49 protein-coding genes and 2 riboswitches (1 of these 51 running past the window's edge) are annotated in these 57,671 nt (G+C 38.7%); of the genes, 25 read left to right on the forward strand and 24 right to left on the reverse strand.

What is annotated here, in order from left to right:
- Nucleotides 1-307: 307 nt before the first annotated feature.
- From M0Q51_07010 to M0Q51_07035, 6 genes are all read left to right on the forward strand, one after another.
- A complete protein-coding gene (locus M0Q51_07010; protein ID MCK9399732.1) occupies nt 308-691 on the forward strand; it encodes a hypothetical protein in 384 nt (127 codons plus the stop codon).
- 82 nt (nt 692-773) lie between these two features.
- Nucleotides 774-1,613, forward strand: a complete 840-nt coding sequence (locus tag M0Q51_07015; protein MCK9399733.1) for an ABC transporter permease — start codon at nt 774-776, stop codon at nt 1,611-1,613.
- Nucleotides 1,614-1,678: 65 nt separating this feature from the next.
- Complete coding sequence (locus tag M0Q51_07020) at nt 1,679-2,467, forward strand: ATP-binding cassette domain-containing protein (GenBank protein ID MCK9399734.1); 789 nt, start codon at nt 1,679-1,681, stop codon at nt 2,465-2,467.
- 38 nt (nt 2,468-2,505) lie between these two features.
- Complete coding sequence (locus tag M0Q51_07025) at nt 2,506-3,270, forward strand: MlaD family protein (protein MCK9399735.1); 765 nt, start codon at nt 2,506-2,508, stop codon at nt 3,268-3,270.
- A 230-nt stretch (nt 3,271-3,500) separates the two neighbouring features.
- Nucleotides 3,501-5,177, forward strand: coding sequence for a hypothetical protein (locus M0Q51_07030; protein MCK9399736.1), 1,677 nt, complete (start codon nt 3,501-3,503; stop codon nt 5,175-5,177).
- A 322-nt stretch (nt 5,178-5,499) separates the two neighbouring features.
- Entirely contained in the window at nt 5,500-5,694 is a 195-nt protein-coding gene (locus M0Q51_07035; protein MCK9399737.1) for a hypothetical protein, read from the forward strand.
- Between the two features lie 59 nt (nt 5,695-5,753).
- Here the strand turns inward: M0Q51_07035 and M0Q51_07040 are convergent, their stop codons facing one another.
- From M0Q51_07040 to M0Q51_07090, 11 genes are all read right to left on the reverse strand, one after another.
- Nucleotides 5,754-6,053, reverse strand: coding sequence for a chaperone modulator CbpM (locus tag M0Q51_07040; GenBank protein ID MCK9399738.1), 300 nt, complete (start codon nt 6,051-6,053; stop codon nt 5,754-5,756).
- Nucleotides 6,054-6,070: 17 nt separating this feature from the next.
- Nucleotides 6,071-6,958, reverse strand: a complete 888-nt coding sequence (locus M0Q51_07045; protein ID MCK9399739.1) for a J domain-containing protein — start codon at nt 6,956-6,958, stop codon at nt 6,071-6,073.
- Nucleotides 6,959-6,972: 14 nt separating this feature from the next.
- Entirely contained in the window at nt 6,973-7,164 is a 192-nt protein-coding gene (locus tag M0Q51_07050) for a hypothetical protein (GenBank protein ID MCK9399740.1), read from the reverse strand.
- A 153-nt stretch (nt 7,165-7,317) separates the two neighbouring features.
- A complete protein-coding gene (locus tag M0Q51_07055; protein MCK9399741.1) occupies nt 7,318-8,172 on the reverse strand; it encodes an alpha/beta hydrolase in 855 nt (284 codons plus the stop codon).
- A gap of 122 nt (nt 8,173-8,294) precedes the next feature.
- Nucleotides 8,295-8,609 carry an HPF/RaiA family ribosome-associated protein gene (locus tag M0Q51_07060; protein ID MCK9399742.1) on the reverse strand — a complete coding sequence of 105 codons (315 nt, stop codon included), beginning with the start codon at nt 8,607-8,609 and terminating at the stop codon, nt 8,295-8,297.
- A gap of 99 nt (nt 8,610-8,708) precedes the next feature.
- Entirely contained in the window at nt 8,709-10,082 is a 1,374-nt protein-coding gene (locus M0Q51_07065) for a hypothetical protein (GenBank protein ID MCK9399743.1), read from the reverse strand.
- Nucleotides 10,083-10,354: 272 nt separating this feature from the next.
- Nucleotides 10,355-12,667, reverse strand: coding sequence for a BamA/TamA family outer membrane protein (locus M0Q51_07070; GenBank protein MCK9399744.1), 2,313 nt, complete (start codon nt 12,665-12,667; stop codon nt 10,355-10,357).
- Complete coding sequence (locus M0Q51_07075) at nt 12,667-15,660, reverse strand: translocation/assembly module TamB (GenBank protein ID MCK9399745.1); 2,994 nt, start codon at nt 15,658-15,660, stop codon at nt 12,667-12,669. Before M0Q51_07075 ends, M0Q51_07070 begins: the two co-directional genes overlap by 1 nt.
- Before the next feature lie 71 nt (nt 15,661-15,731).
- Nucleotides 15,732-16,511, reverse strand: coding sequence for an AsmA family protein (locus M0Q51_07080; protein MCK9399746.1), 780 nt, complete (start codon nt 16,509-16,511; stop codon nt 15,732-15,734).
- An 11-nt stretch (nt 16,512-16,522) separates the two neighbouring features.
- Nucleotides 16,523-16,915 carry a hypothetical protein gene (locus M0Q51_07085; GenBank protein ID MCK9399747.1) on the reverse strand — a complete coding sequence of 131 codons (393 nt, stop codon included), beginning with the start codon at nt 16,913-16,915 and terminating at the stop codon, nt 16,523-16,525.
- Between the two features lie 172 nt (nt 16,916-17,087).
- Nucleotides 17,088-18,218, reverse strand: a complete 1,131-nt coding sequence (locus M0Q51_07090; GenBank protein MCK9399748.1) for an HAD-IC family P-type ATPase — start codon at nt 18,216-18,218, stop codon at nt 17,088-17,090.
- Between the two features lie 353 nt (nt 18,219-18,571).
- A riboswitch (TPP riboswitch) is annotated at nt 18,572-18,666 on the forward strand.
- 57 nt (nt 18,667-18,723) lie between these two features.
- On the opposite strand from M0Q51_07090, the gene M0Q51_07095 reads away from it, so the two are divergent.
- From M0Q51_07095 to cobC, 12 genes are all read left to right on the forward strand, one after another.
- On the forward strand, nt 18,724-19,497 hold the full coding sequence (locus M0Q51_07095) for a sulfide-dependent adenosine diphosphate thiazole synthase (protein MCK9399749.1): 774 nt from the start codon (nt 18,724-18,726) through the stop codon (nt 19,495-19,497).
- 3 nt (nt 19,498-19,500) lie between these two features.
- Nucleotides 19,501-20,103 (forward strand): thiamine phosphate synthase, encoded by a 603-nt coding sequence (gene thiE, locus M0Q51_07100; protein MCK9399750.1) that lies wholly within the window; start codon nt 19,501-19,503, stop codon nt 20,101-20,103.
- Nucleotides 20,081-21,391 carry a phosphomethylpyrimidine synthase ThiC gene (gene thiC, locus M0Q51_07105; protein MCK9399751.1) on the forward strand — a complete coding sequence of 437 codons (1,311 nt, stop codon included), beginning with the start codon at nt 20,081-20,083 and terminating at the stop codon, nt 21,389-21,391. Before thiE ends, thiC begins: the two co-directional genes overlap by 23 nt.
- Entirely contained in the window at nt 21,391-22,140 is a 750-nt protein-coding gene (locus M0Q51_07110) for a hydroxymethylpyrimidine/phosphomethylpyrimidine kinase (protein ID MCK9399752.1), read from the forward strand. Before thiC ends, M0Q51_07110 begins: the two co-directional genes overlap by 1 nt.
- A gap of 201 nt (nt 22,141-22,341) precedes the next feature.
- Nucleotides 22,342-22,547, forward strand: a riboswitch (cobalamin riboswitch).
- A 171-nt stretch (nt 22,548-22,718) separates the two neighbouring features.
- The gene (locus tag M0Q51_07115) at nt 22,719-24,902 is read left to right on the forward strand and encodes a TonB-dependent receptor (GenBank protein MCK9399753.1); all 2,184 of its coding nucleotides are present in this window, start codon (nt 22,719-22,721) and stop codon (nt 24,900-24,902) included.
- 62 nt (nt 24,903-24,964) lie between these two features.
- The gene (locus M0Q51_07120) at nt 24,965-25,558 is read left to right on the forward strand and encodes a hypothetical protein (GenBank protein ID MCK9399754.1); all 594 of its coding nucleotides are present in this window, start codon (nt 24,965-24,967) and stop codon (nt 25,556-25,558) included.
- A complete protein-coding gene (gene cobU, locus M0Q51_07125; protein ID MCK9399755.1) occupies nt 25,558-26,076 on the forward strand; it encodes a bifunctional adenosylcobinamide kinase/adenosylcobinamide-phosphate guanylyltransferase in 519 nt (172 codons plus the stop codon). Before M0Q51_07120 ends, cobU begins: the two co-directional genes overlap by 1 nt.
- The gene (locus tag M0Q51_07130; GenBank protein MCK9399756.1) at nt 26,073-26,786 is read left to right on the forward strand and encodes a diphthine--ammonia ligase; all 714 of its coding nucleotides are present in this window, start codon (nt 26,073-26,075) and stop codon (nt 26,784-26,786) included. The genes cobU and M0Q51_07130 overlap by 4 nt, the downstream gene beginning before the upstream one ends.
- The gene (locus tag M0Q51_07135) at nt 26,729-27,370 is read left to right on the forward strand and encodes a diphthine--ammonia ligase (protein ID MCK9399757.1); all 642 of its coding nucleotides are present in this window, start codon (nt 26,729-26,731) and stop codon (nt 27,368-27,370) included. Before M0Q51_07130 ends, M0Q51_07135 begins: the two co-directional genes overlap by 58 nt.
- 65 nt (nt 27,371-27,435) lie before the next feature.
- Nucleotides 27,436-28,491: a nicotinate-nucleotide--dimethylbenzimidazole phosphoribosyltransferase gene (gene cobT, locus M0Q51_07140; protein MCK9399758.1), complete on the forward strand. Its 1,056-nt coding sequence runs from the start codon at nt 27,436-27,438 to the stop codon at nt 28,489-28,491.
- Nucleotides 28,484-29,272 (forward strand): adenosylcobinamide-GDP ribazoletransferase, encoded by a 789-nt coding sequence (locus M0Q51_07145; protein ID MCK9399759.1) that lies wholly within the window; start codon nt 28,484-28,486, stop codon nt 29,270-29,272. Before cobT ends, M0Q51_07145 begins: the two co-directional genes overlap by 8 nt.
- The gene (cobC, locus tag M0Q51_07150; protein MCK9399760.1) at nt 29,257-29,808 is read left to right on the forward strand and encodes an alpha-ribazole phosphatase; all 552 of its coding nucleotides are present in this window, start codon (nt 29,257-29,259) and stop codon (nt 29,806-29,808) included. Before M0Q51_07145 ends, cobC begins: the two co-directional genes overlap by 16 nt.
- A gap of 343 nt (nt 29,809-30,151) precedes the next feature.
- Here the strand turns inward: cobC and M0Q51_07155 are convergent, their stop codons facing one another.
- The 13 genes from M0Q51_07155 to M0Q51_07215 all read right to left on the reverse strand — a co-directional run bounded on the left by M0Q51_07155 (nt 30,152) and on the right by M0Q51_07215 (nt 42,219).
- Nucleotides 30,152-30,403 carry a cation-transporting P-type ATPase gene (locus M0Q51_07155; protein ID MCK9399761.1) on the reverse strand — a complete coding sequence of 84 codons (252 nt, stop codon included), beginning with the start codon at nt 30,401-30,403 and terminating at the stop codon, nt 30,152-30,154.
- 222 nt (nt 30,404-30,625) lie between these two features.
- Complete coding sequence (bfr, locus tag M0Q51_07160) at nt 30,626-31,105, reverse strand: bacterioferritin (GenBank protein ID MCK9399762.1); 480 nt, start codon at nt 31,103-31,105, stop codon at nt 30,626-30,628.
- A 142-nt stretch (nt 31,106-31,247) separates the two neighbouring features.
- Nucleotides 31,248-32,741 (reverse strand): B12-binding domain-containing radical SAM protein, encoded by a 1,494-nt coding sequence (locus M0Q51_07165; protein MCK9399763.1) that lies wholly within the window; start codon nt 32,739-32,741, stop codon nt 31,248-31,250.
- A gap of 71 nt (nt 32,742-32,812) precedes the next feature.
- Nucleotides 32,813-33,022: a hypothetical protein gene (locus M0Q51_07170; GenBank protein MCK9399764.1), complete on the reverse strand. Its 210-nt coding sequence runs from the start codon at nt 33,020-33,022 to the stop codon at nt 32,813-32,815.
- 97 nt (nt 33,023-33,119) lie between these two features.
- The gene (gene glgP / locus M0Q51_07175; GenBank protein ID MCK9399765.1) at nt 33,120-35,666 is read right to left on the reverse strand and encodes an alpha-glucan family phosphorylase; all 2,547 of its coding nucleotides are present in this window, start codon (nt 35,664-35,666) and stop codon (nt 33,120-33,122) included.
- A gap of 16 nt (nt 35,667-35,682) precedes the next feature.
- Nucleotides 35,683-37,914, reverse strand: coding sequence for a glycosyltransferase (locus M0Q51_07180; GenBank protein MCK9399766.1), 2,232 nt, complete (start codon nt 37,912-37,914; stop codon nt 35,683-35,685).
- Complete coding sequence (locus M0Q51_07185; GenBank protein MCK9399767.1) at nt 37,904-38,947, reverse strand: pesticidal protein Cry7Aa; 1,044 nt, start codon at nt 38,945-38,947, stop codon at nt 37,904-37,906. Before M0Q51_07185 ends, M0Q51_07180 begins: the two co-directional genes overlap by 11 nt.
- Complete coding sequence (locus M0Q51_07190) at nt 38,944-40,059, reverse strand: AI-2E family transporter (GenBank protein MCK9399768.1); 1,116 nt, start codon at nt 40,057-40,059, stop codon at nt 38,944-38,946. The genes M0Q51_07185 and M0Q51_07190 overlap by 4 nt, the downstream gene beginning before the upstream one ends.
- Before the next feature lie 40 nt (nt 40,060-40,099).
- Nucleotides 40,100-40,498 carry a hypothetical protein gene (locus tag M0Q51_07195; protein ID MCK9399769.1) on the reverse strand — a complete coding sequence of 133 codons (399 nt, stop codon included), beginning with the start codon at nt 40,496-40,498 and terminating at the stop codon, nt 40,100-40,102.
- Nucleotides 40,499-40,504: 6 nt separating this feature from the next.
- Nucleotides 40,505-40,870, reverse strand: a complete 366-nt coding sequence (locus tag M0Q51_07200; GenBank protein MCK9399770.1) for a hypothetical protein — start codon at nt 40,868-40,870, stop codon at nt 40,505-40,507.
- A gap of 32 nt (nt 40,871-40,902) precedes the next feature.
- Nucleotides 40,903-41,328, reverse strand: a complete 426-nt coding sequence (locus M0Q51_07205) for a hypothetical protein (protein MCK9399771.1) — start codon at nt 41,326-41,328, stop codon at nt 40,903-40,905.
- Nucleotides 41,309-41,575, reverse strand: coding sequence for a YtxH domain-containing protein (locus M0Q51_07210; GenBank protein ID MCK9399772.1), 267 nt, complete (start codon nt 41,573-41,575; stop codon nt 41,309-41,311). The genes M0Q51_07205 and M0Q51_07210 overlap by 20 nt, the downstream gene beginning before the upstream one ends.
- Before the next feature lie 92 nt (nt 41,576-41,667).
- Nucleotides 41,668-42,219: an AraC family transcriptional regulator gene (locus tag M0Q51_07215; GenBank protein ID MCK9399773.1), complete on the reverse strand. Its 552-nt coding sequence runs from the start codon at nt 42,217-42,219 to the stop codon at nt 41,668-41,670.
- Nucleotides 42,220-42,556: 337 nt separating this feature from the next.
- Between M0Q51_07215 and M0Q51_07220 the strand changes: the two genes are divergently transcribed.
- The 7 genes from M0Q51_07220 to M0Q51_07250 all read left to right on the forward strand — a co-directional run.
- Nucleotides 42,557-45,694 (forward strand): N-6 DNA methylase, encoded by a 3,138-nt coding sequence (locus M0Q51_07220; protein ID MCK9399774.1) that lies wholly within the window; start codon nt 42,557-42,559, stop codon nt 45,692-45,694.
- Nucleotides 45,695-45,716: 22 nt separating this feature from the next.
- Nucleotides 45,717-47,216, forward strand: a complete 1,500-nt coding sequence (locus M0Q51_07225; GenBank protein MCK9399775.1) for an ATP-binding protein — start codon at nt 45,717-45,719, stop codon at nt 47,214-47,216.
- Nucleotides 47,217-47,373: 157 nt separating this feature from the next.
- Nucleotides 47,374-48,504, forward strand: a complete 1,131-nt coding sequence (locus M0Q51_07230; GenBank protein ID MCK9399776.1) for a Fic family protein — start codon at nt 47,374-47,376, stop codon at nt 48,502-48,504.
- Nucleotides 48,504-48,704: a hypothetical protein gene (locus M0Q51_07235; GenBank protein MCK9399777.1), complete on the forward strand. Its 201-nt coding sequence runs from the start codon at nt 48,504-48,506 to the stop codon at nt 48,702-48,704. Before M0Q51_07230 ends, M0Q51_07235 begins: the two co-directional genes overlap by 1 nt.
- Nucleotide 48,705: 1 nt before the next feature.
- Nucleotides 48,706-51,717, forward strand: coding sequence for a DEAD/DEAH box helicase (locus M0Q51_07240; GenBank protein ID MCK9399778.1), 3,012 nt, complete (start codon nt 48,706-48,708; stop codon nt 51,715-51,717).
- 147 nt (nt 51,718-51,864) lie between these two features.
- On the forward strand, nt 51,865-54,723 hold the full coding sequence (locus M0Q51_07245; GenBank protein ID MCK9399779.1) for a site-specific DNA-methyltransferase: 2,859 nt from the start codon (nt 51,865-51,867) through the stop codon (nt 54,721-54,723).
- Between the two features lie 2 nt (nt 54,724-54,725).
- A protein-coding gene (locus tag M0Q51_07250) for a DEAD/DEAH box helicase family protein (GenBank protein ID MCK9399780.1) crosses the window boundary here: on the forward strand, nt 54,726-57,671 show its 5' portion. 96 nt of this gene lie beyond the right edge of the window; only the first 2,946 of its 3,042 coding nucleotides appear in the window; its start codon is at nt 54,726-54,728; the stop codon falls past the right edge of the window.

The raw sequence follows: 57,671 nt of genomic DNA on the forward strand, positions 1-57,671 counted from the left end.
AATCAGAACAATTATTTTTAATGGCGATATTGGAACGACAATCAGAAAACTTTAACATTAACAATTTAAAGGATGTCGCATGAAAGCCACGTCAATTAAGCATTACAGAAGTGCGAAACTTGAGTTACATGATTCACACATTTGAGCGGGCGATTGTGTAGTGATGGACTTACTTTAAAAACGCATTACACTTGAAAATGTGTGAATCATGTAACTCTTTCCCGGAATTGTGTAACACTAAAGTGATTAAAGGTGTGCAACTTTGCATTGAGATAATTACATTACCATAAACAATTAAAGAAACACAATGGCAACAGTAAAAAAATTAGGCATCTGGATAGATCATTCAAGCGCTCACTTAACGGCTATTTCAGCCGATCCCTTTGAAACCAAAACCATTGAATCAAATTTTACGCATGAGGATAGGGAGCATACTCTTTCCAGGAGTGAAAATGTAATGCACAATAAGGAGCATCATCATCATTCCGAATATTACAAAAAAATAGGTGAGGTAATCAGAAATTACGATGATGTAATACTCTTTGGTCCAACTGATGCGAAAGTTGAGCTATTTAATGTTTTAAGAGAAGATCATCGTTTCGCAAAAATAAAAATTGAAATTAAACAGGCTGATAAAATGACAGAGAGCCAACAACATGCCTTTGTCAGAGAATATTTTTCAGGACGCTGATTTCAATATCACAAGATTTTGCATTCGGAATAGCAGAACTCAAACGAAACCGGAATATGGCAACCAGGCTGACCTTAATGAAATGAAAAAATTTAATCCTGTTATTAAAGTAAAAGGGTTTGCAACGGCGCAATCCATGAGGCTCAGCGATAAAACAATGGACAAAACTGCCCAGGCAAGCAACTTTTTAACAAACCTTGCCGATGTTTTTTTCTTTATAATGCAAATCATCCGGGAAACATTTTCGCGCAACTTTGAATTTAAAGAATTTTTGCGCCAATGTTTTCAAATCGGATATAAATCATTACCGCTTATTTCAATCACCGGAACCATTATGGGTTTGGTGCTTACAATTCAATCGCGCCCGGTACTTGTTGATTTCGGGGCAGTTACCCTGCTTCCCGGTATGGTGGCAATATCTCTCATCAGGGAAATGGGTCCGGTTATAACAGCACTTATATGCGCAGGAAAAATTGGTTCGGGTATGGGAGCTGAATTGGGTTCAATGAAAGTGACCGAACAAATTGATGCCATGGAAGTATCCTCCACCAATCCTATCAGATTTTTAGTTGTCACAAGAGTATTAGCAGCAACGCTTATGATACCATTATTGATTTTATATGCTGATGCACTTGGCATATTAGGCAGCTGGGCAGGCGCAAATATTAAGGGCGATGTAACATTTGTCCTGTTTTTCTCACAGGCATTCAGCCATGTTGAGTTTATTGATTTTATACCTGCTGTCATAAAATCATTTTTTTTCGGGGCAGTAATCGGATTAGTAGGATGTTATAAAGGATACAATGCCGGGCGCGGAACAGAAAGTGTAGGCATTGCTGCAAATTCTGCTGTTGTGTTAGCATCACTCCTGGTGATAATTTTAGATATGATTGCAGTACAAATTACCGATATGCTTATTTAATTTGAAAATTGAAATTAGAAATTAGAAATTAGAAATTAGAAAATTGCAGGAGCAGATTTTAGATAATGATGGAGAATAACACCAATACAACAAGTAAAGCATCATTTAATACGAAAAGTGATGAACCGGTTATCGAAATAATTAATCTTAAGAAATCATTTGGCCAGCAAGAGGTATTAAAAAATGTTTCTTTAAAGCTTTTTAATGGCGAAAACTTGGCTGTGCTTGGCAAATCCGGCACAGGTAAATCTGTTTTAATAAAATGTATTGTCGGTTTATTAAATTCTGATGGCGGAACGATCAATGTGTTTGAAAAAAATGTGACTACATTAAACAGAAAAGAATTGGGTGAATTGAGACAGAAAATAGGTTTTCTTTTTCAGAGTGGCGCATTGTATGATTCCATGACGGTAAAACAGAACTTGGAATTTCCATTGCGAAGAATAAAAAAGAATCTTACTCAAAAAGAAATTGAAGAAAAAATAAATGAGGTCTTAGAAAATGTTGGTTTGGCTGATGCATTGAATAAAATGCCCTCACAACTTTCCGGCGGCATGCGAAAACGAATAAGTTTGGCGCGCACCATTGTCGTGGACCCGATGATCATGTTATATGACGAACCCACAACAGGACTTGACCCTGTTACTTCCGATGAAATTAGTTCACTCATCATGGATGTTCAGAAAAAATATAAAACTTCTTCTATGATCATCACACATGATATTAAATGTGCCCGTAACACAGCAAACCGGATTATCATGTTAGAAGAAGGAGAAGTTTATGAGGAAGGAAAAGTAGCTTACTTTGAAAACTCAACCGACCCGTTAATTAAATCCTTCTTCAAATTAAAATAAGCAATTCAAAATTTAACATTTAAAATTCAAAATTAGCCATGGATACGCACACACAAAAATTTAAAGTACGCTTAGGGCTATTTATTGCAGGAGGATTGGCGCTTTTTGTACTTGCCATATTTATTATCGGAAAACAACAAAATTTATTTAATCCTGTTTTTAAACTTACTACAACTTTTAACAATGTAAGCGGATTACAGGTCGGAAATAATATCCGCTTATCCGGAATTAATGTAGGCACTGTTGACAACGTCATCATCATTAACGATTCAACTGTAAGGGTAGATATGTTGATCAAAGAAGATGTCAAGCAGTTTATTAAATCGGACTGTATAGTGGCAATAGGTTTAGAAGGACTTATTGGCGACCGGCTGTTAATTATTACGCACGGAACCTCTGATGCGCCTGTAGTAAAAGAAGGACAACAACTTACATCAACCGAGCCTGTTGAAACAGATGCCATCATGGCAAGTTTGCAGGTGACGGCAGGTAATGCCGAAATTATTTCGCAACAACTTGCAGAGATTATGATTACAGTAAACAGTGGAAAAGGAACACTTGGCAGGTTAATTCAGGACTCAACCATTGCAGAAAATATTAGTCAGACCATCGTGAATCTTAAAACAAGTTCCAAAGGATTAGATGAAAATATGGAAGCAGCCAAACATAATTTCCTTTTAAAAGGTTATTTTAACAAGAAAGAAGAAGCAGCCGCAAAACTTAAAAAAGAGGAACAAAAGAAAGCAGACAAACAAAAGAAAGCAGACGAAAAAGAGAAAGAGAAAGAGGAAAGACAGAAATAATTATCCAAAAGTCTGATAAGCATTAAATAGATGTTGGTAAACGGAAAAGACATAACCGTTCATGCTAATGGTAAATGCAAATGTGGTCCAAAACTATTTTCATACTTTTTTTTATCTCAATTTTAACAACTGATTTTGCATTTGGACAAAAAACTCCTGCCAAAAAAGATTCGAAGAAACTTTATGAGAATATTGAATCCTATTCCGGACGAAGCAAGTTTTCCAAGTTTATGTACCGGTTAGTTTTTAAACCGGTTGCACCCAGCTCAAAAAAAAAGAAAGTTTATAAAAAACTGATACAAAAACCCTACAGCACTTTTGAGGGGAAAATTATCAGGCATATTAATATTGTAACACTGGATCCGTTTGGCTATTCAATTGCTGACACTATTGTAACATCGCAAAACTTCATATTAAAAGCCGGAAATAAGCTGCATATAAAATCTCAGTCTGGAACAATTCGAAACCTGCTACTTATCCGGGAAAACAAACCATTCGATTCGTTGCTTGTAAAAGAATCTGAACGATTGGTACGCAAGAAGGCAAATGTACATGATGTTTCATTTTTCATTATCGCAACTTCAAAAAATTCTGACTCTGTTGATATTTTTATTCGCGAATTAGATAACTGGAGTATTATTCCTAAAGTTTCAGCTTCCTCTTCCCGCATCACTATTAATTTGATTGATAAAAATTTTTTAGGGTTCGGGCACGAATTTCGAAATATTTACTCCTGGCATCATACCACCGGAGATGATGCTTTCACTACAAATTACTTTATTCCCAACATCCGCAATACCTATATCAGCACAACACTGAATTATGGTACAGATGAGTTAAGGAATTCTATAATGAGTGTCTCAATTGACCGTCCGTTTTTTTCTCCCTTTGCGAAGTGGGCAGGAGGAGTAAAAATTACACAGCTATTTAGCAAGGATACCATTCATTTAAGCGATTCGCTATTGTTGCAAAGATTTAAATTTAACACACATGATTATTGGGCGGGTAATGCCATTCAAATATTTAAGGGTAATACGGAAAATCGTCGCACAACTAATTTTATTTCTGCAGTGCGTTTTTTACGAATCCACTATCTTGAAAAGCCAGAGGAAATGTATGATACGGTGCATCTGTATGCCAATGAAAATTTTTACCTGGCCAATATTGGCATCTCACAACGAAAATTTGTACTGGATAAATTCATTTTCAATTTTGGCAAAACAGAAGATGTACCCATTGGAAAAGTATTCGGCCTGACATGCGGCTATCAGGAAAGAAATAAGACCAGCCGTTTATATTTAGGCGCGCGTATTTCTTTCGGCAATTATTATCCTTGGGGATACCTAAGCACTAACTTCGAGTATGGATCTTTTTTCCGGGGATCACATTCAGAGCAGGGAATTTTATTGGCTGATGTAACATATTTTACAGGATTGGTAGAAATAGGAAGATGGAAATTCAGGCAATTCGTAAAATCGCAGGTTATTATTGGCATAAACAGACTCTCTTACGATAGTTTAACGCTCAATGATGGTTATGGCCTGGATGGCTTTCACAGTTCTGAATTGTCAGGTACCAGCCGCCTTTTATTTACGTTGCAAACACAATCCTATGCCCCGTGGAATTTTATCGGATTCCGGTTTGGGCCCTTTCTTAATTGTTCACTTGGCATGCTTAGCGATCCGGTAACAGGATTAAAAAACAGCAAAGTATACGCACAATTAGGGTTGGGCATTCTAATTAAAAATGACTACCTGGTTTTTAATACATTTCAGATATCCATCTCATTTTATCCCATAATTCCTGGTGTCGGGAATAATGTTTTTAAAATAAACTCATTTAAAACATCTGATTTCGGCTTCGGGGATTTTGAATTTGGAAAACCGGCAATAGTGGTGTTTCAATGAGGTAAAATAAGATGATTAAAGCTCTGAGATAATCTTGCGCAATTCTTCTTTGGTTTTGCCAAGCTTGATTTGAAGTTTTCCATACATTTCCTCTTGCTTGCCTTCTTCATACATCAGGTCATTTCACACATATTATTTGATAAATGGAAACTTGAGAACTAATGCGTTCCTGTATTTTCATTTGACTTGTAAATCATCAGCGAAAAGTTTGCCATTAGAGTTATAATTTTAATGTGTGAATGATGTAACTTATTTATAAATTTATGTAACATTTCCGGGAATTAAGCGGATTACCTTTGAAATATAATTTAAAATAAAAATTATGAACGTCAAAAGAATCTTTGGGGTGCTACTCACTGTCCTTGGAATCGGTGGGCTTATTTATGCTGCAGTATTATTTGTCAATCTCTCAGGTGGTACGCGGGATATTAAAGCGCTTGTCATTTTCGGCATACTCGGTATTATATTCTTCATTGCCGGAATTGGCCTTATACGCACAACAAAAGACGAATCATGATGTGTGAATAATGTTAATTGTTTCCGGAATATGGTAACCGGGCTGAAACTAATGAAAAATTATTCATTTATTTCATAAAGACGAAGCCTGTTTTTAAGCTCAATAATTTCATCCTGCAGGGAGAGTATTTTCTGCAACAAATGAGTGATGGTGTCAATACCTTCCAGGTTAATATCCAACTCATAATAAAGGCGAATAAATTTCTCCAATTGCTGAAGCTGGCCTGCATCGATAAACCCTGTTTCTTTAATGGTAGTAATTTCTATCAAGCCGGTTTGTTGTAATGAACTGATAAATGAAATCTCAATGTTGTGATTGGTACAGAACTCATCTACAGCTATTAAATATTCTGTTTGCATTGTTTACGTTTTGAAAATTACGATTTGGATAGTTCGGTAAATAATACTTTTTGGTTATCCGTTAAATTTGTTGGAATTTTAATCGTATAGGTTACGTATAAATCTCCAAATTGCCCTTCATTTTTATAAACAGGAAATCCTTTGCCTTTTAACTTTATTTTACTTCCATTTTGAGTTTCAGGCTTTACTTTTAGTTTTACTTTTCCGTTTAAGGTATCCATTGTGATTTCACCTCCCAGCACGGCGGTGTATAAATCTAAATCTACGGTAGAATATAAATTATTTCCCAAACGTTTGATATTGGGGTGATTAGCTATTGAAAATGAAATATATAAATCACCGTTCGGCCCGCCATTTATTCCCGGGCCTCCATGGCCTGAAATTTTAATTGTTTGTCCATTTTCAATTCCTGCAGGAATAGTAATTCTTATGCTTTTCCCGTTTACCGTTAACGTTTGTTTGTGCGTTTTATAAGCATCGATGAGGTCAAGATGTAATTCTGCATTGTAATCTTCTCCTCTGTATTTCACCTTCATTCTCCTGGCGGCACCCGCGGATCCACCAAACATGGATTCAAAAAAACTGGAAAAATCCCCTTCAGTTTGTTCCCCTGAATACCCCGGTCCACGATAATTTGACGATTGTTCCTGATATTGTTTCGCTTTTTCAAATTCTTCAGCATGTTGCCAGTCCTTTCCGTATTGATCGTATTTCTTGCGTTTATCGGGATCGCTCAATACTTCATTGGCTTCATTGATCTGCTGAAAATTCTTTTTAGCATCTCTATCATTCGGATTTAAATCGGGGTGATACTTTCTGGCCAATTTCCGGTAGGCATTTTTGATGTCCTTTGGCGTTGCCGTTTTATCAATCCCTAATATTTTATAATAGTCTACAAAGAGCATTTCTTTCACGAAATTTATATATCGTAGTCCTGATCATCAGCATTTTCCATAAGTGTAAAATCTGAAAGTTCGTCGTCTTCGTCCCCCAGGAACTGCATGTCACTGTCCGGACCAGGTTCCAGTATGTTGTAATCATCATATGATTTGTAATTTGACCGGTCATGAGAATAACCTTCGTTACGCTGGTCGTTTTGATTTCTATTCATTTTTCTAATTGTTTAATTGTGAATGAAATTTCACTAAATAAAAATAAGTTGCTTTATTACAGAAATCGTTACACAATTTTGGAAATGAATTACATCATTCACACATTTTCTTTAGTAAATAGGTAACAAACAAATGTGTAGGTTTTAATGATGCTAATTATTTTTCGCAAATTTGATCAGTGCTTCATTAAACTTGCGGGTTTCTTCCAGGAACAAGCTATGGCCGCTATTCTCAGAAGCAATAAGGTGTGAATCTGAGATTCCCGCTTTCATCTGTTCAGCAAGATCAAAAGAACATATTTTGTCTTTTTTGCCATGCAGGATCAATGTCGGAATGGTTATTTTCAGCAGATCACTTCTCAGGTCCGTATCACGCAAAGCGATTAGACATTGAGCTGTTGCATAAGAAGAAGCGCTTAAACAAATCCCATTTAACCAATTGCCGATTCCTTCATTTAATGAGGTTTCAGTAGCGGAGAATATCTTTGCGAAATTGGATAAAAGCTTTGGCCGGTCCTGGTAGTTCAATTTAATCAAGTCATCAACAGCACTTTTTGGCAGATTGTATGGGAAATCTTTGCGTCGTGTCCAAATCGGGGCTGCTGCCCCGCACAAAGCCAGCTTAGAAACATGAGTTCCATTATCCGCTGATACAAAACGAACCGCAATGGCCCCGCCCATGGAAAAGCCAACTAAAACAGCATCTTTTATATCCAGTTTACTTAAAACTTTTTTTATATCCAACGCATGTACATCGTAATTATAGGCTCCGTAAGGTTTATCGGATTTGCCAAAACCTCTTAACGTGATACCAATTACACGGAAATTTTTATTTATCAGATCGTTGTATTGGTATTCATACATTTCATCACTTAATGGCCAACCGGGTATTAAGACAATAGGTCTTCCTTCGCCCGCATCTGTAATATGAAGGCGTACATTGGGTTCTACTTCAATATATTCTGCTCTGGCCATTCCAGGCATTGTTTTATCAATTAGTTTTTCCATTGTTTTAAATATTTAATTATTGTTATTGATTGCACACCATATCTACAAATTCTTTGTTGATTTGGCGGGTGTCTCTGATTTAGCAATCTTAGCAGGAGGTACTTTACCTGAGAACATTTTAGTTAATGATTCCTCAAACGTCCAAGTATTGTATTAAGAGAAGTTTTTAACTTATCAATTGCCCCTTCTACTGCCTGTTCATGAGTATTTCCAAGATTTGTAACAGCAATTGGGCGCCTGCCTTCAAGTCGGGCTTCAAGCAAACACCGTATGTCGTTCAGCCCTTCCTTATTGCCATTTTCATCTGAAAGATGAACCTCCAACCTTGTTATATGCTGACTAAACCTGCTTAATTCTTCTGATATTAATGCGATTAACGGAGCTCTGAGTTCTTCGCTTCCGGTTATATTATTGTCGGTATTAAATTGAATTGTCATTATGGTTGAATTTATTTATTACTGAATTTTGATAGAGCTAAATTAAGCACCTGGAAGAGGATAAGTGTTACATGACTTTTGTCCGTGATAGTCTATTTTCTATAATACGTATAGAAATGCTACCAAATTTGCCTTTTCTTGTACTGTCAGATGCAATTCCTGAATGATATTGAAGTATTCCACAACATCTTCCAAAGTAAAACACCTTCCGTCATGCAAATAAGGAGGTGAGTCTTTGATGCCTCTTAAAGGGAAGGTTTTAATAGCACCATCATGCGCCATCATCATGCCATTCACCATTTCTTGTTTATAAAAACGTTCTGCCTTTAAATCGTGCATGCTGTTATCGGTATAGTAAGGTGCTGTATGACATGAAACGCACCGTCCTTTGCCGTTGAAAATTGCTTCTCCCTGTAATTCTGCCGGGGATGCTTTGGTGTTATCCAACTCGCCATATATATTGAGCTTAGGGGCTGGCGGGAAATCTAATAACGCCATAAATTCAGCCATAAAGTGAACTTGCGAACCTCGTTCGAGAATGTTAACTCCCTTTTTGGCTGCCATGCACATATCCCCATCAAAGTAGGCGGCCCGTTGTTCGAATTCGGTGAAATCTTCAACAGTTTTAAGTGCGCGTTGCGAGCCAAATAGTCTCTGAACATTTACTCCACGCAAGGTTGGTGTTTCGATCCTGTGCCTGAACTCCTGGGGTCGAATGTCCCCAACCAGATGGTTAGCACCGTTGCTGTGTCCGTTGACATGACAATCAAAACAGGTAACGCCAAGGCTGGGTCGGTCAGTTCGCCGGTCTTCTGTAGCATTAAACTGTTGTTGCGGAAACTGGGTTACTAATAAGCGCAATCCTTCGAGTTGTTTTGGATTTAAAATGCCATTGAAAATTTCGTAGTAATTATCGATGGTGATCAAACGACCCTTCGCAACATCACCCAAATCGGGTCGTGTGGTTAGATAAATGGCAGGTGTAGGATCAGGGAGAATATGCTCCGGAAGATCAAAATCCAAATCGAAGCGAATAAGCCGGGGAAGCGAATCAGTAATCATTTTGGGGAAAAGCATGCCACCTTCGGCATGATCGGCAAATGGCAGCGGTTTGTAAGGGAATAAGTCCTTCATTTTTATCTGCTCAGGAGTTAGCTTATCCAGCTCTGCCCAGCTAGTACCTTGAAGTTTGGCTGTAGGACCTACGGGTACATTTTTTCCCCCTGACATGACGATGTCAGGAGATGTTTTTTTTGAAAGATCATACCGGGCATTTAATAAAGCCATGTGTTCTTTTGTGCGATCCGCTTTTACTTTCATGCGGTCGGCCTTAATTTGGTCAAAACCTACATTCTGGTTGACAGGACCATAGCTAGAAACGACATTCGCTTGCTGAGCAAAAGATACATCAACATTGAATATTGTAATCAACGAAATGCAGAAGCAAAATAGTTTTTTCATTTGTTGGTTCATCTTTAAACAGGTTAAACATTTCTTTAAGAGATTAATATCATTCGCAGATTCTGCCTGCGTTCTGAAAGAATTTCTAAATTGGAGTAATGAAATTTTTAAGAAGACGAATTTATACATCTTTACCCGGATATGTATTACATAATTTTTAAGAAATATTACATAATTCACACATTTCCTGAATTGAAAACTCCGGTTACGGGCTTATTCGAGGAGTTTTATGAATGAAGTTTGAAATTACCTTATGATGGATTCTTATTCTTATATTGATTTTTTTAAAAAGGATAACCTATTGCAATATTCAAGATCAGGTTCTCACTTCTCCACGAAGGACTCCCAACGTTTATCTGATTTAACACCCACCTGTGATTTCCTTCCAGCCATGGCTTTCGCAGCGGTGTTGCAAGGTCGAACCGTAAAATGAAAAAGGAGACATCAATTCTTAATCCAATGCCTGCCCCTACAGCAATTTCATCAGCGAACCGGGAAAAGGAAAACGGGCCCCCTATCGTTGAAGGATTTGATTTTAACAGCCATACATTTCCAGCATCGACAAATATGGCACCTTTGAAAAAGCGATAAATTGTAAAGCGATACTCTGCGTTCATTTCCAGTTTTACTTCGCCTCCCAATTGTAAAAATCCTATGCTATCGTTATTCTGATTATAGGTGCCCGGACCAACGGAATTAATACTAAATGCGCGAATACTGTTAGGCCCGCCACTGAAAAATTGTTTGGTGTAAGGCAGGATTGAAGAGTTTCCATAAGGCCTGGCGACACCCGCAAAAACTCTCATCGCTAATTTATTTTTATCTATAAAATTGTAAAAGCCCCGGCCATCAATACTTAACCGGGCGTATTGCGAATAGATAGATCCAACCACACTTGAGGGGTTATCGGCTGATATTTTTTCCCCGGCTATGATTTTTGCCAACGAAAAAACATTCCCTGCAGCTTCAGCTGATAGTTGAAAAAAGTATTGCATCTTTTTCAAGGATACTACTTGTTCGTTATACGTATATGAATAACTTCCTCCTGCAATGAATTGCTCTTCATAACTTTTTTTAAGAAAAGGGTTTGACTCGAGTAATTCATTGAATGCGGCTGATTTATTTGCAAGAGTAGTATAGCTTATATTTATTGGATTTAATTCATGTTCTTTCCTGATATCTTTTTTCCATTTATAACCATAAATGAATTGAAATGTGCGCATGTCGAAATAACCGACTCTTTTCAAATAGGAATACGAAAGCGAAAAACGTGTTTTTGGAATGTATAAACTGTTTGTTCTTTTAATTTTAAACGGTACAAGAAAGCGTGGAAAATACAACTCAATCTGCGGATTAAATGAATAAGAATATAAATTTTTGTTTTTCCCGCTCAATTGTGCCTCGAATGATGCCGCCATACTAAGATTTAGTAATTCAGCTCCCTTAAATGCATTTCTATTCATAAAACTTGCATTCAACCTTGGCCCCGTATAATTATTTGATTTTGAAACAAGTTCCATTTCAACCCTGAATGTATGCTTCGGCATGGGTGTCATTAAAATGGTTACATCTAAAAATCCTGCTGCTGAAGTATCGCTGTCAGTAAATTTCATGCGGACGAATTTGAAATTACCCATCGTCATCAAACGGTTAAGCGTGATGTTGTGATTTTTTCTTGAATAGATTTCATTCTTTCTTAAATAAACCGATCGTGAAATTACTTTTGGCCTGATCTTCATTTCTGTTTCTTTCCCCAGAAAAAAATTACCCTGATACCTTAGCGTGTCTTTCGGCCTGTCTGCTTCTTCCTCGTCCAACGAATAATCCTGATCAATAAACACTTTATTGATGCGATACACAGTCAAAGCCTTTTCTGTAATACTGTCTTTTAAGGTAAGCCTGAATGTTACATTATGATTTACAATGGATGTATCGGCTTTAAAAAGCAAATAATCGGGATTGAAGTAGAAATACCCGTTGTTTTTCAATAAAGCATCAATTCGCATCCTTTCGCTTTTCAAGTTTTCCAGACTATAATCATCACCCGGTTTAATCAATGATTTTTTCTTTACTTTAAGGATCATCCGGTTTATACTGTCGTTGGAAACAGAATAAATAAGTTCTTTGATTGTATATGGCTTATGAATATGACTTTTGTAAATTACTTTTGCAGTATGTCGTTTTTCCATGGTTTTGAATTCAGTATAACTTTTAAAAATTCCGATATTGAAAAGCTTAGCATCAATAATAGCGGAAGTAACCGCGGGCTTAACACTGCTCATCAATACGGGAGCTTCCCCGTTTTTTTTGAGCCACTTTTTAAACTTGCTTTCAGGATTTTCGCCGGCTGCCATATACCTCCACAATTTTGGACGTAAGCCTAAAATTTTTTTATTCGGTTCGGGGCGTACTGCATTTTCGGCAGTATTTTTAATAAACCGTTTCTTCCTGTTATTAATTTTATCTGCTGATTCTAATTTTATTTCCGATCCGGCATAAAGCTTTTCACCCGGGGGCAAATGCTTTGTACCACTGCATGCTGTTAAAAGAAGGCAGATAATGATCTGAACGTATTTATTTTTAATGGATAGTGTCATTACTCTTGTTTTTCCCGGTGAATCACTTTTACTTTTTTGGGTGCTCTGAATAATTCTTTCCATTTATTGAAATCGCGCACATATGAAACACCGATTCCTGTTTCAATTATCTGGCCTTCAATAGCGCCTTCATATTGGTTATGCCTGAAACCTTTCAACCGGTAACGGCCATCTTTCGTCAATTTATACTCTATTGTAACATCGCTGGTAATATCGCTTGCCGAGTTTTGTTTTGCTTTTTCTCCCTCTACATCCACGGTACCGCCAACCTGAACGGTTAAGCGTTCGTTGAAAAGTTGCTTCTTAAGTCCTATTTCCACTTCTGTTCTTCCTTCAGCTTGTCCCGTACCATAATCATCATAGGATTGGATGTCAAAATCTAATTCAACACCGGGCACAACCTTTGAGCTAAGCTGATTTAATTGTGCTGATAAAAATTTGCCCACTGTTGAACGAACTACGGCTGATGCCCCACCATTTGCATCCGTTTGCAACGGATTCTCCTGTATAAACCGGCCCAATACCAATAAAGCAAATACCTGTTTGTTTAATGCTGAAGGATCTTCGTTTAGCATATTCAATTTTGCATTTACTGCTCCGCCTAAAATTCCTTTATCCTCAGGGGGCAATTGTATCTCGAAACTAATTTCAGGATGTAAAATTTCACCGCGCAGTTTCAGCAGAACCCAAAACGGATACTTTTGTTTATAAGCGCCTTTATCAACTTCGCTTAAGCCCGACATCTGATCAGCCACAAGATCAATGGGTGAAGCACGGACGGAATAAGTCGCATTTATGGATATTTCTGCATCCAGGGGATCACCGTTCCAAATGATCGTACTGCCGGGATTAATATCAAATTTCCTTTTTATTACTGATCGCAACGAGACGAGATAGCTGCCTTCATCCAGATTATATGCACCTGTAAGGCTCATTTTCCCGCTTCTGTCCATTGTAAAACTTAATGCAGCTTCACCTTTAACTACTAACGAATCAGTAGAAGCAGGATCCATCAATAACCGCAGCGTTGCCTGCTTATCTATTTCAATGATGGAGGAGAGGTCAAATCCTGTAAATCCTGATTTTTGTTCTACATTTTTCTCTTCTTTGTATAAAATTGAATTAAGTTTCAAAGAATCTACAAATTCCACTACATCTTCACCTTTGTCGGTGGTGAGTTTTCCTTCGGGAACTACAAATGTAAAGTTTGAACCTTTTTTCATCTTTATTTTTGCATTTACAACCGGAAGTGTCATTGGTCCATTTACATCAATCTTGCTGTCAATGATCATCCTGCCAAAGAATTCTTTGTTGTTTTTTACAGTTGTATTTAATAATATAAAGTCCTTCGTATTCACATGTAAGTCAAAAATGAAATCTTTAAACTGTTTCATTTGAACCGTGCCATCAATGATTGCGGTGTGCTTATCAGCATCTAAAAGGGTGAAAGATTTAAAATAAATTCCTTCCTTTTTTAATTGAATAGTTTCATGCCTTAATTCTAACCTGTTATTCAACACAGCAGGTTTTATAAAAGCATCATTGAAAACGAGTTCGCCTGTCATTTCAGGTGCATTGGTCGCTCCCTGAATGAATAAATTTCCTGTGAGATTTCCGGATGCTTCTGTTATTTGCCCCATCGAAAATGCTTCAACAGTTTTCATAGAAAGCGATTGAATAACAGTTTTTATGCTGATTGAATTATCGCCACCGTCAGGGATAAAATAACCATTCGCTGTCAGATTGTTATCAGTACCCGATAAATTCACATCAATATCAAATCTTGCGGCTGTTGGGTTGTCAGCTTTGACTGATAAATCTCCGATGGGAATTTCACGAACAACCAGGTTACTTATTTTAGTATCAGCAATTATACCGTACGTGTTGTTCACTCTTTTAAGCAATACATTTCCATCAACATTTCCTTTTACCAGACTGGTGTCCTTTTCAATGATCCGGGAAATGTCATCCAGCTTGAAATTCTTTATCGCAATGTTCAAATCATCATTGAACTGATCATGTGCAGAGGCGATATTAATCTGACTATTAGCATTATTAATAAAAAAGTGATGGATCAAAAACCCTTCTTTCCCGAATTCAATATAATTATCTGCGGCAATGTCCCAGCGGTTATTCATCAGATAGAAATCTTTTGGATCGAGTATAAGCTTATAATTGGCCTTATCCCTGGTAATTTTTGAACGGATCAATAACTTTTTGTTTTGATTATCAGCAATTGAAGATGCATTTGCAAATAGTGTTTTATCTGCAAGTTTTCCATCAAATAAGAATTTGTCTGATTTGATTTGTGCGTTTGAAATACTGCTGCAGGATATTTTATAGTTTAATGCAGTCGAATTCGAATTTACATCCAGAACAAAGTCTCTGATTTCAGTTGTTCCATAAACTATTTTTTTCATTGTCGCATTCAATTTCAATTCGCTTTTCTCACTATCAAAACTTCCCTGAATAATGCCCGGCTCGAACTCTTTTAGCTGAGGCAACAGAACTTGCGAAAGAACGGGGTGATTGCGAAGTTGTATTTCAAAATTAAAATTCGATGGTTCGCTTTTCTTTTTTAATTGATTGCTATCTGAGAATGGAAAATAATTGTTAATGAAATTGTTAAGCTCAGCTGAAAGGTCGGCAGGAGAAATAGTTCCGGAATATTTTACACCAATGAGGGCACTGCTGAAATTTAATTCGCTTTTGTTCGGTTCATTTATCGAAACAAATAATAAGGAATCGAGCACATATATTTTTTCGCCCTTAGCAATAATCATATTGGAGATTCCAGCCCTGCCATTCAGTTTATTTACAGCGCCGCCCTTTAAATCTGCTGCTGCAACCAAACCTATTCTTATATCATCTTTGGTAAAATTGAGTTTTTGAAGGTCGGCGCCCTGCACATTCAATAGAAATTTATATTTTTCCTGGTTTGGATTTAAATTTACAAGTCCATCAAAATCAAATACTGCATTTTCATCATTCAAATTTATCTTGCCTTCAAATTCCTGTCCACTGATATTGCCATCTACAGTGAGATTGTGATAAATATATTTATTCAGATTACAGATTGTTTGCTTATTGAATCTCCGTAAGATACCGTTGAATTGATGATCTGTATCTTATTTACCGTTATTTTTGGCAAAACACTATCTGATTTTTTATTATTTGCAATTGCCGGTTTTTTTATCAGAACATTTGCATTTAGACTTTCAATTAGCAATTCATAAATACCATAAATGGATTTCCCGAAATCAATTTCATCCATTTTTAATTTTAAACTCCCGAGTACCACAGCTACATTCATTCCTCCATATTCATCATCGTAATGAAGCCGGATGTTTTTCAGACTAGCTTTATCTATGCTGAATGTCCATTTGGATGTTGATTGAGGCTTAACTTTTGTTTGATTGGTAGTATCACTGAATGCAGTCAGCAGAAAGTTATAGTTGAAAAGAGAATCTATATCGGTGCTGTATAGATTGAGATTTACGTCTTCCAATGCGAACGAACTTATGGATATCTTATCAGAGAATAAGTCGTAAGGTGCAATATTTATTTTCGCCTTTCCAGCGTACAGTAAAGTATCCTTTTGAGCATCTTCGAGATAAAGACCCTCAATAACAACTGATTTTGGAAATGAGATACTGATATTTTTTATCTCTACACGTGTATGCGTTTTATTGCTGACAAAAGAAGTGGCATAATGTACAATCTTGTTCTGAATTCCGGGAATTTGGATAAGTGCAGCAATTATTACGACTATAAGTATAATGACTATGGCCACCCATAATACAGCTTTTAAAGTTTTTTTTAAAAATGATTGTAATTTATTCAATTAATTTGATTTTATGTTTTGTCTCTTACATAGAATTCAAATAAAATATTGTCATTTACAAAGTGCAATTCTGAAATATATACGAACTTTAATAATTCAATCAGTTCCGGAATCTTTTTCAAATCAATTGTTACTTCTTTAGTCTTTGCATCCCATTCAACAGGAATATTGTCAAGTTTCTTTTCCAGAAAGAAATGAGCGACTTTAGCCGCTATAACTGCCAGCCCATCTACTTCATAATTGATAAAAACTACATCTTCTTTTACCTCCTTTATAATCAAAACTACAGAATCAATATAAGTAGCTTTAATTTTATTCTCTTCGATGTTCTTTAAGCCAATATCAATATGATAATAATCACTTAAAAATTCCTGAATTTCTTTTATGGGTATTTCTAATCTCATAATGTTTTAATCTTTAGACATATTAAGTAAAGGTGAATTGTTTTTTTTCTTCCATACGATGAACTTCCAACCTTGTTATATGCTGACTAAGCCTGCTTAATTCTTATGACATTAAGGAAGTTGACGAAGCTCTGAGTTCTTCGCTCCCGGTTACATTTTTGTCTGTATTAAATTAAATTTTTATCAGGTTGCCGATAGCTCCTTTAGTAAAAACTGTGTAATTTCCATTTTCTTCGTTTTGTGTTGACATTAATTTACGGTCCGAATCAAAAGAAAATTCACCGGCACGGTTGTTTTCGGCATTTAATATTTTTCTGTTAATTCCAAGATCGTCTCCTAAAAGCAGCAACGCAATTTCGGTCGGGTCTCCCGTTCCATGTCCGTTCTCATAGGTTGCATCGGAACAAAGGATCATAGCTTTTGCAAGTAATTTTACATCTTCCGTGGCAGTGTTTTCCCTATCCCGATCAATAGCTATTTCGCCTTCCAGGTTGAAACAGTTTGTAACTGTCATCTTGTTTTGTGTTAAAGTACCCGTTTTGTCGGAACAGATAATATTGACAGATCCGAGTGTTTCAACGGCAGGCATTTTTTTTATTATAGCGTTTTTCTTCGACATACTTGTCACCCCGATAGCAAGGACCACTGCGACAATAGCTGCAAGACCTTCAGGTATAGCTGCTACAGCCAAAGAAACCGATAAAAGGAACATTTCTGCCAGATCTCTTCCCTGGAGCAAAGCAATGATGAAAATAATGACACAGATTCCGAGGGCAAACAATCCAAGTGTTTTTCCTAATTTATCTAACCGGATTTCCAAAGGGGTTTTAGATTTTTCTTCCGTGTTAATGATATGGGCAATTTTGCCGACTTCGGTATTCATCCCGGTTTCAACCACAACTCCAACACCTCTTCCATGAGTAACATGTGTTGACATAAAAGCAGTATTCGAACGGTCTCCCAGAGGCGTTTTGGGATCGTAGTGAATAAGTAATGCATCTTTTTCGGAAGAAACAGATTCACCGGTCAGTGCCGATTCCTCGATCTGAAGATTTGCCGACTCGATCAAACGAATATCCGCAGCAATGAACCGTCCGGCATCAAGGATAAGAATATCGCCGGGCACAACTCTCCAGGAACCAATCTCCCGGACTTCTCCATTTCTGCGGACAAGCGCCTTAGGAAATGACATTTTCTTTAGTGCGTCTATCGCTTTGCCTGCTTTCACCTCCTGAACAACGCCAAGCACAGCATTCGTAATTATTACGAGTATGATGATTATTGCATCGGTATACTCGCCCATAAACAGGGTGATAATTACTGCTACAAATAAGTTAGCAACAAGCGGAAAAAAGACAACGACACGACAGACATTTCACTGCAACTAGACAAATAAAGACAGAAAATAAAATAAGCCGACACTCAAGCCAACCCAAAAGTTTAAATTTTTACCCCACCGCACTTTTTCGCCAAAGGCGTTTTGCTATCCCACATTGCAGCACATTTGCAAGCCCCCACAAGCCAACGCTCAAACCAAAGGCTTGCAAAAGAGCTGCAATTTTGCCAACGCTCCTAATTGGCACATTTTGCAAATAATATTTTAGTTTAATTAATTTATAATGTCGAAGGAATTAAAATAATATCTATTTTTGCATCATAATAAACTAGGGGTGCCTTACTTTCAGGCTGAGATCATACCCTTTATACCTGATCAGGATAATACCTGCGTAGGGAAGTAAAGAAAAATCAATTGCTGAAAGTTTTAATTCCCAATGTTTATTCAAGTTTAATACTTAATAAACAAAAAAATGGAACAAATCGTATCAGCAGGAGTTATCGATTCCTATTTTAGAAAACTTAAAGAAAATTTATCGGTAGATGTCGCAATTGCAGGGGGCGGTCCTTCAGGACTAGTCGCTTCGTATTATCTTGCGGGAAAAGGTTTAAAAGTCGCTTTGTTTGAACGCAAGCTCGCGCCCGGTGGCGGAATGTGGGGAGGGGCAATGATGTTCAACGAAATTGTTGTGCAAAAAGAGGCTTTGCATATACTCGATGAATTTAAAATTGACTATAACCATTACGATACGGATTATTACACCTTGGATTCTGTGCATGCAACATCTGCTTTGATTTACCACGCAACTAAAGCCGGTGTGCGGATGTTCAATTGCACTTCAATTGAAGATGTTGTTTTTCAAAATAACAGGGTAAGCGGTATTGTTGTCAACTGGGCGCCTGTTCATCGCGAACACATGCATGTTGACCCGCTTGTTATAATGGCAAAGGCTGTAATTGATGGTACCGGTCACGATTGCGATATTGCCCGAACGCTTGAAAGAAAAAACAACATTAAATTAAATACCGAAACAGGAAAAGTAATGGGCGAACGCTCCCTATCTGTTGAAGAAGCAGAGCGTACTACTATTGAAAATACTAAAGAAATTTATCCGGGATTATTTGTGTCAGGAATGGCTGCAAATGGCGTGAGCGGTGGATTTAGAATGGGACCTATTTTCGGAGGGATGTTACTTTCCGGTAAAAAAGTTGCTGAATTAATTTCTTCGCAATTACAAAAAAAATAGTATATGGAAGATTTTGGCTTATATATTATTTTAACCAAGCCTTTTTTACCGTACACAACCATTGCAGAAAAATGTGTTGCTCATGGTATAAAAATGTTGCAGTTACGCGAAAAAAATCTTCCCGATAGGGAATTGATAAAGATTGGAAAAGAAATCCGCAATATTACTAAAGGCACTGGAACGAAACTGGTAATTAACGACAGACCTGATATTGCAGCAATATGCGAAGCTGATTTTTTGCATCTTGGGCAGGATGATATTTCAATAAATGATGCAAGGAAAATTGTGGGAGATATGAAGATTGGATTATCTACACATTCTATCGAACAAGCTAAAGAAGCTTTGAAAAATAATCCATCTTATATTGGATTCGGTCCTGTATATCCTACAAATGCAAAAGCAATACCCGACAAGCCCGTAGGCACCGAACAATTAAAACAAGTACTTGGTTTTGCCAATATACCTGTAGTCGCTATCGGCGGTATTTTCCCTGAAAATATAAAACATGTTATTGATGCAGGGGCAAAAAATATTGTCATGGTAAGGTATTTTATGCAAACCGGCGAGTTCAACAAAAGAGTCAATGAAATTAAAAAATTATTTTAAAAGACAGAAAAAAATGAATACTCAAATACAAAAAGCCCGTGAGGGAATTGTTACACAAGAAATTATTGATGTAGCAAAACAAGAAAATGTTAATCCCGATTGGGTTCGCAATGAAATAGCAATAGGAAGAATTGTAATTCCGAAAAACATAAATCATGATTTTCCTGTTCGCGGTATTGGTAAGGGATTACGCACAAAAATTAATGCTAATATAGGCACATCGGAAAAACATTGTGATCTGGTTGAAGAATTAGAAAAAATGAAAATTGCCATAAAACATGGAGCCGATGCAATAATGGATCTCTCTACCGGTGGAAATCTCAGGATAATATTGCAGCGTATTTTAAAAGAATCGTCTGTCATGGTTGGTACTGTCCCGATTTATAATGTTGCCACACGTTTGCTGTCGGAAGGGAAAAATATATCTCAACTTGATCCTGAAGATTTATTTAATGAAATTGAGATGCAAGCCAGAATGGGCGTAGATTTTATGACATTGCACTGTGGCGTTACAAGATCATCGCTCTCCTATTTAAAAAACGATGAAAGGGTTTGCGGTATTGTTAGCAGGGGTGGCGCAATATTGAAACGATGGATAACAAATAATAATAAAGAAAACCCATTATACGAGCAATATGATAGGATTCTTGATATTTGTGGAAAATACGATGTTACTATCAGTCTTGGCGATGGAATTCGTCCGGGTTGTGGGGCAGATGCGACCGACAGGGGGCAGATTGCGGAGCTACTGGTTCTTGGCGAACTGGTTGATCGTGCAAGGGAAAAAGGAGTACAGGTAATGGTAGAGGGACCAGGACATATGCCACTTGACCAAATAGAAATGAATGTAAAAATCATGAAACGACTTTGCCATGAAGCTCCTTTCTATGTATTAGGTCCTTTAACTACCGATTCGGCTCCGGGATACGACCATATTGTTGGAGCTATTGGCGGAACTGTTGCTGCAATTCATGGTGCAGATTTTTTATGCTATGTAACACCCGCAGAGCATCTGTGTTTGCCAACAGTAAATGATGTAAAGGATGGTGTAATTGCAAGCAGGATAGCTGCACAAAGCGCCGATATTGTAAAAAACACAAACGGTGCACGCGAGAGAGATTATATCATTTCAAAAGCGCGCCGCGACTTGGACTGGGAAACAATTTTTAATAATGCCATTGACCCTGAAATAGCGCGTAAAAGAAAAAACGAATCCGAAAGCAGTAATGAAAATCATTGTACAATGTGTGGAAATTTGTGTGCCGTGAAAAACGATAAAAATATGTAATGAACTATTTTTTAACTATAGCTGCTTCTGATAATAGCGGTGGTGCTGGCATTCAGCAAGATATTAAAGTAGCTCACGATTTAGACTACTGGGCTCTTTCTGCCGTTAGTGGCATTACTGTGCAGAACTTTAAAAAAGTTTTTGAAATAGAAGCTGTAAAACCTTATCTGTTGCAATCCCAAATTGAACAATGCTTAATTTCATTTCCTGTTCAGGCAATAAAAATCGGGGCTATTTGCAACATTGAAAATTTAAAAGTGATTGCCGGTTGTTTGAAAAGTTATTCCGCAATACATGTTGTGCTAGATACTGTGTTGTTTTCAACAAGCGGGAAAACATTTTTGGATACTTCTGCTTTAAATACCCTGAAAGAGATATTATTCCCATTAACGGAAATAGTTACTCCTAATAAACTGGAGTTTGAAATTCTTACTAACCGAAATATCAATAATATTGACGAGGCGATTGAAATTGCAAAGGATAAATGTTTGGAATGGGAAACATCTATTTTAATTAAAGGAGGGCATTTTAATGATCCCATGATAACAGAAGCATTAATAACAAATACTCATGTTAATAAATTTAAAAGAGAAAGGAAAAATTATAATTACCAGCATGGAACAGGATGTACTCTTTCTACTGCACTTGCATGTTATTTAGGTCGAAAAACATCTATATCCAATGCGTATTCTTTAGCTACAGAATACCTCATTAAGCATTATGATTCATTGCAAATTAAAATGTCCTGATTTATCTCGATTTTGGTTGTAAATTATATTTACATATGGCAGCCCCAACACTCAAGCTGACGCTTCTGCTGCCAAAAGAGATAAATTTTACCTGCTCACATAAGTCATGGTTAATTTTTTGTTCAAAACAATTTCAATAAAAACATTGTTGAATGAAAAATAGTTATTTTATTTGCGATTCAATTTGTTCTTTGATTATTATTTATTAATTGTGAATTAGGTCCTGCTTTAGGGACTAAAAGGGAACCGTGTGAAAATCACGGGCTGACGCGCAACTGTAACTCTGCTCCAATAACATCGGAGAAGTATTTTCGGCAAAATAAAAACCACTGTCCGCCAACTGGCGGATGGGAAGGTAGCCGAAAATCAGAGAAGCCAGGACATCTGCCTGATTCATTTGATTGCTTTCGCGAATTGGAGCAAAATCAAATAGATGAATTTATTTAGAAGACACCAAAAAGTACTTCTCAAATTTTTCCCTTTCATTAGTTTGTTTCTTTTCGTTTGTAAGCATGCTGTATTAATCAAAAGATTGATGCTCATGATTCTATTTATTAACATTGAAAAAGTAACAAACAATGAAAAAAAGGAAAAAACACCAGTCCATTGTTTTAATTGCAGGCTGCGCGATGATTCTGTCTGCAACAACAGTATATGGACAACAACAAGACACCACAAAAGTTGTGTCATTAGATGAAGTAATAGTTACTGCAACACGTAGCGAGAAAAATATCAACGACATTGGCAGGAGTATTACTGTTATTACTTCAAACGATATCAAAAATTCCGGTGCAAGCACCGTTTCGGAACTGCTCAACCGAGAAGAAGGATTTTATATTGTTGGTGCACAACAAAATCCGGGAAGTTTAAATAGTATATTCACACGTGGAGCTAACAGCAACCATACCGTCATTATGATTGACGGTGTTCGAATTACCGACCCTTCTTCAACAGATAACTCCATTAACCTGTCAGAACTATCGCTGGCTGACATAGAGCGAATAGAAATTGTTCGCGGTTCACATAGCACACTTTACGGTTCATCTGCAATTGGCGGAGTGATAAATATCATCACCGGCAAAAATAATAAAACCCCCGGTATTCATGTTGATGCTGATGTAAAAGGTGGCGTTTTCGGTAATACTGGTTCAATCATTTCGGAAAATGTATTGTTAAATTACACGCACAAAAGCGGGCTGTATGTAAATGCGGAGATGTTCAATAACATTAGTAAAGGGTTTAATTCTACATTAGATACCATTACCAATCCAAATGCTTATAAACATCCTGACATGAGCGATGGCTTTAAAAAGACTGATATTATTGGGAGAATCGGGTATAAAACTAAAAATTTAGATTTGTATGCAGGATATAAAAAAGTTTTCCAGAATTTAGATATTGACGATGGCGCTTTCAAAGACGATGAAAATTACACGATAAATTTTAAAAGAAATTTAATTACTTATGGCGCATCATACAAATTCAATGATAAATATTCGATTAGGTTCAATGGAGGAGTGAGTGATATGGTTCGAAAGGCAATTGACGATTCATCAAAAATTGATGCTTCAGGAACTACCGATAAATCCTATTTCAGGGGCAAATACTCCGGTACGCTTGGCAATAATGAATTACAATTTAACTATAACATAAAAGGATTACAAATAGTCGCCGGCGGTGGTTTAAGTAAAGAAACTATGTCTGCCGAAACGTACTATTTCTCTGATCAATGGGGCGTTTATGAATCGAAATCAAACCTTGATTCATTAAATATCAATACAACAACATCTAATGGTTTTCTTCATGCCGATTTAGATGGTGAATTGTTTAATGAATCATTCAAACCATTCTCACTTGGTCTGGGTGCCCGATTTGTTAATCATAATGTGTTTGGTTCAACTTTAACTTATGAAGTCAATCCCTCAATCAAAATAAATGAGAACACCTTGCTTTATCTTTCATACTCCACCGGGTTTAACGCCCCATCGCTTTATCAGTTGTATTCGCCTGAAAAAGATTTTACATCAGGAATTACACGAGGAAATAAAACATTAAAACCGGAAGAATCCCGCACATGGGAAATCGGTATAAAACAAAAAGTAAACGATAACCTTTGGTGGAGTGCCTGCTACTTCAATACTGTTGTTGAGAATGTTGTGGACTACGTTTACCTTTGGAATAAAAATCAGGAAATAGATTCACTTTCGTACCTTGATTATTTGGGAGATACTTACATCAACCTCGGCAAGCAAACTAATAGAGGAATTGAATTTTCTATTCGTTCAAAAATATCGGATAAGCTAATAGTCTCAGGCAATTTCAGTTTGGTTAACGGAAAACTGGAATACAATCCTGAAAATATTGATATAGCGCACACACAAGGAAATCATATTCAATTATTCTCAAATGGAGCATTCATTTCCAAAGAAACAGAAAGCATCGGGTTGGTTCGCAGGCCAAATACGGCAAACATCAATCTGACATATATACCAGTCAAAAAACTTGCTTTACGGGTTGATGTAAAATATGTAGGAGCAAGAAATGATATCTGTTATAACGCTTCACTTGGTCCGTATGGAGCATTGGGAACAGTTGGTGTGGAAGATTACACCTTACTCGACTTTTCCACAAAATATGAAATCAAAAAAGGTCTCTCTGCAATGATTCGTGTGGAAAACATTTTAAATACAAAATATTATGAAATTAGAGGATATGCCACGCGTGGCAGAGGAGTTTATGGTGGCATAAGGTATTCTTTTTGAAAATAAGAAAAGTCTCTTTCGTTTAATAAACAATAAAATAATAAACCATTAAAATTAGTATTATGAAAACAAAAATCAACCCAAGGTTTGCAGTGTTGCTGTTACTCATAGTTGGAGCAGCAAGCACAAGATTTTTCAGTGTAGCAGGAAACAGTCCGCTCATCAATTTTACACCAATTGGAGCAATGGCATTGTTCGGCGGAGCTTATTTTACCCAAAAATGGAAGTCATTCCTATTTCCATTATTAACTTTATTCATTAGCGATATCATCATTTTATCCATTTTTTATGATGGTAAATTCGGAATAATGTACAATGGATGGTATTTCGTTTACGGTGCTTTTGCTTTGATGGTATTCTTTGGAAAATGGCTTCTGAAAAAAATAAACATCAAAAATTTACTTATTGCTGGTATTACAGCTTCTTTAACACATTGGGTTATTTCTGATTTTGGGGTATGGCTTGGCGGAGGTCTGGATATCACCACAGGATTGCCCTATACACGTGACATATACGGCTTATTGAAATGTTATTATCTGGCATTACCCTTTTTGAAAAACTTTTTCTTAGGAACAGCTTTTTACAGCACTATCATGTTCGGCCTATTCGAATTCGCACAAAGACGCTTTCCCGTATTATCCGTAAAACAAATATAATAATAATGATATATCTGATAACAGGTGGCGAACGTTCAGGCAAAAGCACTTATGCTGAAAAACTTGCTCTTGAGCTAAGTGAACATCCGGTTTATGTTGCAACTGCAAGAAAATGGGATGGCAATTTTGAAAAACGTATTCAGAAACATCAATCGGAACGTGGCGAACAATGGAATAATATTGAGGAAGAAAAATTTATCAGCAAACTTGATTTGAAAAACAAAGTTGTTGTTATAGATTGCGTTACCCTGTGGCTTACCAATTTTTTTGCCGATACAAAATATGATATTGAAACATCATTGACACAGACAAAAGCAGAGTTTGATAAAATAAAATCCATTAACGGGACTTTTATATTCGTTACCAATGAAATAGGTATGGGTGTTCATGCCGGAACTGAAATAGGACGAAAGTTTGTTGAATTACAGGGTTGGATGAATCAATACATCGCAAAAAATGTCGATAAAGTAATCCTAATGGTATCGGGTATTCCAGTAATAATAAAAAACGCTATATGAATAAACCTAAAGCCATATTTTGCTGGAGCGGTGGTAAAGATTCTGCTTATTGTCTGCATAAAGTATTATCAGAGCGTTCGTACGAGGTGTGCTACCTTCTTACTACCATTAACGATAAATACAAACGTATTTCAATGCACGGTGTAAGAGAAGAACTGCTTGAAAAACAAGCCAAGGCAATTGGAATAGAATTGCTGAAAGTTACAGTATCGGAAGGAACAAACAACGAATACGAGAAGCAAATGGAAATAATTTTGCTCAAAGCCAGAGCAGAAGGTATCAGGCATGTAATATATGGAGATATTTTTCTTGAAGATTTAAGAGTGTACCGTGAAAAAAATATGGAAAAAGTTCAAATGCAGGGGATTTTCCCATTATGGAAATTGGATACAAAATGGCTTATAAATGATTTTCTTGCAAAAGGATTCAAGACGGTTACCTGTTGTATTAACGATGAGTACCTTAATGAAGAATGGGTAGGCAGAGAAATTAATACAGCTTTTGTTAATCAATTACCTGTTGCTGTTGACCCCTGTGGAGAGAATGGTGAGTTTCACACGTTTTGTTATGAAGGCCCATTGTTCAAAAAGAAAATCCTGTTCAGCACAGGAGAAAAAGTATACAAACCCATAGAGGTGAAAACAGACCATATTTGCGCTTCATCATCAAACACGAAAGGATTTTGGTTTTGCGATTTAATTCCGGTATAAAAAATATGCTCTGTTCATGGAATGGTGGTAAAGACAGTTGTTATGCAATGATGCAGGCAATGCAACTTGGATATCAGCCCAAAGTGTTATTGAATATGCTGAATGAAAACGGGAAAGTATCACGTTCTCATGGTTTGCCTTTAGAAATATTGAAACAACAAGCAGGGCAATTGAGATTGCCGTTGGTTACTATCCCGACATCGTGGAATGATTATGAAAGGAATTTTATTGAAATACTTGGAAAGCTTAAAGAATCTTATAAACTTGATTACGCTGTATTCGGAGATATTGATTTGCAGCCGCATCGTGATTGGGAAGAAAAAGTTAGCGAAGCATCAAACATCAAAGCCTTATTGCCACTTTGGAAAAGAAACAGAAAAGAACTCGTGTTAGAAATGCTCGATTCCAAAATAGAATGCATGATTGTTTCCTGTAACACAACAATGGGAGAAAAATATTTAGGCAAAACGCTTACAAAGAAATTGACAGACGAACTGGAGTTAAAAGGAATTGACCCATGTGGCGAAAATGGGGAGTTTCATACATTAGTATTGAACTGCCCGCTTTTTAACAGAAGAATATAATTGCCTGCTTATGAAATCCAAACATATAATGATTACTGTTTTATTAACTGGAAAATTTAGTTACTATGGCCCAATTAAAAATTGAACCTGTAAACCGTTTCATTCAGGCGCAATTGCTGGAAAAAATTAACTTAAAAACCAAACCGACAGGCGCATTAGGCCGCCTTGAAGAAATTGCTTTGCAAATTGGAATGATTCAGGGAACATTATCACCTGAGTTAAAAAATCCCTATATTATTGTTTTTGCAGGGGATCATGGTGTGGTGGAAGAAAATGTTAGTGCATATCCGCAGGAAGTTACATTTCAGATGGTTTATAATTTTCTGCGCGGTGGAGCTGCCATCAATGTTTTCTGCAAGCAAAACGGAATAAAAATTAAAGTGGTGGATGCAGGTGTAAAGCACAAGTTTGAATCACATCCTGATTTAATTACTTTGAAAGTTAAGGAAGGAACTAACAACTTCACTAAGGGGCCGGCTATGAGTATTGAACATGTTCACGAGTGCCTTGAAAATGGCGCCAGGATAGCAGACGAAATTCACCATACAGGATGTAACATTATTGGTTTTGGCGAAATGGGAATTGGCAATACCACTTCAGCTTCGGCATTAATGCACATTTTTACAGGAATTGATTTACAAGAATGTGTAGGGAAAGGAACAGGAATAAACGTTGATAGTATCAGGCATAAAACGGATATTATTCGCAAAGCGATAACAAATAATGGAAACCTTGATACCCCCTTAAAAAAGCTGGCTACATTCGGTGGTTTTGAAATGGCCCAAATGACAGGAGCAATATTAAAAGCTGCTGAATTGAAAATGATAATAATGGTAGATGGATTTATTGCGAGTACTGCTTTTCTTGCGGCCACTCACATTGACGCTAATATTTCTGATTATGCTATTTTTTGTCATCAAAGCGAAGAAAAAGGGCATAAAATGATGCTGAAATATATGAATGCCAAACCATTGATTAGCTTAAACATGCGTTTGGGCGAAGGAACTGGTTGTGCAGTAGCATATCCAGTTATTCAATCGGCAGTGGCATTTTTAAATGAAATGGCAAGTTTTGAAAGTGCAGGGGTAAGTAACAAAGAAGCCGTTTCGGTAAATGCTTAAAAATGAATTTAAAATATTTTTCACTGCCGTGATGTTTTACACGCGCACTCCCTGCCCAAAGTGGGTAGAGCATTCGCCCGTTTATTTAAACAAAGCATCACGATATTTCCCTCTCATTGGTTCGATTACCGGAACCGCATTTTTTATTTCATTATATCTTTCTCTCTTAATTTTCCCTATTGAAATTGCAGTTTTAATAAGTATGATAAGCGGAATACTTTTAACAGGGGCATTTCACGAAGACGGTTTTGCTGATGTATGCGACGGCTTTGGTGGCGGATGGAAAAAACAAAGAATCCTTGAAATAATGAAAGACAGTCGTATCGGGGCATACGGAGTAATCGGACTGGCTTTATTGTTTCTTTTAAAATTTTACACACTTAAATACATAACCGTTCCAAACCTCAATAATTCAATCACACTACTTTTAATTTTCGTTTCGGCCCATTCATTAAGTCGTTTAGCAGCCATTTCAATTGTGTTTACTCATCAATACGTCCGTGAAGATGAAGAAAGCAAAGCAAAACCCGTGGTTCGAAATTATTCATGGAAAGAAGTTATCAGCTCATTTTTTTTCGGATTGTTACCACTCATTTGCTTAGCATTCTATCAACATCAAATCATTTATACTTTAATTCCCGTGATCTCTGCAAGATTTCTATTATCAAGCTATTTTAAAAAATGGATTGGCGGATATACAGGAGATTGTTTAGGAGCAACACAACAAGTTTGTGAAGTCGTATTTTATTTAACTGTTATCGCAATATGGAAGTTTATTTAATTCGACATACCGAAACCATTGCGGACAAAGGCGTTTGCTACGGTCAATCAAATGTGCCTTTGAAAGAACCATTTCTTGAAGAATTCGATGGAATTGTTGAGCAAATAAAAGTTGAACATCCCATAATTTACTCCAGCCCTTTAAGTCGGTGTACGACCCTTGCAAATTATTTTCATTTTCATAATAAAAGCCAACAAGCAATAATATATGACGACCGGTTAAAAGAACTAAACTTCGGGCAATGGGAGCTGTCAAAGTGGGATAAAATTGAACCTAAGCCACTCAATAAATGGATGAATGATTATGTAAATCACTCCGTTCCTGGAGGGGAATCATTTACTCAACTTTATCTGCGAGTAAATGATTTTATTAAAGCTATATTATTAAAAGAACATGGGGAAAGACCGGCAATTATTATCACACATGCCGGAGTAATCCGCTGTTTTTTGTGTCGAAAACAAAATATTCCCTTGAAAGATGCTTTTAGCTTACATATCAATTACGGCAGTATCTCTAAAATCAATATCGATAAATAAAACAAAAACATTTTTCATAATGCTATAACCAATTAATAAACTAATTCATTAACATTTAAAACTTAAGATTATGACATCATCATCAGAAACAGAACATGCTAAAAATGTTACAACATATGAAGAACTAATCTCAGTATGAATCCCCTCGCATAAGGGTAAGCACATTTGCTGTTCACACAAAAACAAAATAAATTTGTGCTCTGTGGGTAGGTTGGTGCGGATTGAAACGATGATTAAAATAGTGCTGAAAGATAGATTTGACGGGGGATTTAAAAGAACGCCCAGTTGCTAACACGGTATATAAAACATTTGGCGGGAAGTGCTATATTTGAGGTCGGTACATTTAATAAACATTGTCGCGGTTTGATAGTGCAACGCCTTGAATGCCAAACGTTTCATATACCCAACCGATATAGATAAGCCAATCCTTAAGTTGTGCAATAAACATTTGGAAAATGTTCTTCTTTTTTTTCCCTTGCAGCTTATTTGCACCATATTTTTCCAATCTGACTTTTGCTTCTTCTTCAGAAAGGCCGTGCGATGGATCAACATGAATTTCTTTAAGGACTTCTTCTATTGATTTTGAAAACCACATTGTTCGAAGTTAAATATTTAACAAACCGCAAGCGACTTTTTGGGCATTTTAGGCAGACACGGGGTGATTGATCAGAGAAGTGATAAAAAGAACACTAAAAACAGCAACAGAATTTCATAAATAAACGGGTTGCATTTGTCATCAGTGCATAACTATGCTTAACCATAGCCAAATCTGGTTTTATCCGCATCCGAAAATTACTTTTTGAACTTTTAAGATGAATCAGCTTGCCGGACTTTCAGTCTGATTGACCAGATAATTCTCCATGCCCATCTGCTCAATCTGTGCACGTTGTATTTCTGCCCAATCGACGTGGCCTTCTTCCATTATAAGTATTTTGGTCAGCAGGTCTACAGTACCTTGATCATCGACCTCACGGGCGAGTTTGATTGCGTCATTATAAGTGCGTACAGCATCAAATTCATCGTCAATGTCGTTACTGATCATTTCTGCAACAGTTTTGCCAATCTTTATAGTATTAAGTTTGGATACCGTTGGCGCACCATCGAAAAAAATGATTCGCTCGATAAGCCACTCGGCATGGTGCATTTCATCCATTGCCTGGCTTCTGATAGCTATATGAAGTTTACTGTAGCCCCAGTTTTCGCACATTTCAGAATGGACCATGTACTGGTTTATTGCCGTGAGTTCATCTGCCAGAAGTGAATTCAAGACTGCAAGTAATTTTTTATTCCCTTTCATAATTGTTCTTTTTTAATTTAAATTTATTAATGAATTTAAAGTGAGCTAAGTTAAGTACCTGGAAGAGGATAAGTGTTACATAACTTTTAAAAAGAGTTACATCATTCACACATTTTCAAGTGTGAAGCATCTTCTCATTATTTCAGGCTTTATTCTTATTTCCTAATCCGTATACTGTTCTGTAATGATAGCCATAGATTGTATATTCTATAGCATCACCTATTAATGCCGGTCGCATAAAAAGAGTCCATATCATCAATTTCCAATAATCACTCCGGCCCTTATTAATTACCCCGATAATAAAAATTGATTTTAGGCAAGCTTTAAGTGTGGTAAAATTGATCCTTACCGGTTTTGTATTGTGGGGTTTATAATTGAGTAATAATCTCCGTATCCTTTTATAATAGGGTTTTGTGGTATAGATATCGCGAATTATTCTTTTATATCCTGCAATCAGTTCGTGATAATTCATCCGGGGAATAAAATTCATGGATAAATCAGTATTATTGCCTGACGATTCGCTTATTAACCTGTCTTCAGCCTCCATGCGATGATAAAGTTGTGTGTTCTTAGGAGCATTTAACAATCCTACCATGGCCGAAACAATTCCACTTTGCTGTATAAAATCGATCTGCTTTTGAAAAACGGATGGCGAATCGCTGTCGAAACCTACAATAAACCCGCCTGAAACAAGCAAACCGGCACGTTGTATCTTCCTTATGCTGTGCAGCAGGTCCCGGTTTTTGTTCTGAACCTTGTTGCACTCCTGAAGCGAATTTTCTTCAGGGGTTTCAATCCCAATAAATACGGCTTTAAATCCTGTTTCAGCCATCAGTTTTAAAAGTTCATCATCATCGGCCAGATTAATGGAAGCCTCGGTTGTGAATGTAAAAGGATGTTTGCGTTCCTGCATCCACTCTTTCATGGCGGGAAGTAAATCGTGCTTAATGGCAATTATATTTCCAATAAAATTATCGTCTACAATAAATACATTTCCACGCCAACGCAGTTCATATAATGTTTCGAGTTCGTTCAGAATTTGTTTTGTCGATTTCATCCTGACCTTATGGCCGAACAGAGAAGTTATTTCACAGAATTCACAGGAAAACGGACATCCCCGTGAAACCTGGATATTCATAAAGGCATAATTTTTCCTTGATAATAATCGGAAATCGGGTACAGGAGTTGACGTAATATCAGGAAATCCGGTGGTTTTGTAAATTCTTTCCGGATGACCATCTTGCAGATCATTCAGAAAAAGGGGTAATGTTATTTCAGCCTCATTCAGAATAAGGTGATCAATTTGGGGATAGTTTTGGTATTCCTGGGTAAACAAGGGACCACCTGCAACTATTTTCACACCCTGCTTCACACATTCGACAATAACAGAGTCAACCGATTCTTTCTGGATATACATGGCGCTGATAAATACATAATCGGCCCATTGAATATCCTTTGTTTTCAGCGGGGTAACATTCATATCCACCAGCTTTTTCTGCCATGTTGAAGGCAGCATTGCCGATACGGTTATTAAACCAAGAGGCGGTACTGCAGCTTTCTTTGAAATAAAGCGCAATGCATGCTTGAAACTCCAGAAGGAATCAGGGTAATGCGGATATATTAATAATACATTCATGGTTATTTTTTTTATCCCAATTACCAGAATTGGTTATTGTTAAGAATACATATATAGCAATAGACAGTTTGCTATTTTTTATAGGACCGCCATAAAACGACTCCGCCAATCCCCATTACGGCAATGCCAATCAGTGGCGACCAATTGAGGTAATGCGGTTTGTTTCTGGTGATTTCAATTTTTCCGATATCAACTACTTTCTCTTTGGTGAAAAAAGTGAAAGCTGTGAAAATGGTTAATCCTAAACCAAGAAGGATAATGAAGATACCTGCTGTTTTCATCTGCTTTATTTTACATGTAAAATATCGTTGAAAAAATAATATAAGGTTGTAGTAAAAGTATTACACAATTATTGATAAAAGTTACATCATTCAAAGATCATCGTTGCCAAAGAATCAGATTGGTTTCAAGTGGAACTGAAACACCTGGAAAGTTTGGTATTACCCGAGGAGTATAATCTGTTGCAGGACGTGTTGCAGGAATCGTTTTCCGATAGACATGCAGTCCAATTGTCTCTGTCTGCTGTTCTATATGCTTCAATTCCTGCCGGACAGGAACTCCACCATCCATTCCATCGGCGTAAAGTTCTACCCGCACCGCCTTAGGGTCGAGTTCATTAAAAAAGATCTGAACCTCAAATACGTGCTGCCCGCCGCGAGTTTCAACCTTCACTTCGCCGAAGTGCAGCGCGGCCCAATTCTGTTCCAGATTATGCTGCCAATCGACTATCTGCCCACCCACTGCGCCTTTATCAGCAGCACGTTCGCTGTAGGCTAACGCTAACGGGAGGTAGTGTTGCCCGGTGTATTCACGCACCGTGCGGTCGGCGGAGAAGCGCGGTGTCAATCGCGCCATGCTTTCATGCATCCGCTTGACCCATGCGGTGGGAATGCCACTATCGTCCCGTGTATAAAACTCCGGGATCACCTCCCGTTCGAGCATGTCATAAAGCGCTTCGGCTTCGGCAGCATCCCAGGCAGGGTCGTCGCCATGTTCCTGGCCATCACCTATAGCCCATCCCACTTCTGGCGTGTATGCTTCTGCCCACCAACCGTCCAATTCCGAGAGATTGATACCTCCATTGACGAGCACCTTCATGCCGCTCGTTCCACTAGCCTCCCAGGGTCGCCGGGGCGTGTTGATCCAAACGTCCACCCCCTGCACCAGGTGTTCCGTTAATAACATGTCGTAGTCGCTCAGGAAGATAATGTGGGGTCGGGTCTCTGGCTGGCGGATGAAATTTATCCATTCATGGATCAAGGCCTGTCCCGCCAGGTCCCCCGGATGGGCCTTACCGGCGATGATGAGTTGCACCGGGTGCTCAGGATTAGTCAAAAGGCGTAGCAAGCGCCCCGGATCATGCAGCAACAGGTTCGGTCTCTTATAGGTCGCGAAACGGCGCGCGAAGCCCAGTGTCAATGCGTTGGGATCAAATATATGTTTTGCCTCTTCAATCGCCTGGGACGTTGCGCCGGAGGCATCCAATTGCCGGGACAATCGCTCGCGTGCATATTCAACCAGAGATTTGCTGGCGGCAATGCGAAAATGCCAAAGGTTGGCGTCAGAGACATGGCGAATGTCCTGCTCCAGAGTTTTCGTCATCCCCAGCCATCGGCCTTTGCCGCAAGCTTTAGTCCAGATCTCGTCTGCTTCTTTGGAATCCCATGTCGGCATGTGCACCCCGTTGGTTATATATCCAACAGGCACCTCGTTTGCCGGCCATTTTGGAAATAGTGGTTCAAAGATGTTACGGCTGACTTCTCCATGGAGACGACTTACACCGTTTACTGCCCCGCTTCCACGGATCGCCAGATAAGCCATATTGAACTTCTCGGATTCGTTTCCGGGATCATTACGGCCTAAGGCTAACAATTGGTGATGTGTAATACCAAGTTTCTGCTCAGCGTACTCACCGAGGTATTGCTCGATAAGCGCCGGTGAGAAACAATCGAAACCTGCCGCTACTGCTGTGTGAGTGGTGAAAAGATTACCTGCTCTTGTAACAGCCAGGGCAACATCAAAAGGCTGACCTGTCTCCTGCATGAAATTCCTGGCCCGTTCCAATATAACAAAAGCCGCATGACCCTCATTGAGATGGCATACCTGAGGCTGAATATCAAGAGCATTAAGTAACCGCCATCCGCCAATGCCAAGCACCAATTCCTGTTTAAGCCGAAGCTCGGGTCCACCACCGTATAATTCACTTGTTATTCCACGATGAGCAGGGAAATTTGCCGCATCATTACTATCCAGCAGATAAAGTTTTATTCTGCCGACCTGAACTTGCCAGGTACGCAGCCATACAGAGTAACCAGGCAGGGCAATCTTTAAACGCAACCATTCTCCATTAGGTTGGCGCAAAGGAGTGATCGGTAATTGTCCGGGGTCGTTATATGGAAAAAGCGCCTGTTGCATCCCATTCTTGTCGATCTCCTGGCGAAAGTAGCCCTGCTGATAAAGAAGCCCAATTCCGACAACGGGTACACCCAAATCACTTGCGGTTTTAAGTTGATCTCCGGCAACATTACCCAGTCCACCTGAATAAATGGGAAGAGCTTCACTCAGCATGAATTCCATGCTAAAATATGCTATACATATAAGGGGAGACTGCGGATAATTTTGTTGAAACCATGCAGGCACTGTGTTTGCATTCTTCCTGGACTTCACAAGGAAATCAATCTTCTTCCGGAAAATCGGATCATTCATCACAGATTGGAACTGATCGCGGGAAACTGTTTGTAAGACTACCCATGGGTTCTGTGTAAGATCCCAAAGTGCAGGATCAAGCATCCGCCATATTTCATCGGCTGAATGATCCCATGACCATCTCACGTCAAGCGCAAGCTCTGCAAGAGAATCGACACCCTCAAGTTCCGCTGGCAGGAAACTGTAAACAGGTTTTCTTATGTCTGTTTTTTCTTTCACGATCTTTAAAAACAAGTTACATAAGAAGTAGGTTATCTGAATTCTTATACTTTTCCATGGTTAATCTTGCCATCAGGTAACTTACCGTAGATTCTGCTCCCTGATTGAGGTTCACGTGAGTTTCCTCCAGCCCGTCGTAACAACCTCCTGTACATGGGTTATAAATAATTTGATGCAAGCGGTTGTTCCCTAAAAACCAGTTAAATGCCGTTTCCATTTTCAGCCGGCAGCCTTTGTCCATAAATTCATCGTAAAATTTACTTAATGTCATTATGGTATAGGCAACATCAATGGGTTGTTCGCCAAAATGCCCTGCTTCCTGTCCCTTTTGCAGCCATTTTTTGTTGGAAATTACTTCTATCCCGTTTTCATTAAAAGTTTGCGACAATAGAAAATTAAGCGATGATATGGCGATTTCTTTATAAATTTTTTCTCTGGTCAACAACCAGGCATATAACATGGCCTCAGGCAATGTGCTGTTGGCATAGGTAAGATAACCCTCAAACCATTCCCATTTTTCGTTCGATTCGTGCTTATACATCTGAACCAAACGATTGGCGAATGTTCTTATTAGGACGAGATTTTCAGGAGACTTTGTGGAGCTATAGTAGTAATATAACCCTTTTATAGAGAAAGCCATTGCCCGTGTAGAATGCACCGTGCCTATATGATGCAGGGATTTTTCAATGATTGTTTCGGCCTCAGATATGATTTCCCCGGGTAAGAGGCTTGATAATGATACTAAATATCCTAAAGCCCAGACGGCTCTTCCATTTGAATCTTCCAAATTGACAGCTTTGTTTTGATCGGTAAATTTGTTATCCTTATCTACATAATTTAAAAAGTTACCTGCTGGTTGCTGACAAAGTTTTATAAAGCTGAGATATTTTTTTATGTTATAAACACTCTTCTTATCGCCTGTCAGTTCAAAGTACATGCACGAGGCTACCAGGGCTCTGGCATTATCATCCAGGGTATAACCTGTTTTGATATCGGGTTGATTGATTTTTGAAAACTGAATGATACCGGTATGGGTCGTCATCTGTTTCAGGTGGTTCAGGTTGATGGTCGGGAGATTATATCGTATTGTAATTTTATCGCCGGCAATTTTTCCGAACAACATAGCATGCGCAATGGCAGAATTTTCCCAGGCTGTGGAGACTATTTTCTGCAAGGTATTTGTACTGATATTCCTTCGTAATTTATCATTGTTGAGTAGCCGGATGACGCCATCGGCTAATTGTTGTGAATTGCGAAAATCAAAAATAATTCCTGTATCCTTAGTCAACACCTCCCTTGCATGTGGTATAGGTGTAGAAATGATGGGACAGGCACAACTCATGGCATAAACAAAAGTGCCGCTTACAGCCTGGTTAGGATCGTTGGTGGTAAACAGGTAAATATCGGTAAGCTGCAAATATTCGAGCAAATCGGGCAATGGCAAATAGTTATTAATAAATATCACATGATCGTGAAGTGCATACTCTTTTACTTTTTGCTCGAGCATTTCCCGGTATTTTTCTCCGTCCGTTTTCACAACTTCGGGATGGGTTTTGCCTATTACCAGAAATACTACATCAGGGCTGGTTTTTACAATGGCTGGCAATGCTTCTAATGTAGTTTCAATACCCTTTCCCGAACTTAGCAGGCCAAAAGTTGTAAGAACTTTCCGATCTTTTAGTCCATACTTCAGCTTCAAAGATTTCTTACTTAAACGGGGAACTAAGTGGGTGCCGTGAGCTATCACTGATATTTTTTGCTGTGGCACAGCATAATCGTTCGTTAAAATATCGGCCGAGGTATGGGTCATTACCACGATTGACTCGCAGGCAGCCGCAATACTCTTTAATTTTGATTTTAACTGTTCATCAGGATGAGGCAGTACAGTATGAAAAACAATAACAACCGGCTTTGAAAGTTCATATAAAAATTGCAGAAATGCTTGTTCCTGCACTTTAAAAAAGCCAAACTCGTGCTGGATCAACACGAGTTTGATACGATTGTCCTGATTAATAGATTGAGCTAATTTCTGATACCCCGGAGCAAGAGAAGTGTCAAGAATATAATTTACTTCATCAGGGTAATTATAACTTGCATCTCCGGATTCCAATGCACAAACTTTTATTGATAATGAATTGCTGAATTTATTATTAAGCACCATTATCAAATCCTGGGAATAGGTTGCTATGCCGCATACCCTTGGTGGATATGAGGTAATAAACAAGATTTCAGCCAGGTCATTTTTCATCTTTCGCAGTATAAGTTAACAATTCGGCCAATAATGCGGATAAACTCACGGAGGCACAGGCAATATATGAATCCGCTGCTCCATAATAAATAAATAAGGTATTTCCAAACAATGCAGTGCCGGTAGGAAAAACCACATTATTCACATCGCCATTTATTTCCCATTGGTATTTAGGTGAGAACAAAGCATAAGGCAACCGGGCTATTTCTTTTACAGGATTATTTAAATCCAGTAAGGCTGCGCAGGCAGAATATACAAGCCCTCTATCAGTTTCTTCCGCTCCATGGTAAATCAATAGCCAACCGTGTTCTGTTTCAATTGGAGGGCAGCCACTGCCAATGTAGCTTGACTCGTGCGCATAAACAGGGTCGAGGACGATATGTTCCTGCAGGTTAAGAAAATAATTTTCCCAAAATTCTTTCGTGAGTTCCTTTAAGCTATTTACAGAAACAAGTTGAATGCCAGGTCTGATACGGTGAAGAAACACCAATTTATCCTTAATTTTTCGGGGAAAGAAAATTAAATCCTTATCCCACAACATAATTTTTTTATCAGGATCTGCTTTCTGGTAGTAGAACTTATGATTACGGTAATAATTTTCATTTACTTTACCGTCAGATTCAGCACGGAATACAAATTGTGCATACGTGATGGGAGGAACAATGATTCCCTGCTTTTTAAAATTCATAAAATCTTTTGAAGTAGCTAAAGCCCCACGGGCATTTGTCCCATCGTACCCGGTATAGGTCATATAAAACAGGTCATCAATCTTTACAATGCGGGGATCTTCAACACCATGTGATTCATATTCGAATTCAGGTACCATGAAAGGCTTATCCCACCGTTCAGCAACTGTCAATGGGCCATCCAGCCTGCAATAGCCAATACTCGAATGATTTCCTTTTCGCACAGCCCGGTAAAAAAGATGAACGCTGTCGCCTTCACGCATTGCTGCTGGATTTAGCACACCTTCGTTTTCAAATGCGAAATGGGTTTTCTTTAGTATAATGCCTTCTTTTTTAACCACTATCATGAAGGTTTATTTTTTATCCGCCTCAGGCGGATCGGTTTAATTTTTAATAATGGGGGCATGGTGTCGCCTAATAAAAATCCCCAGGGTTTTAAAGATTCGATATGGTCGAAAATGAGTTTTACAATGGCAAGGAGCGGTATGGAAAGAAACATACCGGGTATGCCCCATAAAGCATTCCCGGCAAGTACCACTATTATTGAGAAAAGTGCATTGATTTTTACTTTTGAGGCAACTATTTTGGGTACGATATAGTTATTGTCGATTAGTTGGATGAGATAATAAAATGCCAGAACGTATAAGGCATACCAGGGTGTCGATTTAGTGGCCAAAGCAATCATCATGGGCAATGCTACTGCCACGATTCCTCCGATGTATGGAATGACGTTGAGCAATGCGCCTATAATGCCAAGCAGGACAGCATATTCAATTCCAAGTATCAAAAGAGCAGTGGAATTCAGTGTTGCCATAATGACAAATTCGATAACCAGTCCTATAAGATAGCGTTGAATAACAGTTTTGGTCTGGGTCACAATTTCGCTCACCTGACTTTTGTTGCTTTTGTCAAAAAGCCTGCGAATAAACTCAAGTAGGAGGGGTTCGTAAAATAATATCAAAAAGATGTAAACAGGAACCAAAAACAATACTACTATCCCGCTGCCGACTATGACGAGTGTTTGTCCGATTGAATGGCTGATATAATTGATAAGTTCACCTTTTGTTTTTGTAATCCAGTCATTGATAACTTGTGGCTTTATATCGAAATAACCGGAAGCCCAGGTGATGGTTTGGTTGAGTATCCCGGTAAATTTATCGACCAGTATCGGCCATGTTTCGCCGAACCGGCTTGCCTGCGAAACTAAAAGACCGCCAAACGCGCCAATGACTAATATAGTAAGGAATAAAGTAATTACAATAGCTACTATCCTTCTTATTCTTAACCGTACAAAAAAATCTACGACCGGGTGAAGTAAGATGGCAAGAATGGTTGCGAAAAGGAGTGGAACAATAATGCCCCTTGCGATGTACAACATCATAAACAAGGCATATATTCCGATTAAAAAAAGAATTGCCTTTGCGTAAAATGGTAATTTCAATTCTTTAACTATATTCACAAATATTATTTATTTTAAAGGTGTTCGTGAAGATATACGTTCACAGCTTTTTAGAATTCATTTCCTTCTTGCGGAAAATATGTTTAAAGGCAAACTGACCGATTGACATAATAGCGTCAGGGTGCTGAGCTACAAGGTTTGTAACTCCAAACTGCAAAACAGAGCCTAAAATCTTTCTAAATATACCGCCTGATGCACCAACAATAATTTTCCTTGATAGATAACCGGTAGCTAAACCTACGGTAGCGCCTACAATGTTTTCAATCAAATAGGGCGATGAAGCAATATCTTTCAAGGTGCTATTGAGAAGTTTAACAGGCTTATAGCTCTCGTAGGTAAGGTAAAATTGTTCTTTCAATTGCTGCCCTTTAATAGCTTGCTCAGCTTCTAATAATTGAATTGCATTTTTAAGTTCGGCGATTGAAGTTATGTTTTTCATGTGATTTTAATTAAGCACCTGCTTAATGATATAATTGCAGACAAGATTTTTAAGCCTTTTATGAAAAAAGAAATGTAAAACAATCCCCGTAATCCCATAAAAAGCAGCTACCACAAAGAATCCGTAACAGGTTTTGCCAAGGATTTCGCCAAGCCATAAAGCTAATCCCAGATTGAAAAAAAGCAAGAATGACGCAATCAGGACAAAGACAACAGAATGAGGTATAAATGAGGAAGCAATATCCGATGTTTTGTCCAGGGCTTTGAGTTTTTCTAACTCATAGCTTGTTTTGCCGTATTCAACAACTCTTTCCAGCAGTGATTCAATCAACTTCGTACTGTCATCCATGGCTTCGGTTTTAGAAAATTGCATAACCATCAGGGCATTTAGTTTCTTGCCTACTGTTAGGTGCCGTTTGCAATGGTTAAAAGGAGCACAGTTTCTTCCCTGGTTGTCAGGCTGTACTTAATGTTTTCATAAAGTGTCAGCAATTGACCTTTGTTAAGCGTTACAGATTCTTTTCGGGTATGAAACTTTAGTTTTCCCTCAATTATTTGAAAGGTTACTGATTCATTTGACTGAAAAGATTTAATTTCTGTTCCTTCATGCAATGCGGTAAGTACAATCTGCTTATCGGGACTTTTCAAAAGAATCATTGCATTAAGTTCCCCTTTTACCCATGTATGATTATTTTTCATCTTATCAATCAAGGCTGGCAAATCAAAAGTTCGCAATGACGTATTAAGAGACCTGTTATCCTCAGAAAGGGGAGGTTTGGATTTCAACCTTTCTTTTTCCATGTTAATATTTTTATCCGGAAACTTCTTCATCCTTTACCTCTTCAAATTTTGCGGAGTTGCTGTCAAGAAATTCATTGAATTTTTCTTTTAATGAATCCGCAAAGTCCTCTCCCTTTTTAGAAATTTTTTTTCTGGTATCCGAACCTTTTCCGGGGGCAAATAAAATCCCTAAGAATGCACCGGCAGCGACGCCAGCCAATACGCCCAATAATACTTTTCCAGAGCTCATAATTTTATTTTTTAAATGATTGTTAATAGCCCGCTTCCTGCGGGACAATCGTGAGTATATTATTACCATAACAAAGGTATGCCTCACCATTCCGGGAAACGTTACATAATTCCGGGAATAAATTACATCATTCACACATTCTATAAAGCGCTATGCTTTTTGTGCTTAAGATTTTTGAAATGAGATGGGGTAAGCCCTGTAATTTTCTTAAATTGGTTTGACAGATGGGCCACACTGCTGTAATTAAGTTTATAGGCAATTTCGGAAAGAAGAAGGTCATCATACACTAATAGTTCTTTTACCTTTTCTATTTTGTGGGTCAGGTAAAATTTTTCAATGGTAGTCCCTTTAACTTCGGAAAAAAGATTGGCAAGATATGCGTAATTGTGATTGAGTTTTTCGCTCAGGTAATCGGAAAGGTTTATTTTGCCTGGATCATCAGAATAATGGACCAGTTCAATAATAATCGCTTTTATTTTCTCAACCAGTACGCTTTTTTTATCATCCATCAATTCCAGCCCAGTCTTGTTAAGGGCAACTCTCAGGCGGTCCAGTTGCTCTGTTGAAATGTCTTCTCTGACTATAGCTTCGCCCAATTCAACTATAGTATAATGCAATCCAAGCTTTTCCAGTTCGGATTTAACTACCATTTTGCACCGGATGCAAACCATATTTTTGATGTAGATTTTCATCAATTTAATATATACCTCAGCATGCCTTATACAAAATTATAGCATTTTTGCATCGAAGTCAAGTTCATTTTTTTGAAAATATTTACACACCGACATCAACAATCTTACACCTGCAGAAGCACTGATGAAGCTGCATACTATCAGAAAACAGCCTGAAGGAACAGAGAAATGAAAAATCGTCCATGAAGAACAGGCTTTCCTGGTGGCAATGTTTATCACACATGCGCTTATGGAATTTATATTAGCTGCAGAACCAACTGTGATATTTCGGGCTCACTTTTCACTTAAAATCATCGTATCGGATTAATCAATAACTTTAATGGCTTAAATCTTACCTATGACTATCCAGGAGTATTTACACAAAATCAACGATCGTTATAAACTTGGAATAGCCACTGAGCACACCTACCGGGGAGATCTTCAATCGCTGCTGGAAACCCTGGCGCCGGGGATCAATGTGACCAATGAACCATCCCGGATTGAATGCGGAGCCCCGGATTATATTTTATCAAAAGGAAAAATACCTGTCGGTTACATTGAGGCCAAAGATGTCGGTAAGCCACTAGACAGCAAAGAGTACAAGGAGCAGTTTGATCGGTACAAGAAATCCCTGGAAAACCTGATTATAACTGACTACCTGGATTTTCAACTGTTTGTTGAAGGCCAGCCGGGACCTGCAGTGAGGATTGCGGATATCGAAAGGGGTAGGATCGTTCCAAGGCCGGAAAAGTATTCAGAGTTCGAAGGGCTGATTAAAAACTTCAGCATGTTCACCGGCCAGACGATTAAGTCGCCGGCAAAACTATCCATGATGATGGCGGCCAAGGCAAAACTCCTGGCCAGTGTCATTGAAAATGCAATCACGAAAGACGTTCAGCAGTCAGGTAATTTATTCCAGGATGCCGCTAATAAGACCCTTCGAGACCAACTTGAGGCCTTCAGGCAAATCCTGATCCATGATATCACTGAAAAGGATTTTGCAGATATCTATGCTCAAACAATTGCTTACGGAATGTTTGCCGCCCGGCTGCATGATCCTTCGCTGGTGGACTTCTCCCGCCAGGAAGCAGCAGAACTGATTCCTCAGTCCAATCCGTTCCTGAGAAAACTTTTTCAGTACATCGCTGGATATGATCTGGATGACCGCATCCGTTGGATCGTAGATGATCTGGCTGATATCTTCAGGGCAACGGATGTAGCCGTTTTGCTGAAAGATTTTGGCAAGGCCACCCAGCAACATGATCCAATAATCCATTTCTATGAAACATTCCTGTCGGAATACAACCCGGCACTTCGGAAAAGCCGGGGCGTATGGTACACGCCGGAACCGGTTGTGAATTTTATAGTCCGGGCAGTCGATGATATCCTGAAGGACGAATTTGGTTTACCTCAGGGATTGGCAGATACTTCAAAGATTAAAGTAAAAACCCCTATCCAGGGAAAGATGGTTGAACAGGAAGTTCACAGGGTGCAGGTGCTCGATCCCGCATGTGGAACCGGAACATTCCTTGCTGAAGTCGTCCGGCAGATACACAAAAAGTTTGAGGGTCAGGAAGGAATCTGGAACCAGTACATAGAGGATCATCTTTTGCCCCGGTTGAACGGCTTTGAGATCCTGATGGCCTCTTATGCCATGGCTCACCTGAAACTGGAATTATTGCTTCAGGAAACCGGCTACCGTCCAACACGACCGCAACGATTGAAAGTTTACCTGACCAATTCGCTTGAAGAACATCATCAGGATACCGGAACCCTTTTTGTTTCATGGCTTTCGCAGGAGGCTGACGAAGCAAACCAGGTAAAAAGGGATACACCAGTTATGGTAGTTTTAGGAAATCCACCATATTCAGTTAGTAGCAGCAATAAAGGTGAATGGATACAAAACCTTATTGCTGACTTCAAAAAAGACTTGAGGGAGAAGAAAATAAACCTTGACGATGACTATATTAAATTTACACGCTACGGTGAGTATTTCATAGAGAAAAACGGTGAAGGTATTTTAGCTTTTATTTCAAACAACAGTTTTATTGATGGCGTAACTCATCGACAAATGCGTAAACATTTGCTTGAAACATTCGATAAAATATTTATACTGAATTTACATGGAAATTCAAATATCAAAGAAACTTGTCCAAATGGAGAAAAAGATGAGAATGTTTTTGATATCCAACAAGGTGTTTCAATAAACCTTTTTGTGAAAAATAATGCAAAAAAGAAGAAAGAATTAGCACAGGTTTTCCATTTTGACCTTTTCGGTACACGTGAAGTAAAATATGATTTTCTGAGTGAAAATACCGTTAAAATTTTTGACTGGAAAGAACTCGATTATAAAGAGCCATATTTCTTTTTTGTGCCGAAAGATTTTACAAAGGAAGATAAGTATTTTAATGGTTTTTGCATATCATCTTTGTTTCAAGAGACTAATTCAGGCATTCAAACTAAAATTGACAGATTAGCTATTCATTTTCGTCAAAATGAATTATTGGCGGTGATAAATGATTTTAAGACCTTATCAGAGATTGAACTTAAAAATAAATATCAGATTATTGATACTTCAGGATGGTCAGTAAAAAAAGCAAAACAAGAAATTTTAAGTGAAAATTACCAACTGACTAAAATTCTTTATAGACCATTCGATATAAGGTATACAATTTTTACAGGAAAATCTGGTGGTTTCATTGGTCGTTCACGAAATTCAACGATGAAACACTTTTTAAAAGAGAATTTGGGTATTATTTTTAAACGTAGCAGACTATTAGGAGGTACATTTTTATGGAGGCATATAGGAATAACAAATTTGATGTCAGATTTGAACTATTTAGCTGACCAATCCTTTGTTTTCCCACTGTACCTCTATCTAGATGGAGAAACAGATGGGCAAAAAAGATTAGAACAAGAAACTGAAAGAACCCCAAACCTTAATCTGAAAATTGTTGATCAAATTGCAGAACAATTAGGATTATCTTTCACTTATGAAAAAGAAACAACTGAGGGGACATTTGCTCCCATAGACCTGCTCGATTATATCTATGCCGTATTGCATAGTCCTACCTACCGAGAAAAATATAAAGAATTCCTAAAAATAGACTTCCCAAGGATACCTTACCCCAAAGACCAAGATACTTTCTGGAAGTTAGTCAAGTTAGGTGGTGAGTTAAGGCAAATACATTTACTGGAAAGCCCGGTAGTAGAACAGTTCATCACATCTTATCCTATCAGTGGAAGCAATGGAGTAGGCAAGGTGAGATATGACCAGGAAAAGGTTTGGATTAACGACAACCAGTATTTCAACCATGTACCTCAAATTGCCTGGGAATTCTACATAGGAGGTTATCAGCCTGCCCAGAAGTGGCTCAAGGATCGGAAAGGCCGGCAACTGTCGTTTGAAGATGTCAGGCACTACCAGAAGATCATTGTAGCTTTGACAGAGACGGACAGGATCATGAAGGAGATTGATAAAATCGATTTTGAATAGTGCATTTTAAATATTCTACAACATGGAAAACATGGAATCAGTTAAATTGACCATCCCCAACGACATCGATTATTTTAACATGGCACAGCTTTTCGTCAGGGAAATGGCGAAAAAGATCGGGTTCAAGGGCGGCGAACTTAACCAGATCGATATTGCAGTTGAGGAATCCGTGACCTACGTCATGAAACATGCCTACGATAAGGAGGAAAGCAAGACTGTCGACATTATTTGCCAGGAGATCGAAGGAGGATTGAAGGTCATAGTCAAGGATATGGGAATTCCTTTTGATCCCAACAAAATAGCCCGTTTCAACATAACAAAAAATATTGCTGACATGGAGACCGAGGGGCTTTGGATCTATATGGTGCAAAAGGTAATGGATGATCTCTCATTCCATAACCTTGGGCACCTGGGAAAGGAGATCCAGATGGTTAAGTATTTACATAAGACTGACCTCCAGGTGGCGTTGAATACAGATGAGAGCCAGGAGATGGAGGACCCCAAAGGTATCACCGAAAAGATAGATTTTATAGTAAGGGCAATGCTGCCGGAAGAAGCCATTGAAGTATCCAGGTGTGCCTATAAATCGCATGGCTATTCATTTTTCGACGATCATATTTATTACCCGGAACGGCTTGTTGAAATGAACAGGAACCTGGAGATGATATCGGCTGTCGCGGTAACCAGGGAGAATGATTTTATGGGTCACGCGGCCCTGTTTTTTCAATATCCGGAAGATACGATCGCCGAATTGACATTTGCCTTTGTCAACATAGAATACCGGGGACAGGGAGCTCTTAACAGGCTAACGGATTTTTTGCTTCATGCGCCTAAAAAGAGGAAACTGACAGGTATTTACGCCTATGCGGTGACAAATCATATCTATACCCAAAAATCCCTTATCAAATATGGTCTGAAAGATTGCGGCATCCTGCTGGCTACCAGTCCTGCATCCTGGAAATTCAAAGGTATTTCAGATGACACATCGCAGCGTATCAGCGTCGTTCTGAGCTTCAGGTATATGGATGAACCTGCTGTGTTAAACCTTTATCCACCCGAACACCACCGGGCAATGATCATTAAATTGTACGAATCTCTCGGGGTAACGCATCATTACCATCAGCCGGAACCACAGGAACTTTCTTACAAGGCTGCTGAATCAGCTATCTTTACCGGAGTGAATGAGCTTGAAAGCTGCGGTGAGATCTTTGTTTTAAGCTATGGCGAAAATATTCTCAGGGAAATAAGGAAAACACTCCGAAGCTTTTGTATCAAACACATCTCGTCCATTAATATGTTCCTGAAGCTTGGCGATCCGCTCACCTTTAACCTGACGGCCGAATTTGAGAAAATGGGATTTTTCTTTGCAGGCGTGCTGCCGGATTCAATGATTGGCGACGCACTGGCGCTTCAGTACCTGAACAATGTAGAGTTTGACTATGATAAGCTGGTGTTGTACCAGGATGTTACGAAAGAGATATTAGCGTACATACGATCGCACGATCCGAATGAGAATAAATGAAAAATCGTTTCCGTTTACTATAAAATTCCACAGTCAGGGTCTTTACCTGCGGGTTTCAAAACCATCTGCAACTATGGAATTTCATATTTGCAGAAAAATGTTCAACTGCAAATATAAATTTTTATCTTTGCAGTAATGCAAACACGCAACAATGGAAATAAATCGTTTCAAAGCAGGAAAATATATCAGGCAGTATGGCTATTCAAGTTTCTCACCGGAACCTGTGAATCACGAATGGCTGGTGAGCGATGCAAACGTAAATCGCCTGCTTAATGATGCCACCCGGAAACTCGGGGAGTTGAATGCGTTTTCTACCCTGATTCCTGATGTGGATTTTTTCATCAGAATGCATATTACCAAAGAAGCCACCAAAAGCAGCAGGATTGAAGGCACTCAAACCAGCATGGAGGAAGCCATTCAGACCGCTGAATATATCAATCCTGAAAAGCGTGACGACTGGCAGGAAGTTCACAACTACATTGAAGCAATGAACGATGCCATAGCACAACTGGAAAATCTTCCGCTAAGTAACCGCTTATTGAAACAAACACACAAAAGATTATTGCAGGGAGTAAGAGGCAAATACAAATTGCCCGGTGAGTTTCGCACTTCGCAAAACTGGATTGGTGGTGCTACACTTACCGATGCCTCTTACATTCCTCCGCACCACAGCGAAGTACCTGACCTGATGAGTGACCTTGAAAAATTTCTGAATAACGATGAATTGCAGGCACCACCGCTCATTCGCATAGGCATTGCACATTATCAGTTTGAAACCATACACCCTTTTCTCGACGGAAATGGAAGGTTAGGCAGGTTACTCATTACACTTTATCTTGTAAGCAATAACATTCTCAGCAAACCCGTATTATATCTTTCCGATTTTTTTGAACGTAACCGCATACATTACTATGATAACCTCACGGTGGTGCGCACTCAAAACAATTTGGTGCAATGGCTCAAGTTCTTTATGGTGGGTGTTTTGGAAACAGCAGAAAACTCCATCCAGACATTTCACGAGATCATCAAACTGAGAAAAGAGGTGGAGGAGAAAAAAATTATCACACTCGGCAAGCGTGTTCCGGTGGCTATGGAATTGATTCGCTATCTATACACCAAACCCATTGTAGATGCACCCGAAGTTGCCAAAGTTTTGGAAGTGAATATTTCTACAGCACATCGTTTAATCCAGGAATTTGAAAAACTCAAAATCCTCAAAGAACAAACCGGGTTTAAGAGAAACCGCATCTTCATTTTTGAACAGTATTTGAATCTTTTTAATAGATAATGGCAAGTATAAAACAAGAAAGCGCAAGCGTTGTGAACTTTGAGAAGTACCCTGAAATAGGTCTTCAGTGGAAAGAACCGGGAATTAGTTTTGAGGTGGTATTTTTCAAACGTAATGTTGATTATAAGTCATCACCACAGTCAGAAGGCAAAACTGTGGAAGAAACTGTGGAAGTGATTCTATCGTTTACACCAGAATAATATGGATCAAACGTTTTTGGTAAATCTTTCTTTATACAAATCGTTATTCCGGGGAAGAGAGGATATATTTGCAATTCGCTGGGAGAAGGATGATAAGTCCAGTTATTCCCCTGCATTTGAATTTGACCCCTATCAATACCGTTTACATAAAATGAAAGGGGGAACCTTCCAGAACTATTCCGATAAAAAGTATCTTTCACTTTCAGATTATCAAATTACCAAACACATTTACGGAGAGCATTTCATAGGTATTTACCCCTTACTTAAAGATAATACATCATGGTTTATTGCAGCTGATTTTGATAAAGACAACTGGATAGAGGAATGTAGGTTGTTTCTTAAGGTTTGCAATGAACAGGGTTTACCAGTATATCTTGAACGATCCCGGTCTGGCAAGGGAGGTCATATCTGGGTGTTTTTTGAAAAGCCTTATCCGGCGATGAAAAGCAGGAAAATCATCATCAACCTGCTGGAAAGAATTGGTGCGTTTTCAACATTTGATAAGAACTCAAGCTTTGACAGGCTCTTCCCCAATCAGGATTTTCTGTCGGGGAAAGGATTTGGTAATCTGATTGCTTTGCCATTGAATAAACTTTCTTTAGATCAGGGAAATAACTGCTTTATCAATCCTGAGACAATAGAGTCATACAAAGATCAATGGGATTATCTGAAAGGCATTCAAAGGGTTTCTGTTTCTAAACTTGATCAACTTTATAACCAATTAACCAATATTACGGATTTAAAGAAAGACAGGATAATTCAGACATCACCGGAAACTGGTAAAGTCAAAATCGTACTTGATCAAACAATTAAAATAGCCCGGAGCGGTCTGCCATTGCCATTGATTAACTTTCTAAGAGAAGAGCTTAATTTCCTGAGTAGTGAATTTCTTATTAAAAAGAATCTTGGAAAAAGCATATGGGGCTCAGAAAGGTATTTCAGATTCATTGAAGAAAAAGATGACTTTGTTATTATTCCCAGAGGAATGGCTGGTCGCTTGTTACGCTTTTGCAGGGATAACAATATTGAATATGATTTTTTTGATGAAAGGAAAAAAGTTGAACCTGCCTCTTTTACAATGGATGTTCAACTTAGAGAACATCAAAAGATTGCTTTAACGGCTGCTGCGAAAAAAGACATGGGGGTTATTGTTGCTCCACCTGGAACGGGAAAAACCATTATTGGACTGAAGATCATTGCCGAAAAACAACAGCCTGCACTAATCATTGTTCACAGGAAACAGTTGGCCGAACAATGGATCGAAAGAATCCAATCGTTTTTAGGTATTCCCAAACATGAAATTGGAAGAATTGGACAAGGAAAGAGCAAAGATGGCCGGAAGATCACAGTAGCCATGATCCAGAGTTTATCAAGAGTGCTTGAAAATTCGGGACCGACTTGTTTAACAAATAAATTTGGGACAATCATCGTTGACGAATGTCATCATATTCCGGCAGAGACCTATAGAAGTATCATTGGGAAATTATCTTCATTTTATCTGTATGGGTTAACCGCAACACCTTTTCGAAAATATAATGACGGGAAGTTGATTTTTATCCATCTCGGGGAAATTATATGTGAAATTAAAGCTCCGGATATTTCAACTTTTAAAACTGCAAAAATCATCATTCGTAATACTGAACTTGATATTCCTTTCAATTCTAAAACGGATAAGTTCGAGACTTTATCCAAGATCCTGATCCATGATTCTGCAAGGAACAAACTAATTTTAAAGGATGTCATTTCAGAATTGAGTTCTGGGAAAAAAGTTGTGATCATTACGGAAAGGAAAGAACATATTGACTCGTTAAACCAGTATCTCAAACAATCTTATGAAACGATTGTCTTTTCTGGTGACGATTCGGAAAGCAGCAGATCAATCAAATGGAAAATACTTAAGAACGGTAATTTTCAAGTATTAATCACGACTGGACAGTTCTTTGGAGAAGGTATTGATATTCAAAATATCGACCGTTTGTTTCTTGTTTATCCATTTTCCTTCCAGGGGAAGCTGGTGCAATATATTGGAAGGGTACAAAGATCAGAGATCGCCCCGGTCATTTATGATTACCGGGATTATAAGATCGACTACCTGAATAAATTGTTTCTGAAAAGAAACACCTATTACAGAAAACTTGAAAAACAGGCTTTATTATTTGATGAACCTGAACCTGGTACTACATCAACTGGAAATACGATTTCAATTGAAGAGCCCATCACCCTTACTTTTGATGATCTTGAATTCAGATATGGTACAATTGCATTCAAGTACTTTGTCCCTAAATTAAATCAGGAACTGGAATTTGAAATTGAAAATGACCAAATCCGGCCGGAGTTCGATGTGTTGAAGCCATTTTTTTCAAAGACCTTGAAGAAAAAAAATGTCATTGTACTTATCCAGGCAGAATTTCAGGGAAAAACATTAATTTCCCAGTTGGCGACTTCTTCTGATCTGGAAAAAATAAACAGGGAGATCATTGAAATTGCAAAATTCAAATTTGTCTCAAGATTCTTTCTGGGCAGTAATTCAAATAAACCCAAGCAGAATCTATTGGATATAAATCAGGTTCAATCTCTGGATGAGGCAAAATCTTCCTTATATGAAACAGGTGAGCAATTGCTCGAGGATCTTCTGAGTAATAAAAAGGTTATCCATTACAGACAACTCAGATATCTGGCGGAAAAGCACGAAAGTTCTATATTGAAGCTTCGTTTTGTGTTAAGCCCGTTTTCTTTTGTTTTTCTGGTTGCCGGTAAAAATCAGAATCACCTCATTCTGGAAACCCTTGATACGGAAGAAGCCACCTATATCTGGCATGTCAGTAAAATATCAAGAATGCTCCCCCAGGAGTTGGCAATAGTTGAACAACATCTGAATACCATTAGGATTAATGGGAGACAGACATTTCTGGAATCCCAACCCGAAAATTTCAGCCGGATATTACACGATTATTCAGATGAAAGAAAGGGATTTATTATTTGGCGGGATTTGCTGGAGGAAAGGCTGATATGAACCGTGATGAAGGAACTCTCTAGCGTTCAAAGAGTGCCAGATGCCGTGAAAAATCCCAAGGACATGGGTATTTTTTTTAACTTTACAGTATTATCTTTCAATTTTTTCACAATTATTCCGCTTTGCAATACGAAAAAATATATTTAAATGACCAAAAAAGCAGAAAAGTTCCCTGACCAACTTACCGACTACAGATTCAAAGACAAAAAGCGTAAATACATCACCCCGGCAGGACTTGCATCACAAGGTAAGGTGGAAGAAGCGCCCAAACTTGAATTTGATTACAACCCACATTTGCCACCGGTTTTGAGGTTTGATGATTCCGGACAAACAGATAAGTTACCAGAATTGCTCGAAAAAGCTTTGCGGAGTCCCCTTACGGAAGATGAATCCAAAATTCTGGCCAACGCCCTGAAAAAGCACGAACCCTGGCTTGAGTGGACAGGGAAGCGGGAAAAGAAAGCATTTGAGGTTGACCCAATAGCTCTCCATATCCACGAACGAATAAGCACACAGGCCATTTTGAAAGTAGCTAAACGAGAAAATATACAACGAGACCTCTTTGCCGATCCCGAAATGGAGTACCGCGAAGCGATTAAATTCTATCAGCACGAAATGGATTGGGCAAACCGCCTCATTCTCGGCGACTCATTGCAAGTCATGGCCTCCCTTGCCTATCGCGAAAACCTAACCGGCCAGGTGCAGATGATCTATTTTGACCCGCCGTATGGGATCAGGTTCACGAAAAATTTTCAACCGGAGGTTGGGAGAACTGATACCAAAGAAGAACAGGAAAGTGATTTTAACCGTGAACCGGAAGTCGTAAAAGCTTATCGTGATACCTGGACACTTGGAACACATAGTTACCTTAGTTATATTCGAGACAGATTAATTCTTGCAAAAACCCTTCTCAAAGATTCAGGAAGCCTTTTTCTACAAATTGGCGATGAAAATGAACATTTATTAAAGAGTATTCTTGATGAAGTATTCGGGTATGGAAATTTCATTGTTAGAATCGCTGTTCAAAAAACGGGAAGTGTTGAAGGTGATTTTATTAAATCAAATTCTGATTATCTTTTGTGGTATGCTAAAGAAAGGAGCAAGGTACTAGAGAAATACACCCAACTTTTCATTGAAAGAATTGATAAAAAGGAAGGAGAATGGAGTCCTGACCCACTTACTTCATCCGGATCGACAAATACGTCAACAGTGAGGTTTCCAGCTTTTGGCAAAGAGTTCTTCCCGGGCAATAATGCACACTGGAAAACCACTATGGAAGGGATGAATAGACTTTTATTGGCTGAAAGAATAGTGCCTCAAAAGAATCAAATACGGTTTCAAAAGAATTTTGATGATTTTCCTGTGAAAGCGTTAGGAAGTATTTGGTCTGACACTGGGGGAGCTACAGATATGATTTATGTTGTACAAACGGCTACTAAAGTAATCGCTCGATGTATTTTAATGACCACATCCCCCGGCGATCTTGCCCTGGATCCCACCTGTGGCAGCGGAACTACGGCTTATGTAGCCGAGCAATGGGGCAGGCGATGGATCACAATTGACACCAGTAGGGTTGCTGTGGCATTGGCAAGACAACGGTTACTAACCGCCAAATTTGAACATTACAAGCTTAAAAATATAGAGAAAGCCCCGGCAGAGGACAATACATTTGAGTACGAAACAGTTCCACATATAACTTTAAAAAGCATCGCACAAAACCCCGCCCTCGACCCAGTTTTCGCTAAATATGATCCGCTGCTTGACAGTTGCCTGGTGATAATCAATGACGCATTACAAAAAGTTGATAAAGAGATCAGAAGTAAGCTTCTGCTTAAGTGGCAAATTAAACAAAAGCAGGAGGGTAAAAAGAACATCAACGAGGCCGATGAACGGAGGTGGAAACTTCCAACGGAAAAATTTGAGCATTGGGATGTGCCGTTTGATACCGATGAACTTTATCCGGCAGAATTTAAAACAGCCATTGAAACTTATCTTAAAATCTGGCGGCAAAAGATGGATGAAGTGAACGCATGTATCCAGACAAATGCAGAGCAGGTTGAACTGGTCGACAAGCCGGAGAAGATAAACGGGGTGGTTCGGGTAAGTGGTCCATTCACTGTGGAAGGCGTAATGCCTATAGAGTTTAATCTCGATGCCGATTCTCCAATCCAGGGAATTGATGAAGATCTGGAAACGTTCGACCAGGCGACCAATGCCGTTTCATTCATTGAAAATATCCTCCTGTTGCTGAAACGTGAAGGGGTGGTTTTTCCCGGAAACCGGAAGATGGTTTTCAACGAACTGCGCTCTTATGATAGCGGAGGAACAATGATCAATTTTGAAGGGGAATGGATGAATGGTGATAAAAAATTACGTAAAGTGGGGGTGAGTGTAGGTCCACAGCATGGTCCAATAACCGGATGGCAGGTGGAGAATGTGATTCGAACTGCTTACAAACACGGGTTCGACGATATAGTTTTTGCCGGATTTTCATTCGATGCCGAAGCACAGGCAGCCATTGAAGACGATTCAAATCCAAAGGTGAAATTGCACTTGGCCCATATCAGCCCCGATGTATTGATGGGCGACCTGCTGAAAAGCACGGGCAGCGGCCAGGTATTCACCGTGATGGGCAGCCCGCGGATAAAACTGCTTACAGAAAGCGATGGTTCTTTCCGGATCAGGATGGACGGCGTAGATATTTATGACCCTGTCAGGAATGTATTGATAGATACAGGCGCCGACAAAGTGGCTGCCTGGTTTATCGACAGCGATTACGACGGACGCACTTTTTGCATAACCCAGGCCTTCTTTCCAGATCGTGATGCCTGGAAAAAACTGGAAAAGGCATTAAAAGGGGTGATTGATCCTGATAAATTTGAAGCCTTCAGCGGAACTTTATCGCTTCCCTTCCCTGTGGGAGAATATAAAAAAGCAGCCGTGAAAGTCATTGATCCACGCGGAAATGAGGTAATGAAGGTGTTGTCATTAGATAAAAGCTATTGATCATGACAAAGGGAACTTCGCAAAACGATCTCTTTGACGACCAGGCCCCCGTAATCGTGGTGGATAACCCGATCCTCTGCAATCCATTTGAGGAGCCGGATAAATACTGGTATTACAACGAAAATGGCGAACCCCAGCAAATTCCCACCCGTCGCCCGGCCAGTTATTTTTTCAAAACCAAACGCGCCTATACAGGTCAGACAACATTATTTGCTGAAGAACAACGTGAAGATCTTCAGTTGATCAACCTTCTGCGTAATGATGTTCGCCGTTGGCGCAAGTCAGGGTACGAAATAGCAACACCGATCACAAAAAAACTACTTGAATACTGGTCAAGATCAAACCGCGAACGCAGGTTGTTTTTCTGCCAGCTTGAGGGTGTTGAAACCATCATCTATATCAATGAAATTTTAGCTTCGAACAGGAAAACAAGATGGAATCCGGAATTAACTGAGGAGGATTTTCAGAAACTAAAACAAGGCGTGAAACCTTCATTTATTGATGATACAACTGTTAAAGATGTTTTGCTTCCCCGACTGATCGATATTCCCAATGAGACAGAATATCCCAATCTTCACCGTTACGGATGCAAAATGGCCACTGGTAGCGGTAAAACAGTGGTCATGGCCATGCTCATCACCTGGGCATTCTGTAACCGTGGATCGCAACCATCGGATGTGCGGTTCCCGGATGCTGCCCTGATCATTTGCCCGAATCTGACTATTCGCGAGCGTTTGCAGGTACTTCGTCCAGACATAGCCGATAATTACTACCGGAAGTTTGATCTTATCCCCTCTTCTCTTATTCCATTCTTGCAGCGGGGAAAAGTGATGATCAAAAACTGGCATCAATTGGGGGAAGAATCAGAAAATATGGAATCGGGCGAAAGTTACCGGGTAGTCAATAAAGGGATTGAGAGTGCGGATGCTTTTGCGCGACGGGTGCTTGGCGAATTATATGACCGATCTCCGGTCATGGTGATGAATGATGAAGGCCATCATGCCTACCGTCCGAAACCTATAGATACCGATTCAGATTTATCTGAAGAAGAAAAAAAAGAGCGCGAAGAGGCAACAGTATGGATCAACGGATTGGATAAGATTAACAAAGCCTGCGGCATTCGTTTTTGTGTAGATATGTCGGCAACACCATTCTATATCAAAGGCAGCGGCTATGTTGAAGGATCACCCTTCCCCTGGATTGTCAGTGATTTTGCCCTGGTGGATGCCATTGAATCGGGAATTGTAAAGATTCCCAGGATTCCGGTTAGTGATATAACAGGTAGACCTGAACCACAGTATTTCAATTTATGGAAATACATTACAGCCGATCTGAGGGCCGGGCAGAAGATGCAAGGGGGACGTCCAAAGCCAGGTGTGGTATGGGAAAGAGCAAATGGTGCTCTGGTTCAGTTAGCAGGTCAGTACAAAGAACGGTTTGATTATTTTAAAACCGGAGATGAGCGTAATTTGGCCATTCCACCAGCCATGATCATTGTTTGTGACAACACTAATATCGCCGAATTGTTTTATCAGAAGATTTCCGGCGAACAAACAGAGGAAGTCGAGGAAAAGGTAACCCGTGGAAGAAAAAAAGGAGAAACGAAGTTGGTAAAGATTAAATCCTATGGAAAGGGCGAACCATTCCCTGAAATTTTCAGCAATACTGAAAATGCCTTAAACTCATTCCGCATCGACAACAAAGTCATGCAGGAAACCGACTCAGACGAGGGTCAGTCAAAAGATGAAGCCAAGAAAAAGACCAGGCAGATCGCCGATACAATAGGCCAACACGGGAAACCGGGAGAACAGGTGAAATGTATCGTGTCAGTGCAGATGTTGTCGGAAGGCTGGGATGCAAACAATGTTACCCATATCTTTGGGCTTCGTGCGTTTGGAAGCCAGTTGTTAATTGAACAGGTAGTAGGCCGTGGCTTACGCAGGATGAACTATACTATTGACAAGGAATCTAATATGTTTCCCCCGGAATATGTGGATGTCTATGGAATTCCATTCTCCATTATTCCATTTAAAGGCAGGCCCACCGGGAAACCGGAACCGGATGATAAACCCGTTTATCATGTTCGTGCGCTAACAGAACGGGAAAACCTGAAAATTGAATTCCCCAATGTAGAAGGTTATGTGTTTGACCTTAAGAAAAACATGATCTCTGTGGATTTTGAAAAATTGGAAAAATTCGATCTAGAACCTCTGAAGGATCCCATCCAGACCTTCATCCAGCCACAAGTTGGTATCCGTATTGGCGGGCCTGCCATCAATCCTGGATTAAAGGTTGTTACCCAGGATCGAAAAGCTTATTATGAAAATTATCATCTTCAAACCATCAAATTTGAGATAGCACGTCAGATCGTTATTAACCTTACCTATGGTAGAAATGACGCACATTCCGGATTAAAATATCAATCAAGGGCACAACTGTTTCCACAGGTATTGAAAATAGTAGATCGGTATCTGGATATTAAGGTGAATTATATGGGATGTAATCCCAGTGAAATTGGTATCGAGGCTTATTCTTCCAAAGTAATATCGCTACTTACTACTGCCATTGAACCGTCTAAACTGGAAGGAGAACCACCCTTATTGCCACAATTGAATCGTTTCAAACCAATTGGAAGTACCTTATCCGTGAATTTTACTACTAAGAAAATCCCCAAGCTAACAATAAAGAGCCATATAAACATGATGGTTGGTGATACTCAAACATGGGAGCAGTCGGCTGATTTCATCCTGGAAGCAAATTATAAAGTATTTTCTTATGTTAAAAATGATCATCTTGAATTTACCATTCCGTATGAATTTGAGGGCGTTCCCCTGCATTATGAACCTGATTTCATTGTAAAATTGAGCAATGGCGTGAATCTTGTTCTTGAAATTAAAGGGTATGAAGACAATCAAACCAAGGCCAAGCACCAGGGAGCACATAAATGG

The sequence above is a fragment of the Bacteroidales bacterium genome (genome assembly GCA_023229505.1).
Taxonomy (GTDB): domain Bacteria; phylum Bacteroidota; class Bacteroidia; order Bacteroidales; family JAGOPY01; genus JAGOPY01.

What these genes read in the sequence shown, in the direction of transcription:
- M0Q51_07145 (MCK9399759.1), top strand. Translation starts at nt 28,484, where the DNA reads ATGCTTAAAAATGAATTTAAAATATTTTTCACTGCCGTGATGTTTTAC.
- M0Q51_07010 (MCK9399732.1), top strand. Translation starts at nt 308, where the DNA reads ATGGCAACAGTAAAAAAATTAGGCATCTGGATAGATCATTCAAGCGCT.
- bfr (MCK9399762.1), bottom strand. Translation starts at nt 31,105, where the DNA reads ATGAAAGGGAATAAAAAATTACTTGCAGTCTTGAATTCACTTCTGGCA.
- M0Q51_07130 (MCK9399756.1), top strand. Translation starts at nt 26,073, where the DNA reads ATGAATAAACCTAAAGCCATATTTTGCTGGAGCGGTGGTAAAGATTCT.
- cobC (MCK9399760.1), top strand. Translation starts at nt 29,257, where the DNA reads ATGGAAGTTTATTTAATTCGACATACCGAAACCATTGCGGACAAAGGC.
- M0Q51_07070 (MCK9399744.1), bottom strand. Translation starts at nt 12,667, where the DNA reads ATGACACTATCCATTAAAAATAAATACGTTCAGATCATTATCTGCCTT.
- M0Q51_07200 (MCK9399770.1), bottom strand. Translation starts at nt 40,870, where the DNA reads ATGCAATTTTCTAAAACCGAAGCCATGGATGACAGTACGAAGTTGATT.
- cobT (MCK9399758.1), top strand. Translation starts at nt 27,436, where the DNA reads ATGGCCCAATTAAAAATTGAACCTGTAAACCGTTTCATTCAGGCGCAA.
- thiE (MCK9399750.1), top strand. Translation starts at nt 19,501, where the DNA reads ATGGAAGATTTTGGCTTATATATTATTTTAACCAAGCCTTTTTTACCG.
- M0Q51_07015 (MCK9399733.1), top strand. Translation starts at nt 774, where the DNA reads ATGAAAAAATTTAATCCTGTTATTAAAGTAAAAGGGTTTGCAACGGCG.
- M0Q51_07020 (MCK9399734.1), top strand. Translation starts at nt 1,679, where the DNA reads ATGATGGAGAATAACACCAATACAACAAGTAAAGCATCATTTAATACG.
- M0Q51_07180 (MCK9399766.1), bottom strand. Translation starts at nt 37,914, where the DNA reads ATGAAAAATGACCTGGCTGAAATCTTGTTTATTACCTCATATCCACCA.
- M0Q51_07185 (MCK9399767.1), bottom strand. Translation starts at nt 38,947, where the DNA reads ATGATAGTGGTTAAAAAAGAAGGCATTATACTAAAGAAAACCCATTTC.
- M0Q51_07045 (MCK9399739.1), bottom strand. Translation starts at nt 6,958, where the DNA reads ATGCTCTTTGTAGACTATTATAAAATATTAGGGATTGATAAAACGGCA.
- M0Q51_07205 (MCK9399771.1), bottom strand. Translation starts at nt 41,328, where the DNA reads ATGAAGAAGTTTCCGGATAAAAATATTAACATGGAAAAAGAAAGGTTG.
- M0Q51_07215 (MCK9399773.1), bottom strand. Translation starts at nt 42,219, where the DNA reads ATGAAAATCTACATCAAAAATATGGTTTGCATCCGGTGCAAAATGGTA.
- M0Q51_07035 (MCK9399737.1), top strand. Translation starts at nt 5,500, where the DNA reads ATGAACGTCAAAAGAATCTTTGGGGTGCTACTCACTGTCCTTGGAATC.
- M0Q51_07120 (MCK9399754.1), top strand. Translation starts at nt 24,965, where the DNA reads ATGAAAACAAAAATCAACCCAAGGTTTGCAGTGTTGCTGTTACTCATA.
- thiC (MCK9399751.1), top strand. Translation starts at nt 20,081, where the DNA reads ATGAAATTAAAAAATTATTTTAAAAGACAGAAAAAAATGAATACTCAA.
- M0Q51_07115 (MCK9399753.1), top strand. Translation starts at nt 22,719, where the DNA reads ATGAAAAAAAGGAAAAAACACCAGTCCATTGTTTTAATTGCAGGCTGC.
- M0Q51_07040 (MCK9399738.1), bottom strand. Translation starts at nt 6,053, where the DNA reads ATGCAAACAGAATATTTAATAGCTGTAGATGAGTTCTGTACCAATCAC.
- M0Q51_07055 (MCK9399741.1), bottom strand. Translation starts at nt 8,172, where the DNA reads ATGGAAAAACTAATTGATAAAACAATGCCTGGAATGGCCAGAGCAGAA.
- M0Q51_07065 (MCK9399743.1), bottom strand. Translation starts at nt 10,082, where the DNA reads ATGAACCAACAAATGAAAAAACTATTTTGCTTCTGCATTTCGTTGATT.
- M0Q51_07170 (MCK9399764.1), bottom strand. Translation starts at nt 33,022, where the DNA reads ATGAAAACAGCAGGTATCTTCATTATCCTTCTTGGTTTAGGATTAACC.
- M0Q51_07085 (MCK9399747.1), bottom strand. Translation starts at nt 16,915, where the DNA reads ATGAGATTAGAAATACCCATAAAAGAAATTCAGGAATTTTTAAGTGAT.
- M0Q51_07060 (MCK9399742.1), bottom strand. Translation starts at nt 8,609, where the DNA reads ATGACAATTCAATTTAATACCGACAATAATATAACCGGAAGCGAAGAA.
- M0Q51_07225 (MCK9399775.1), top strand. Translation starts at nt 45,717, where the DNA reads ATGGAAAACATGGAATCAGTTAAATTGACCATCCCCAACGACATCGAT.
- M0Q51_07050 (MCK9399740.1), bottom strand. Translation starts at nt 7,164, where the DNA reads ATGAATAGAAATCAAAACGACCAGCGTAACGAAGGTTATTCTCATGAC.
- M0Q51_07095 (MCK9399749.1), top strand. Translation starts at nt 18,724, where the DNA reads ATGGAACAAATCGTATCAGCAGGAGTTATCGATTCCTATTTTAGAAAA.
- M0Q51_07165 (MCK9399763.1), bottom strand. Translation starts at nt 32,741, where the DNA reads ATGAATGTATTATTAATATATCCGCATTACCCTGATTCCTTCTGGAGT.
- M0Q51_07195 (MCK9399769.1), bottom strand. Translation starts at nt 40,498, where the DNA reads ATGAAAAACATAACTTCAATCGCCGAACTTAAAAATGCAATTCAATTA.
- M0Q51_07025 (MCK9399735.1), top strand. Translation starts at nt 2,506, where the DNA reads ATGGATACGCACACACAAAAATTTAAAGTACGCTTAGGGCTATTTATT.
- M0Q51_07030 (MCK9399736.1), top strand. Translation starts at nt 3,501, where the DNA reads ATGTACCGGTTAGTTTTTAAACCGGTTGCACCCAGCTCAAAAAAAAAG.
- M0Q51_07245 (MCK9399779.1), top strand. Translation starts at nt 51,865, where the DNA reads ATGACCAAAAAAGCAGAAAAGTTCCCTGACCAACTTACCGACTACAGA.
- M0Q51_07110 (MCK9399752.1), top strand. Translation starts at nt 21,391, where the DNA reads ATGAACTATTTTTTAACTATAGCTGCTTCTGATAATAGCGGTGGTGCT.
- M0Q51_07220 (MCK9399774.1), top strand. Translation starts at nt 42,557, where the DNA reads ATGACTATCCAGGAGTATTTACACAAAATCAACGATCGTTATAAACTT.
- M0Q51_07235 (MCK9399777.1), top strand. Translation starts at nt 48,504, where the DNA reads ATGGCAAGTATAAAACAAGAAAGCGCAAGCGTTGTGAACTTTGAGAAG.
- M0Q51_07090 (MCK9399748.1), bottom strand. Translation starts at nt 18,218, where the DNA reads ATGGGCGAGTATACCGATGCAATAATCATCATACTCGTAATAATTACG.
- M0Q51_07240 (MCK9399778.1), top strand. Translation starts at nt 48,706, where the DNA reads ATGGATCAAACGTTTTTGGTAAATCTTTCTTTATACAAATCGTTATTC.
- M0Q51_07155 (MCK9399761.1), bottom strand. Translation starts at nt 30,403, where the DNA reads ATGTGGTTTTCAAAATCAATAGAAGAAGTCCTTAAAGAAATTCATGTT.